The 57,671-nt window shown below is 59.0% G+C and carries 51 protein-coding genes and 1 tRNA gene (1 of these 52 running past the window's edge); 28 read left to right on the top strand and 24 right to left on the bottom strand.

Annotated elements, in window-relative coordinates; all coding sequences use genetic code 11:
• Together ACI77H_RS29475 and ACI77H_RS29470 are read left to right on the top strand one after the other, a co-directional pair.
• Positions 1 to 78 carry the 3' end of a peptidoglycan DD-metalloendopeptidase family protein gene (locus ACI77H_RS29475; RefSeq protein ID WP_407015397.1) on the top strand. It extends 1,341 nt beyond the left edge of the window, so only the last 78 of its 1,419 coding nucleotides appear in the window; its start codon lies beyond the left edge, outside the window; the stop codon is at positions 76 to 78.
• A 3-nt stretch (positions 79 to 81) separates the two neighbouring features.
• On the top strand, positions 82 to 1,173 hold the full coding sequence (locus ACI77H_RS29470) for an anhydro-N-acetylmuramic acid kinase (RefSeq protein WP_407015395.1): 1,092 nt from the start codon (positions 82 to 84) through the stop codon (positions 1,171 to 1,173).
• A gap of 72 nt (positions 1,174 to 1,245) precedes the next feature.
• Here the strand turns inward: ACI77H_RS29470 and erpA are convergent, their stop codons facing one another.
• Both erpA and argC read right to left on the bottom strand, forming a co-directional pair.
• Positions 1,246 to 1,596 carry an iron-sulfur cluster insertion protein ErpA gene (gene erpA / locus ACI77H_RS29465; RefSeq protein WP_007947969.1) on the bottom strand — a complete coding sequence of 117 codons (351 nt, stop codon included), beginning with the start codon at positions 1,594 to 1,596 and terminating at the stop codon, positions 1,246 to 1,248.
• A 168-nt stretch (positions 1,597 to 1,764) separates the two neighbouring features.
• The gene (gene argC, locus ACI77H_RS29460; RefSeq protein ID WP_407015393.1) at positions 1,765 to 2,799 is read right to left on the bottom strand and encodes an N-acetyl-gamma-glutamyl-phosphate reductase; all 1,035 of its coding nucleotides are present in this window, start codon (positions 2,797 to 2,799) and stop codon (positions 1,765 to 1,767) included.
• Between the two features lie 135 nt (positions 2,800 to 2,934).
• Here argC and hemJ point away from each other — a divergent pair, with 135 nt between their 5' ends.
• The 6 genes from hemJ to coq7 all read left to right on the top strand — a co-directional run bounded on the left by hemJ (position 2,935) and on the right by coq7 (position 7,524).
• A complete protein-coding gene (gene hemJ, locus ACI77H_RS29455; RefSeq protein ID WP_407015391.1) occupies positions 2,935 to 3,363 on the top strand; it encodes a protoporphyrinogen oxidase HemJ in 429 nt (142 codons plus the stop codon).
• Positions 3,364 to 3,396: 33 nt separating this feature from the next.
• On the top strand, positions 3,397 to 4,365 hold the full coding sequence (locus ACI77H_RS29450; protein WP_407015389.1) for an NAD(P)H-dependent flavin oxidoreductase: 969 nt from the start codon (positions 3,397 to 3,399) through the stop codon (positions 4,363 to 4,365).
• A gap of 92 nt (positions 4,366 to 4,457) precedes the next feature.
• Positions 4,458 to 5,435 carry a DUF805 domain-containing protein gene (locus ACI77H_RS29445; protein WP_407015388.1) on the top strand — a complete coding sequence of 326 codons (978 nt, stop codon included), beginning with the start codon at positions 4,458 to 4,460 and terminating at the stop codon, positions 5,433 to 5,435.
• Between the two features lie 62 nt (positions 5,436 to 5,497).
• Entirely contained in the window at positions 5,498 to 6,286 is a 789-nt protein-coding gene (locus tag ACI77H_RS29440; protein WP_407015386.1) for an SDR family NAD(P)-dependent oxidoreductase, read from the top strand.
• Between the two features lie 81 nt (positions 6,287 to 6,367).
• Positions 6,368 to 6,706: a histidine triad nucleotide-binding protein gene (locus ACI77H_RS29435; RefSeq protein WP_008027110.1), complete on the top strand. Its 339-nt coding sequence runs from the start codon at positions 6,368 to 6,370 to the stop codon at positions 6,704 to 6,706.
• Positions 6,707 to 6,876: 170 nt separating this feature from the next.
• Positions 6,877 to 7,524 carry a 2-polyprenyl-3-methyl-6-methoxy-1,4-benzoquinone monooxygenase gene (gene coq7, locus ACI77H_RS29430; protein ID WP_150634264.1) on the top strand — a complete coding sequence of 216 codons (648 nt, stop codon included), beginning with the start codon at positions 6,877 to 6,879 and terminating at the stop codon, positions 7,522 to 7,524.
• 98 nt (positions 7,525 to 7,622) lie between these two features.
• Here coq7 and speD read toward each other — a convergent pair whose 3' ends face one another.
• A complete protein-coding gene (gene speD / locus ACI77H_RS29425) occupies positions 7,623 to 8,417 on the bottom strand; it encodes an adenosylmethionine decarboxylase (RefSeq protein WP_150634265.1) in 795 nt (264 codons plus the stop codon).
• A 239-nt stretch (positions 8,418 to 8,656) separates the two neighbouring features.
• A complete protein-coding gene (locus ACI77H_RS29420; protein ID WP_007941657.1) occupies positions 8,657 to 9,079 on the bottom strand; it encodes an OsmC family protein in 423 nt (140 codons plus the stop codon).
• Between the two features lie 230 nt (positions 9,080 to 9,309).
• Here ACI77H_RS29420 and crp point away from each other — a divergent pair, with 230 nt between their 5' ends.
• Positions 9,310 to 9,954, top strand: a complete 645-nt coding sequence (crp, locus tag ACI77H_RS29415; protein WP_008027103.1) for a cAMP-activated global transcriptional regulator CRP — start codon at positions 9,310 to 9,312, stop codon at positions 9,952 to 9,954.
• Here the strand turns inward: crp and ACI77H_RS29410 are convergent.
• The 14 genes from ACI77H_RS29410 to ACI77H_RS29345 form a co-directional block, all read right to left on the bottom strand.
• A complete protein-coding gene (locus ACI77H_RS29410; RefSeq protein WP_407015383.1) occupies positions 9,951 to 10,652 on the bottom strand; it encodes a biotin/lipoate A/B protein ligase family protein in 702 nt (233 codons plus the stop codon). The two genes, crp and ACI77H_RS29410, sit on opposite strands and share 4 nt — an antisense overlap.
• Before the next feature lie 96 nt (positions 10,653 to 10,748).
• The gene (gene trpC, locus ACI77H_RS29405) at positions 10,749 to 11,585 is read right to left on the bottom strand and encodes an indole-3-glycerol phosphate synthase TrpC (RefSeq protein WP_407015381.1); all 837 of its coding nucleotides are present in this window, start codon (positions 11,583 to 11,585) and stop codon (positions 10,749 to 10,751) included.
• The gene (trpD, locus tag ACI77H_RS29400) at positions 11,582 to 12,631 is read right to left on the bottom strand and encodes an anthranilate phosphoribosyltransferase (RefSeq protein WP_407015379.1); all 1,050 of its coding nucleotides are present in this window, start codon (positions 12,629 to 12,631) and stop codon (positions 11,582 to 11,584) included. Before trpD ends, trpC begins: the two co-directional genes overlap by 4 nt.
• Positions 12,632 to 12,640: 9 nt before the next feature.
• Positions 12,641 to 13,234 (bottom strand): aminodeoxychorismate/anthranilate synthase component II, encoded by a 594-nt coding sequence (locus ACI77H_RS29395; protein WP_008027095.1) that lies wholly within the window; start codon positions 13,232 to 13,234, stop codon positions 12,641 to 12,643.
• A 114-nt stretch (positions 13,235 to 13,348) separates the two neighbouring features.
• The gene (gene trpE / locus ACI77H_RS29390; RefSeq protein ID WP_407015377.1) at positions 13,349 to 14,830 is read right to left on the bottom strand and encodes an anthranilate synthase component I; all 1,482 of its coding nucleotides are present in this window, start codon (positions 14,828 to 14,830) and stop codon (positions 13,349 to 13,351) included.
• A gap of 71 nt (positions 14,831 to 14,901) precedes the next feature.
• The gene (locus ACI77H_RS29385) at positions 14,902 to 15,720 is read right to left on the bottom strand and encodes a phosphoglycolate phosphatase (protein WP_407015375.1); all 819 of its coding nucleotides are present in this window, start codon (positions 15,718 to 15,720) and stop codon (positions 14,902 to 14,904) included.
• Positions 15,717 to 16,391 (bottom strand): ribulose-phosphate 3-epimerase, encoded by a 675-nt coding sequence (gene rpe / locus ACI77H_RS29380; RefSeq protein WP_407015374.1) that lies wholly within the window; start codon positions 16,389 to 16,391, stop codon positions 15,717 to 15,719. The genes ACI77H_RS29385 and rpe overlap by 4 nt, the downstream gene beginning before the upstream one ends.
• Before the next feature lie 80 nt (positions 16,392 to 16,471).
• Entirely contained in the window at positions 16,472 to 17,620 is a 1,149-nt protein-coding gene (locus ACI77H_RS29375) for an iron-containing alcohol dehydrogenase (RefSeq protein ID WP_407015373.1), read from the bottom strand.
• 211 nt (positions 17,621 to 17,831) lie between these two features.
• A complete protein-coding gene (locus ACI77H_RS29370; protein WP_064119279.1) occupies positions 17,832 to 18,656 on the bottom strand; it encodes an ABC transporter permease in 825 nt (274 codons plus the stop codon).
• A 13-nt stretch (positions 18,657 to 18,669) separates the two neighbouring features.
• Positions 18,670 to 19,917 carry an ABC transporter permease gene (locus ACI77H_RS29365; protein ID WP_407015371.1) on the bottom strand — a complete coding sequence of 416 codons (1,248 nt, stop codon included), beginning with the start codon at positions 19,915 to 19,917 and terminating at the stop codon, positions 18,670 to 18,672.
• Positions 19,918 to 20,096: 179 nt separating this feature from the next.
• Complete coding sequence (locus tag ACI77H_RS29360; RefSeq protein WP_407015370.1) at positions 20,097 to 21,140, bottom strand: ABC transporter substrate-binding protein; 1,044 nt, start codon at positions 21,138 to 21,140, stop codon at positions 20,097 to 20,099.
• Between the two features lie 44 nt (positions 21,141 to 21,184).
• Positions 21,185 to 22,309, bottom strand: a complete 1,125-nt coding sequence (locus ACI77H_RS29355) for an ABC transporter ATP-binding protein (RefSeq protein ID WP_150634275.1) — start codon at positions 22,307 to 22,309, stop codon at positions 21,185 to 21,187.
• 319 nt (positions 22,310 to 22,628) lie between these two features.
• The gene (locus tag ACI77H_RS29350) at positions 22,629 to 23,258 is read right to left on the bottom strand and encodes a response regulator transcription factor (protein WP_003210977.1); all 630 of its coding nucleotides are present in this window, start codon (positions 23,256 to 23,258) and stop codon (positions 22,629 to 22,631) included.
• Positions 23,259 to 25,658 carry a PAS domain S-box protein gene (locus ACI77H_RS29345; protein WP_407015368.1) on the bottom strand — a complete coding sequence of 800 codons (2,400 nt, stop codon included), beginning with the start codon at positions 25,656 to 25,658 and terminating at the stop codon, positions 23,259 to 23,261.
• Between the two features lie 73 nt (positions 25,659 to 25,731).
• On the opposite strand from ACI77H_RS29345, the gene ACI77H_RS29340 reads away from it, so the two are divergent.
• Positions 25,732 to 26,721 (top strand): alpha/beta hydrolase family protein, encoded by a 990-nt coding sequence (locus ACI77H_RS29340; protein ID WP_407015367.1) that lies wholly within the window; start codon positions 25,732 to 25,734, stop codon positions 26,719 to 26,721.
• Positions 26,722 to 26,858: 137 nt separating this feature from the next.
• On the opposite strand, the gene ACI77H_RS29335 is transcribed toward ACI77H_RS29340, so the two are convergent.
• Genes ACI77H_RS29335 through ACI77H_RS29325 form a run of 3 tightly spaced genes read right to left on the bottom strand, consistent with a single transcriptional unit; the run spans position 26,859 to position 29,315 of the window.
• Positions 26,859 to 27,626, bottom strand: coding sequence for a TerB family tellurite resistance protein (locus tag ACI77H_RS29335; RefSeq protein ID WP_407015366.1), 768 nt, complete (start codon positions 27,624 to 27,626; stop codon positions 26,859 to 26,861).
• A gap of 1 nt (position 27,627) precedes the next feature.
• Complete coding sequence (gene murU / locus ACI77H_RS29330; protein WP_407015364.1) at positions 27,628 to 28,299, bottom strand: N-acetylmuramate alpha-1-phosphate uridylyltransferase MurU; 672 nt, start codon at positions 28,297 to 28,299, stop codon at positions 27,628 to 27,630.
• Complete coding sequence (locus ACI77H_RS29325; protein ID WP_407015362.1) at positions 28,296 to 29,315, bottom strand: aminoglycoside phosphotransferase family protein; 1,020 nt, start codon at positions 29,313 to 29,315, stop codon at positions 28,296 to 28,298. Before ACI77H_RS29325 ends, murU begins: the two co-directional genes overlap by 4 nt.
• Before the next feature lie 130 nt (positions 29,316 to 29,445).
• Here ACI77H_RS29325 and ACI77H_RS29320 point away from each other — a divergent pair, with 130 nt between their 5' ends.
• From ACI77H_RS29320 to ACI77H_RS29270, 11 genes are all read left to right on the top strand, one after another.
• Entirely contained in the window at positions 29,446 to 32,244 is a 2,799-nt protein-coding gene (locus ACI77H_RS29320) for an LPS-assembly protein LptD (protein ID WP_407015361.1), read from the top strand.
• Positions 32,225 to 33,541: a peptidylprolyl isomerase SurA gene (gene surA, locus ACI77H_RS29315; RefSeq protein WP_407015359.1), complete on the top strand. Its 1,317-nt coding sequence runs from the start codon at positions 32,225 to 32,227 to the stop codon at positions 33,539 to 33,541. Before ACI77H_RS29320 ends, surA begins: the two co-directional genes overlap by 20 nt.
• Positions 33,538 to 34,527: a 4-hydroxythreonine-4-phosphate dehydrogenase PdxA gene (gene pdxA / locus ACI77H_RS29310; protein ID WP_407015357.1), complete on the top strand. Its 990-nt coding sequence runs from the start codon at positions 33,538 to 33,540 to the stop codon at positions 34,525 to 34,527. The genes surA and pdxA overlap by 4 nt, the downstream gene beginning before the upstream one ends.
• Positions 34,524 to 35,342, top strand: a complete 819-nt coding sequence (rsmA, locus tag ACI77H_RS29305; RefSeq protein ID WP_407015356.1) for a 16S rRNA (adenine(1518)-N(6)/adenine(1519)-N(6))-dimethyltransferase RsmA — start codon at positions 34,524 to 34,526, stop codon at positions 35,340 to 35,342. The genes pdxA and rsmA overlap by 4 nt, the downstream gene beginning before the upstream one ends.
• Before the next feature lie 123 nt (positions 35,343 to 35,465).
• A complete protein-coding gene (gene apaG, locus ACI77H_RS29300) occupies positions 35,466 to 35,846 on the top strand; it encodes a Co2+/Mg2+ efflux protein ApaG (protein WP_407015354.1) in 381 nt (126 codons plus the stop codon).
• Positions 35,846 to 36,730 carry a symmetrical bis(5'-nucleosyl)-tetraphosphatase gene (locus ACI77H_RS29295; protein ID WP_407015352.1) on the top strand — a complete coding sequence of 295 codons (885 nt, stop codon included), beginning with the start codon at positions 35,846 to 35,848 and terminating at the stop codon, positions 36,728 to 36,730. The genes apaG and ACI77H_RS29295 overlap by 1 nt, the downstream gene beginning before the upstream one ends.
• 33 nt (positions 36,731 to 36,763) lie before the next feature.
• Positions 36,764 to 37,093 (top strand): thiosulfate sulfurtransferase GlpE, encoded by a 330-nt coding sequence (gene glpE, locus ACI77H_RS29290; protein ID WP_407015350.1) that lies wholly within the window; start codon positions 36,764 to 36,766, stop codon positions 37,091 to 37,093.
• 296 nt (positions 37,094 to 37,389) lie between these two features.
• Entirely contained in the window at positions 37,390 to 39,312 is a 1,923-nt protein-coding gene (locus tag ACI77H_RS29285; RefSeq protein ID WP_008027052.1) for a PrkA family serine protein kinase, read from the top strand.
• A 204-nt stretch (positions 39,313 to 39,516) separates the two neighbouring features.
• The gene (locus ACI77H_RS29280; protein ID WP_407015349.1) at positions 39,517 to 40,788 is read left to right on the top strand and encodes a YeaH/YhbH family protein; all 1,272 of its coding nucleotides are present in this window, start codon (positions 39,517 to 39,519) and stop codon (positions 40,786 to 40,788) included.
• Positions 40,785 to 42,347: a SpoVR family protein gene (locus ACI77H_RS29275; RefSeq protein WP_407015348.1), complete on the top strand. Its 1,563-nt coding sequence runs from the start codon at positions 40,785 to 40,787 to the stop codon at positions 42,345 to 42,347. Before ACI77H_RS29280 ends, ACI77H_RS29275 begins: the two co-directional genes overlap by 4 nt.
• A 63-nt stretch (positions 42,348 to 42,410) precedes the next feature.
• The gene (locus tag ACI77H_RS29270; RefSeq protein ID WP_407015346.1) at positions 42,411 to 43,640 is read left to right on the top strand and encodes a multifunctional CCA addition/repair protein; all 1,230 of its coding nucleotides are present in this window, start codon (positions 42,411 to 42,413) and stop codon (positions 43,638 to 43,640) included.
• A gap of 68 nt (positions 43,641 to 43,708) precedes the next feature.
• On the opposite strand, the gene folK is transcribed toward ACI77H_RS29270, so the two are convergent.
• Both folK and folB read right to left on the bottom strand, forming a co-directional pair.
• Positions 43,709 to 44,227 (bottom strand): 2-amino-4-hydroxy-6-hydroxymethyldihydropteridine diphosphokinase, encoded by a 519-nt coding sequence (gene folK / locus ACI77H_RS29265; RefSeq protein WP_407015345.1) that lies wholly within the window; start codon positions 44,225 to 44,227, stop codon positions 43,709 to 43,711.
• A complete protein-coding gene (gene folB, locus ACI77H_RS29260) occupies positions 44,218 to 44,574 on the bottom strand; it encodes a dihydroneopterin aldolase (RefSeq protein ID WP_008027044.1) in 357 nt (118 codons plus the stop codon). Before folB ends, folK begins: the two co-directional genes overlap by 10 nt.
• A gap of 74 nt (positions 44,575 to 44,648) precedes the next feature.
• Between folB and plsY the strand changes: the two genes are divergently transcribed.
• Positions 44,649 to 45,218 (top strand): glycerol-3-phosphate 1-O-acyltransferase PlsY, encoded by a 570-nt coding sequence (plsY, locus tag ACI77H_RS29255; RefSeq protein ID WP_150654008.1) that lies wholly within the window; start codon positions 44,649 to 44,651, stop codon positions 45,216 to 45,218.
• A 23-nt stretch (positions 45,219 to 45,241) separates the two neighbouring features.
• Here plsY and tsaD read toward each other — a convergent pair whose 3' ends face one another.
• Positions 45,242 to 46,267, bottom strand: a complete 1,026-nt coding sequence (tsaD, locus tag ACI77H_RS29250) for a tRNA (adenosine(37)-N6)-threonylcarbamoyltransferase complex transferase subunit TsaD (RefSeq protein WP_407015343.1) — start codon at positions 46,265 to 46,267, stop codon at positions 45,242 to 45,244.
• A gap of 199 nt (positions 46,268 to 46,466) precedes the next feature.
• Between tsaD and rpsU the strand changes: the two genes are divergently transcribed.
• From rpsU to ACI77H_RS29220, 6 genes are all read left to right on the top strand, one after another.
• Complete coding sequence (rpsU, locus tag ACI77H_RS29245) at positions 46,467 to 46,682, top strand: 30S ribosomal protein S21 (RefSeq protein ID WP_002551877.1); 216 nt, start codon at positions 46,467 to 46,469, stop codon at positions 46,680 to 46,682.
• 481 nt (positions 46,683 to 47,163) lie between these two features.
• Complete coding sequence (gene dnaG / locus ACI77H_RS29240) at positions 47,164 to 49,143, top strand: DNA primase (RefSeq protein WP_407015341.1); 1,980 nt, start codon at positions 47,164 to 47,166, stop codon at positions 49,141 to 49,143.
• 67 nt (positions 49,144 to 49,210) lie between these two features.
• Positions 49,211 to 51,061 carry an RNA polymerase sigma factor RpoD gene (gene rpoD / locus ACI77H_RS29235; protein WP_407015339.1) on the top strand — a complete coding sequence of 617 codons (1,851 nt, stop codon included), beginning with the start codon at positions 49,211 to 49,213 and terminating at the stop codon, positions 51,059 to 51,061.
• Positions 51,062 to 51,182: 121 nt separating this feature from the next.
• On the top strand, positions 51,183 to 54,929 hold the full coding sequence (locus tag ACI77H_RS29230; protein WP_407015337.1) for an EAL domain-containing protein: 3,747 nt from the start codon (positions 51,183 to 51,185) through the stop codon (positions 54,927 to 54,929).
• A gap of 494 nt (positions 54,930 to 55,423) precedes the next feature.
• Positions 55,424 to 55,499, top strand: a tRNA-Ile gene (locus tag ACI77H_RS29225).
• Between the two features lie 126 nt (positions 55,500 to 55,625).
• Positions 55,626 to 57,476, top strand: a complete 1,851-nt coding sequence (locus tag ACI77H_RS29220; protein ID WP_407015398.1) for a reverse transcriptase domain-containing protein — start codon at positions 55,626 to 55,628, stop codon at positions 57,474 to 57,476.
• Positions 57,477 to 57,671 lie beyond the last annotated feature (195 nt).

Below are 57,671 nucleotides of genomic sequence, written 5' to 3'. Positions count from 1 at the left end.
TTCCTCGCGCAAAGTCAGCCTCTGATGGCGCGCATGGACCAAGAGAAATCCACCCAACTGGCTTCGAGCAAGCGCTAAGCCATGACGCTCTATATAGGTGTGATGTCCGGAACCAGTCTCGATGGCCTGGACATCGCGCTGGTTGAGCTGAACCCGGCGATCAAACTGATCGCCACGCATTACATTCCCATGCCTGATTCCCTGCGCGCCGAGCTGCTTGGCTTGTGCGCCAGCGGCCCGGACGAGATTGCCCGCTCAGCCATCGCCCAGCAAAATTGGGTGAAACTGGCGGCGCAGGGCATTCATACGCTTCTTGATCAACAAAACCTGAACCCTGAAGACATTCGCGCGATTGGCAGCCATGGCCAGACCATTCGCCACGAACCGGCGCGCGGCTTCACGGTGCAAATCGGCAACCCTGCCCTGCTGACCGAATTGACCGGCATCACCGTGGTCAGCGACTTCCGCAGTCGCGACGTGGCGGCCGGCGGGCAAGGCGCCCCCTTGGTTCCAGCATTTCATGAAGCGCTGTTTGAAGAACAGGCGGGCAATCGCGCGGTATTGAACGTTGGCGGTTTCAGCAACCTCAGCCTGATCGAACCCGGCAAACCAGTCGCCGGTTTCGACTGTGGCCCCGGGAACGTGCTGCTGGACGCGTGGATTCATCAGCAACGCGGCGAAAACTTTGATCGTGACGGCCAATGGGCTGCCAGCGGAAAAGTCGAACCTGTTCTGCTGAAAGCGCTACTCAGTGATCCGTTCTTCGTAACCAAAGGCCCGAAGAGCACCGGTCGCGAAGTGTTCAATCTGCCATGGCTGACACAGCATCTTTCGCAGTTGCCGACCTTCGCCGCCGAAGACGTGCAAGCAACCCTGCTTGAGCTGACCGCGCTGACCATCGTCGAATCACTGCAAAGCGCTCAAGCAAATACCCGAGAATTGCTGGTCTGCGGCGGCGGTGCGCACAACGCCACGCTGATGAAACGCCTGGCTGGCCTGATGCCAAACACGAACGTCAGCAGCACCGCCACTCACGGCGTAGACCCGGACTGGGTCGAAGCCATGGCCTTCGCCTGGCTGGCTCATTGCTGCCTGGAAGGCATTGCGGCCAATCGCCCAAGCGTCACCGGCGCCCGCGGCCTGCGCATACTCGGTGCCATATACCCGGCCTGATCAAATCCCCGGACAGCAAAACGCCGCAGGACCCGGAGGTCATGCGGCGTTTATTCTTGCGGTGAAGCGCGATCAGATCGAGAACGAAGAGCCGCAGCCACACGTGGTGCTGGCGTTCGGGTTCTTGATGACGAAACGCGAACCCTCCAGACCTTCCTGATAGTCCACCTCAGCGCCTGCCAGGTACTGGAAGCTCATCGGATCGACGACCAGACTCACACCTTCGCGCTCGACGATGGTGTCGTCATCGGCCACTTCTTCATCGAAGGTGAAACCGTACTGAAAACCTGAACAACCGCCGCCCGTAACGAATACGCGCAGCTTCAAGCGATCATTCCCCTCTTCATCGACCAGACTCTTCACCTTGTGCGCGGCACCGTGGGTGAATTGCAAAGCCGTGGGGGTGAAGGATTCGACGCTCATGCTGACTATCTCCCGGCGTTACGCCGCCATAATGCGTGATGACGCGCATTATCCGCTTCTCCTAGAAAATTGGTCAACTATTGTTACGGTATATCAATAAACCCGATTGCCGGTGCGAAACGCAAAAAGGCCCGTTCAACGGGCCTTTTTGCTGAGCGGGCTAAAGCCTTACGGCAGCATGCCAGCGTGCGACAAGCCCAGACGTTCATCCAGACCAAACAGAATGTTCAGGTTCTGCACCGCCTGACCCGACGCACCTTTGACCAGGTTATCGATCACCGACAACACCACCACCAGATCACCGTCCTGCGGACGATGCACCGCGATACGGCAGACGTTGGCGCCGCGCACGCTTCGGGTTTCCGGGTGACTGCCTGCGGGCATCACATCAACGAACGGCTCGTTGGCATAACGCTTTTCAAACAGCGCCTGCAGATCTACCGAACGATCCACGACCGTCGCGTAGAGGGTCGAGTGAATGCCGCGAATCATCGGTGTCAGGTGCGGAACGAAGGTCAGGCCGACATCCTGCCCTGCTGCACGACGCAGACCCTGGCGAATTTCCGGCAAGTGACGGTGACCTTTCACGGCGTAGGCCTTCATGCTTTCCGACGTCTCGGAGTACAGCGAACCTACGGCAGCGCCACGACCCGCACCGCTGACGCCGGATTTGCAGTCAGCGATCAAGCGCGAGGTATCGGCCAGACCGGCTTCGAGCAACGGCAGAAAACCCAGTTGCGTAGCGGTCGGGTAGCAACCCGGCACGGCGATCAGGCGAGCCTGCTTGATCTGCTCGCGATTGACTTCCGGCAAGCCGTAGACCGCCTCCTCCAGCAACTGCGGCGCACCATGCGGCTGGCCATACCACTTGGCCCACTCATCGGCATCTTGCAGACGGAAGTCCGCCGACAGGTCGATGACCTTGGTCCCGGCCGCCAGCAACTCACCGGCCAGCGCATGGGCAACACCGTGAGGCGTGGCGAAGAACACCACGTCGCAAGCACCCAGCGTCTTGATGTCCGGAACGCTGAACGCCAGGCCGTCGTAGTGACCGCGCAGGTTCGGGTACATATCAGCCACGGCCAGACCGGCCTCGGATCGGGAAGTGATCACTACCACTTCTGCTTGCGGATGCTGTGCCAACAGACGCAGCAGTTCGACACCGGTGTAACCCGTGCCGCCGACGATACCGACCTTGACCATAAACCTGCCCTCAACGAACCCACTGGAAAGCCGTCGATAATAGGGCCCGTATCGTCCTGCGACAACCGGCAAGGTGACGTGCGGAGCCTCAAGCCTCTACTATTCCGGCTACCGTGAACCTGGGAATAACTAAATATGCTTTATCTGTGGCTCAAAGCGCTTCATATCATCAGCATGGTCTGCTGGTTTGCCGGCCTGTTTTACCTGCCGCGCCTGTTCGTCTATCACGCCCAAAGCGAAGACACTGTCAGCAAGGAACGCTTCAGCCTCATGGAGCGCAAGCTGTACCGCGGCATCATGGGCCCGGCGATGATCGCCACCCTCGTGTTCGGCATTGCGTTAATCGGTATGAACCCGAGCATATTCAGTCAAGGTGCCTGGATTCACGCCAAGTTGACGCTGGTGGTGATCCTGATCGGTTACCACCATATGTGCGGCGCGCAGGTGAAACGTTTTGCCCGTGGCGAGAACACCCGCAGCCATGTCTTTTTTCGCTGGTTCAATGAAGTGCCGGTTCTGATATTGCTGGCTATCGTAATTCTGGTCGTCGTTCGGCCGTTCTAACTTCAATCAGCACCACTCACCGGGGTACTTCCAATGTCGCTGCCCGCTTTGCTCGAACAACGTTTGCGTCTGCCCGTGGTGGCAGCGCCGATGTTCCTGATTTCCAACCCGCAACTGGTGCTCGCCTGCTGCCGTAACGGCGTGGTGGGCAGCTTCCCCGCGCTGAACCAGCGTGAGAGCAGCGGCTTCAAGGCCTGGCTGGAAGAGATCGAAGCAGGGCTGGCGACACTGGAGAACCCGGCGCCTTATGCCGTGAATCTGATCGTCCACAACAGTAACCCGCGCCTGCAAGCGGACCTGGACATCTGTATCGAGCACAAGGTGCCGATTGTGATTACCAGCCTTGGGGCCGTGAAAGAGCTGGTCGATGCGGTCCACAGCTATGGCGGCCTGGTGTTCCATGACGTAACGACTCGCCGTCACGCAGAGAAAGCAGCGGAGGCTGGCGTGGATGGTTTGATCGCCGTTGCCGCGGGCGCCGGCGGACACGCGGGCACCTGGAGCCCGTTTTCGCTGATTGCCGAAATCCGCCAGTTCTTCGACAAGACGCTGCTGCTGGCCGGCTGTCTCAACCATGGCCACGAGATACTCGCGGCGCAATTGCTTGGTGCGGATCTGGCCTACTTCGGTACGCGATTTATCGGTACCACTGAAAGTCATGCGCCTGACGCCTATAAGGAGATGCTGCTGACTTCCAGAGCAGCAGACATCGTCCATACTCCAGCAGTGTCGGGTGTTCCGGCGAGTTTCATGCGTCAAAGCCTGGAGGCTGCCGGGTTCGACATGGCGGCCTTGCAAGACAAGGGCGAAGTCAACTTCGGCTCCAAGCTCAAGCCGTTGAGCGATGAAGCGAAGGCCTGGAAAACCGTGTGGTCCGCCGGCCAGGGTGTCGGAGAGATCAACGATTTGCCCAGCGTGGACCAATTGGTTGCCCGTCTGGACGCTGAATACCGCAAGGCGCTTGAGCTGGCGGCACAACTGCCGACACGCTGGCCGCGCTAGCAGGAAATTTGGCCGGTCTTCGTCGACTGGCTTTACACTCCGGGCTCGCAGCCCTCTAACTATTCAAACACTCGCGACAAGGATGCCTCGCAATGAGCGACAACCGTTTCAAGATCGTATTCGACGGCGCTCTGCTGCCAGGTGTCGAGATCGCCACTGCCAAACTCAATCTGGCGGCGTTGTACAAAAGCGAAGTGGCGGCCGTCGAACGGCTGTTCAACGGGCAGACGGTTACGCTCAAGCAAGGCCTGTCGCAGACCGACGCGCAAACCTACCTCCAGGCACTGACGAAAACCGGTATCGATGCCCGTATCGAAACCGAACCCTCGATTGAACTGAACCTGGCCGACGCCCAGCACCACGCCCCCGCCAGCAGCCAACCCGTGTTCGCGGAACCTGATTCGCCATACGCACCACCTCAAGCCAGGGTCGGTGAACATGTGCCGCCGTTCGGTACGCTCAAGCCTTTCGGTGTCGAGGGACGCATCGGCCGGTTGCGTTATCTGGCCTGGACCATGGTGCTGACGCTGGTCATGCTCGGCGTCGGGTCGGTCTTGGCCATTTTCGCCATCGCCCTGATCAGCAGCGATTCGACCGCTGGCCTGATTGTCGGAGGCCTGGTGGCGTTGTTCCTGTGCATCGCCATCGCAGTCGTCAGCATTCAGATCAGCGTTCAACGGCTGCACGACATTGGCTGGTCCGGCTGGCTCTGGTTGCTGAATCTCGTGCCATTCGTGGGCAGTTTCTTTCCGTTCGTGATCATGGTCGTCCCCGGCAACACTACCGCCAATCGCTACGGCCCACCGCCACCGCCGAACAGTACGGCAGTCAAAGTACTGTCTTCGCTGTGGGTCGTGTTCATTGCCATCGTCTTTATCGGTGCATTGGCTGGCGGTTTCAGTGCAATCCAGCAAGAGTACGAAGACGCTGCCGGACTCAGCTATGACAGCGGCTCGGTAACCACCGACAAAGTGGAAGTCGAGCCCGCCGAAGAGGCGGAACAAGTACCCGATTCCACAGACGATGAAGCCGAAGAAGCCCCGGCCCCTGTAGACTCTGCGAAAGAATGAACAGCGCTCCCCGCCCGTGACACCTGCGTCGCCGGCGCGGAGCTGTTGCGATGGAGAACTGCATGACCCGTTACGCTCTGATCACTGGCGCCTCCAGTGGCATCGGCCTGGCGATGGCCGAAGCGCTGGCCCGCCGTGGCCGCAGCCTGATTCTGGTGGCCCGACAGCGTGATCAGCTGGAAAGTATTGCAATTGAACTGACCCAACGCTTTGGCGTTGAAGTGTTGTTCCGCGCCTGCGACCTCGGCGAGCCGCTGCGCCTGTCCGGGTTTCTGCTGGAGCTGGAAGAAGGTGACCGGCAGATCGACCTGCTGGTGAACTGCGCCGGCATCGGCACCTGCGGCCCATTCCTGGCGCAGGACTGGATGACTGAACAAGACCTGATCGAAGTGAACATTCTGGCCCTCACTCGCCTATGCCACGCCATCGGCAACAGCATGGCCTTGCAGGGTGGCGGGCAGATTTTGAACGTCGCGTCTGTTGCAGCGTTCCATCCCGGCCCGTGGATGAGCACTTACTACGCCAGCAAAGCCTATGTGCTGCACTTTTCCGAAGGGTTGCGCGTCGAGCTGAAAAAATGCGCAGTCAAGGTTTCCGTACTCTGCCCCGGCCCGACCCGCACCGCGTTTTTCCGCACCGCACAACTGAACAGCGACAAACTGGTCGAGAGCAAACTACTGATGAGTCCCGAGGAAGTCGCGCTCTACACGGTGCGGGCCTTGGAGAAAAATCGCGCCATTATTATTCCAGGGCGGCTGAACCGCTGGTTCGCCTTCCTGCCGCGGCTCGGCTCACGCTGGTTGATCAGGACCATCACAGGCATGGTCAACAAGGCCTATTGCCCACGCTGACCTGGCTTCAAGGCAAAAGGCTGGGCTCGGGGATCACCCATGAGTACACTCAGGCCAGCCCAAACAACGGAGAAAACAGCTGTGGATACTCTGTTCACCAAGATCATCAACCGGGAAATCCCGGCGAAAATCATTTACGAGGACGACCAGGTACTGGCCTTCCACGACATCGCCCCACAGGCACCGGTGCATTTTCTGGTGATCCCGAAGAAACCGGTGCGCACCCTCAACGACCTCACCGAGGACGACAAGGCATTGGCCGGGCATATCCTGTTCACCGCCCAGCGTCTGGCACTGGAACTGGGTTGCGAAAAAGGCTTTCGCGTGGTCATGAATTGCAATGAAGAAGGTGGGCAAACTGTTTACCACATTCATATGCACGTACTTGGTCAGCGCCAGATGCATTGGCCGCCGGGTTGATTCATACCCCGCCCCTGCAAGAGCACGGCTTGCCGGCGATGGCGTCATCGAGACCGCCACCGCCGGCAAACCGGCTCCTACAGATGCAACCTGCGTCGCAGTGACCCAGCGCAAACCTTCCCCGGCCGATTGGGTTAAACTGGCCGCCGAGATTCCTCCCGGAGATCAGCATGACTACCCAACGTCACTACTCGCCGATTGACCGCCTTTTGCTGCAAGCCGATGCCGCGATGCGTACCCTGCTACCCTTCAGTGGCCAGCCGTATCGTCCGTCCCCCGCGATTGTGCAGCCGGAAGCGCAAATGAGCGACGAAGACACCCGGCACGTCGCCGGCCTGATGCGCATCAACCATACCGGCGAAGTCTGCGCCCAGGCGCTGTATCAGGGTCAGGCCCTGACCGCCAAGTTGCCGCACGTGCGCGCCGCCATGGAACATGCCGCTGAAGAAGAAATCGACCACCTGGTCTGGTGCGAGCAGCGCATCAAGCAGTTGGGCAGCCATACCAGCATTCTCAACCCGCTGTTCTACGGCATGTCTTTCGGGATTGGCGCGGTGGCCGGGTTGATCAGCGACAAGGTCAGCCTGGGTTTCGTGGCTGCTACCGAGCATCAGGTGTGCAAGCACTTGAACGAGCACCTTGAACAGTTGCCGGCCGAGGACGAAAAGTCCCGGGCGATTCTTGAGCAGATGCGGGTTGATGAAGAACACCATGCTGAAAGCGCACTGGAGGCTGGGGGCTTTCGTTTTCCGGCGCCGGTGAAGTTCGGGATGAGCTTGATGGCCAAGGTGATGACCAAGAGTACTTATCGGATCTGATTGCAGCTTTTTTTGTAAGAGCGAGTTTGCTCCTACAAGGGCAATGCATAAAAAAGGCGACTGCCGTGAGGTAGTCGCCTTTTTTGTGATCGAAAATCTTAGGTCGGCATGTTGCGCGCGTAGAAGATTTCGAGCATTTCGTGTTTCACACGATCCGTCACTTGGGCACGTTGCTCAGAGGACAGGTTGTTTGTCGCGTCGCCGAACAGGTAGTTATCCAGTTCGAAGTTCTTCAACAGCATTTTGGTGTGGAACAGGTTTTCCTGGTACACGTTCACGTCGGTCATCTGGTACGCGTCGCGGGTGTCGTCGGAGAGGTAGTTCTGAATCGAGTTGATCTCGTGATCGATGAAGTGCTTGTTGCCTTCGACGTCACGGGTGAAACCGCGAACACGATAATCCACGGTCACGATGTCCGAATCGAACTGGTGAATCAGGAAATTGAGCGCTTTAAGCGGTGAAATGACGCCACAGGTCGACACGTCAATGTCCACACGGAAGGTCGCAATACCGGCGTCCGGATGGATTTCCGGGTAGGTGTGCACCGTGATGTGGCTTTTGTCGAGGTGGGCCAGGATGATTTCGGGCAACGGGCCTGGCGACTCTTCGATCTGGCTGTCGGTCGGGGTCACCGGCTCTTCAGAGATCAGGATCGTGACGCTGGCGCCCTGTGGGTCGTAGTCCTGACTGGCAATGTTCAGGATGTTGGCACCAATGATATCGACAACTTCTGTGAGGATCTGCGTCAGGCGTTTCGCGTTGTACTCTTCATTGATGTACTCGACGTAAGCCTGCTGGTCTTGCGGGGTTTCCGCGTAGCAGATGTCATAGATGTTGAAGCTCAAGGTCTTTGTCAGGTTATTGAACCCGTGGAGCTTGAGTTTGCTTTTCACCGTTAAAAACTCTCTATGTATTGCGGCCCGGGCCGCGTGATCAAGCATGCCCGTCAGATGCGAACGACGCACCTGCGTAGGACGGTTAACACCTCTTCGCGATGGCGATTTTGGTTGTCTGTTCGGGCGAGCGGCCGGTCGGCTGACGGACCACTACCCTGAAAAAAGTGGCGCATTATGCAGACGTCAGCTTGGGATCGCCAGAGTCTGCACTGCTTTTATGATAGTTGAATGTCGATTCAACCGAGTTCGATGATTTCGTAATCGTGGGTAATCGCAACACCCGCCGCGCCGAGCATGATCGACGCCGAGCAATACTTCTCGGCAGACAGCTCGATGGCGCGTTTGACCTGGGCTTCTTTCAGCCCGCGGCCCTTGACCACGAAGTGCATGTGGATCTTGGTGAAGACCTTCGGGTCTTCGGTCGCGCGTTCGGCTTCAAGGAAAGCTTCGCAGCTCTCGACGGCCTGACGGGACTTCTTGAGGATGCTGACCACGTCGAAATTGCTGCAACCGCCGACACCCAGCAGGAGCATTTCCATCGGCCGGACACCCAGGTTACGACCACCGGCATCAGGCGGACCGTCCATGACCACGACATGACCGCTACCGGATTCACCGAGGAACATGGCTTCGCCAGCCCATTGGATGCGTGCCTTCATCGCCAAGACTCCACTGTCTAAAAAAGGGTCGCCAGCTTAGCACAGGGCTCTGGATTGACAGCGCTCGCCGTCCTAGGACATAACCGTCTGCGCTGTAGGTAAAATCTCGAATATTGCAGGAAGTGTCTGTTAAGCTGGCGCCAATTCGCTGGCGCATAGCCAGCTATGTAGCAACCTCAGCGCCTCATAAAAAAACCAAACACACCGTGCAGTCTTTTCGGGATACAACCATGGTTGCTATTGCCCCTACCCCCAAAATCAAGAACCTCGACAAGCTGTTGATGCATTGCCAGCGCCGTCGCTATGCGGCCAAGAGCAACATCATCTGTGCCGGCGACCGCTCGGAGACGCTGTTCTTCATCATCAAAGGTTCGGTCACCATCCTGATCGAGGATGACGATGGCCGCGAAATGATCATTGCCTACCTGAACTCCGGAGACTTTTTCGGCGAGCTGGGTCTGTTTGAACAGGCGGGCCTCGAACAGGAGCGCAGCGCCTGGGTGCGCGCCAAGATCGAGTGCGAAGTGGCGGAAATCAGCTACGCGAAGTTCCGCGAATTGTCCCAACAAGACCCGGACATTCTTTACGTACTCAGCGGACAAATCGCACAGCGCCTGCGTAACACCACGCGCAAGGTCGGCGACCTCGCGTTCTTCGACGTGACTGGCCGCGTTGCCCGTTGCCTGCTGGAATTGTGTAAACAGCCCGATGCGATGACCCACCCCGACGGCATGCAAATCAAGGTGACCCGTCAGGAAATCGGGCGGATTGTTGGTTGTTCCCGCGAGATGGTTGGCCGCGTGCTCAAGGATCTCGAGGAACGCAACCTGGTCGACGTCAAAGGCAAGACCATGGTGGTCTTCGGTACGCGCTAAACCTTGAACATGTCTGCCAGCAACTGGCGATAGAGCGCGTCGAGCCGCCCCAGTGCGTCCGGCGCGGCAAACTTCTCATGGAGCGCGATGTGGCTCTCGGCGCGGACACGCTGCTCCAGGCCGCAGGCCTCATTGAAGCGATTGACCGCTGCGACCATCGATTCGCGTTCGTTATCCAGCAACAACGCACCGTGCACCAGGCCGACCGGACGCGTACCGCCCTTGCTCTGGCGCCAGCGCTGAGCGGTGCCAACCATCTTGCGGCCGTCGAGGTTGACGTTGAATCGGCCGTCGCAGAACGCGCCGTCCACTTCGCCCAGGGACGAAACGCCGCCCAGTTCATCCAGCAACTGACAGATCGGATCGCAGAGTCGACGGTAAGCGCTTTCGATGCGGTTCTGGTCGCCCTCGCTGCGCGGCGGCGCGTAGACCAAGGCGATGTTGATGGTTGAAGCCGATTGCGGCACCGGTTCGCCGCCGGTTTCGCGCAACAGTACCGGCCAGCCTGCGGCGGCAGATACTTCGCACGCGGTCTCGAAACCAGGCAGGCGATTCAAGCGGCGTGGCATGACCAGAGCTTTGTCACTTGGCTGCCAGAACAGCAGACCGAATTCCGAGTCGCCGGTGCAGACTGAGGCCAGCAAATCCTGTTCGGCTTGCAGGCCTGCTTCGACAGTCTGAGAGATTGGTTGGGGCATGGACGACTCCGTAAGACCTGACGTCTTTGGGGTACTTGATGGCCTCTTCGCGGGCAAGCCCGCTCCCACAGGGGATCGGGCGCCTGCAAAAATGCCTCAGTCGAGGGTCGAGCCGCTGACCGCAACACCGCGCTCAGGGAAGAACAGACGCTGAAGCTCGGTGCCCGGGCTTTCGGCGCGCATGAACGCCTCGCCGACCAGGAATGCATACACGTCGCTGATTTCCATCAGCTCGACATCGGCCCGATTGAGGATGCCGCTTTCAGTGATCACCAAACGATCGCGCGGAATCCGCGGCAACAGGTCGAGGGTGGTTTCGAGGCTGACGTCGAAGGTGTGCAGGTTGCGGTTGTTCACGCCGACCAGCGGCGTGTCGAGGGTTTTCAAGGCCCGGTCCAGTTCGTCGCCGTCATGAACTTCCACCAACACGTCGAGGCCAACGCTTTTTGCCACTGCAGCCAACTCGGCCATCTTCACGTCGTCCAGTGCGGAGACGATCAACAGCACACAGTCGGCGCCCAATGCACGGGCTTCGACGATCTGGTACGGATCGATCATGAAATCCTTGCGGATTACCGGGAGTTTGCACGCCGCCCGGGCTTGTTGCAGATAGGCATCAGCGCCCTGGAAGTAATCGATATCGGTCAACACTGACAGACACGTCGCGCCGCCCTTCTCGTAGCTCCTGGCGATATCGGCAGGAACGAAGTTCTCGCGAATCACGCCTTTGCTCGGCGAGGCTTTCTTGATCTCAGCAATGACCGCCGGGTGTTTCAGCTTGGCTTGAGCAATCAGCGCCTTGGCAAAACCACGGGGTGCATCGGCCGCCTTGGCCAGACTTTCCAGCTCGGCCAGGCTCACACGAGCGCTACGCTCGGCGACTTCCTGGACTTTGCGCGCCAGAATGTTTTCCAGAACCGTCGGTACACTCATCCCTCATTCTCCACTTTGAATACCGCGGTAAATGCACCCAACTCCTCAAGTTTTTCCCGAGCGAGGCCTGTGTGCAGCGCATCGTGCGCCAGGGCAACGCCTTCTTTCAAACTGGTCGCATGGTCGGCGGCGTACAACGCGGCACCGGCATTGAGCACGATCATCTCGGCAGCTTTCTGACCGCTCTCGGTCTTGCGCTTGCCCAGGGCATCGCGAATCAGTTCGAGCGAAGCGGCCGGGCTTTCCACCGCCAGGCCGTGCAGGCTCTGGCTCTTCATGCCCAAATCTTCTGGCTCGACCCAATACTCGGTGATCTGGTCATTCTTCAGCTCGGCGACAAAGGTGGGCGCCGCCAGACTGAATTCGTCCAGGCCATCCTTCGAATGCACCACCAGCACATGCTTGCTGCCCAGACGCTGCAAGACCTCGGCCAATGGCCGGCACAACGCCTGATTGAACACGCCCACCACCTGATGCTTCACGCCGGCCGGATTCGTAAGCGGGCCGAGCATGTTGAACAGAGTACGCAAACCAAGATCCTTGCGCGGGCCGGCGGCGTACTTCATGGCACGGTGATGAGTCTGGGCGAACATGAAACCGATGCCGACGTTGTCGATGCAGCGCGCCACTTGAACCGGGGTCAGGTTCAGGTAGATGCCCGCCGCTTCCAGCAGATCGGCACTGCCGCTTTTGCCCGAGACGGCACGGTTACCGTGCTTGGCCACGGTGCAACCGGCCGCTGCCACCACAAAGGAAGACGCCGTCGAGACGTTGAAGATGTTCGCACCATCGCCGCCGGTGCCGACCACATCAACCACGCCGTCGAGGGTTTTCAGTTCGACTTTGTCCGCCAGCTCGCGCATCACCGACACGGCGCCAACGATCTCGTCGATGCTTTCGCTTTTCATGCGCATGGCCATCATGAACGCGCCGATCTGCGCATCCGAGCATTGCCCGGTCATGATTTCGCGCATTACATCGCGCATTTCTTCGGTGCTGAGGTCGAGGTGATCGACGATACGGCTCAGGGCTGTCTTGATATTCATGGAAAGTCCTTAGCGCGTGCCGCCGGTTTGTTTGAGGAAGTTGGCGAACAGCTCGTGGCCCTGCTCGGTCAGGATAGACTCAGGGTGGAATTGCACACCTTCAATGTTCAACGTCTTGTGGCGCAGGCCCATGATCTCGTCGACGGAGCCGTCTTCAAGCTGAGTCCAGGCGGTCAGCTCCAGGCAGTCGGGCAGGGTTTCGCGCTTGACGATCAGCGAGTGATAACGCGTGACGGTCAGCGGATGGTTCAGGCCTTCGAAGACACCTTTGTCCTCGTGGAACACCGGACTGGTCTTGCCGTGCATCACCTGCCGGGCACGAACCACATCGCCACCAAACGCCTGGCCGATGGATTGATGGCCCAGGCACACGCCAAGAATCGGCAGTTTGCCGGCGAAATGCTTGATGACGTCAATCGAGACGCCCGCTTCGGTCGGCGTGCAAGGACCGGGCGACACAACGATGCGCTCAGGATTGAGGGCTTCGATTTCGGCAACGGTCAGTTCATCGTTGCGCACGACTTTGACCTGGGAGCCGAGCTCACCGAGGTATTGCACAACGTTGTAGGTAAAAGAGTCGTAGTTATCGATCATCAGCAACATGGCTTGAGAACCTCTTGAATTCACTGACTTTAAATACAGCCTTCGAATGAGCGACCCGCAGCGTCCAGCGCTTTGTCAGCCAAAGCGACATGGCATACGGGTCACGTTCATCGGTCAGCTTTCCGGGGTTTGTTCAGCCAGGGCGACTGCGCGGAACATGGCACGACGCTTGTTCAGGGTTTCTTCCCATTCCAGCGCCGGTACCGAGTCGGCAACGATGCCGCCACCGGCCTGCACGTGCAGTTCGCCGTTCTTGATCACGGCGGTGCGGATCGCAATCGCCGTGTCCATGTTGCCGTTCCAGGCGAAGTAACCGACCGCACCGCCGTAGACGCCGCGCTTGACCGGCTCCAGTTCGTCGATGATTTCCATCGCACGAATCTTCGGCGCGCCGGACAAGGTGCCCGCCGGCAGGATTGCCCGCAATGCGTCCATCGCCGTCAGCCCGGCCTTCAATTGCCCGGTGACGTTGGAAACAATGTGCATCACGTTGGAATAACGCTCGATAACCATCTTCTCGGTGAGTTTCACCGAACCGATTTCCGAAACGCGACCGGTGTCGTTACGACCCAGGTCGATCAGCATCAAGTGCTCGGCGATTTCCTTGTCATCCGAGAGCAGGTCTTTTTCCAGTGCCAGATCGGCTTCTTCGTTGGCCCCGCGTGGGCGGGTACCGGCAATCGGGCGCACGGTGATCAGGTTGTCTTCGACCCGCACCAGCACTTCCGGTGAACTGCCGACGACGTGGAAGTCGCCGAAGTTGAAGAAGTACATATAAGGCGTCGGGTTGAAGCAACGCAGCGCCCGGTACAGATCAATCGGCGCAGCCTTGAAGTCGATCGACATGCGCTGGGACGGCACGACCTGCATGCAGTCACCGGCGAGGATGTATTCCTTGATGGTGTCGACGGCTTTTTCGTAGTCGTCCTGGGTAAAACTGGAGCGGAACACCGGGTCAGCCGATTGTTGCTTGCTGAAGTCCAGACCACGGCGCGGGGTGATCGGCTGACGGAGTTTTTCCAGAAGCTCTTGCAAACGCGCCTGACCTTGCTCGAAGGCATCGTCCTGCGCCGGGTCAGCCAGAACGATTGCGTGCATCTTGCCGGCGAGGTTGTCGAACACCACCACCGCATCGGACACCATCAGCAGAATGTCCGGCACGCCCAGCGGATCCGGGTTTGGGCACTTGCCCAGACGCTTTTCCACATAGCGCACGCAGTCATAGCCGAAGTAACCCACCAGACCGCCGTTGAAGCGCGGCAGGCCGGGGATGGTCGGTACGTTGTAGCGAGCCTTGAATGCTTCAACGAAGGCCAGCGGATCTTCCGCCTCGTGGCTTTCGATCTCGACGCCGTCATGGGTCACGCTGACGTGATGGTCATGCACCCGCAGCACGGTGCGGCACGGCAGGCCGATGATCGAGTAACGGCCCCACTTCTCTCCGCCCTGCACCGATTCGAGCAGGTAGGAATTGGGTTCGTCAGCCAGTTTCAGGTAGATCGACAGCGGCGTGTCGAAGTCGGCCAGGGTTTCGCAGGCAAGCGGGATGCGGTTATAGCCGGCAGCGGCCAAACGCAGGAATTCTTCGCGGATCATGGAGTAGCCTCGTGGCTTGAGGTGCTAACAGTCAGGTATGCAAACGCGCCGGCAGACCGGCCAGGAACAAGTCAGGCGCGCCAACGCCAGCGGGCCAGGGCCTTGATGACTTTCATCCAGAGTTTGCGAGTGACCACCACGATGGCGTTTCCAGAAGGGGGTTGAACAGCGTCGGCCAACGTTATCTCAGCGGCCGGATCCAGGCAACCGGGAATTAGCTTGCGCAGGTCGTCGATGACCAGCGCCGGCGACTCTTCGGCAATCGGCCGGCCGTGGTTATAGCCATAACTGAGGGCCACGCATTTGACCCCCGCCGCTTTCGCCGCCAGCACATCGCTGCGCGAATCGCCGACAAACAGCGACTGCGATGCCGGGATGTTGGCCATTTTCATCACGAAAAACAGCGCCGCCGGGTCGGGTTTCTTCTGCGGCAGGGTGTCGCCGCCGATGATCCATTTGAAATAGCGGCCGATTTTCATCTGATCCAGCAGCGGCGCGACGAAGCGCTCCGGCTTGTTGGTGATCAGCGCCATCTCCACGCCTTGCTTGTTCAGCCACTTGAGGGTGTCACGCACGCCGGGGTAAACCACCGTCAGGTCGTGACCGTCCTCATAAAAGCCGTTGAACAATTCCAGGGCATGTTCAGCTTCGACCTCATCGACACCCTCGCCATCGATGTGATTGGCCAGGGCCCGGCGCACCAGCATCTGCACGCCGTTGCCGACCCAGTCACGCACCGATTCGATGCCGACAGGCTTGCGCCCGAGTTTGAGCAGCATGTTATCCACCGCCGCGGCGAGGTCAGGGACCGAATCGACCAGCGTGCCGTCCAGATCGAACATCACCAGCCGTGGCAGACGCCCCGGGAACAGCTGCTCAAAGCCACTCATGGGCGGGCCGGCGCCAGCTCGGAGCGCATCTTCTCGATCACTTCCTGGTAGTTCGGCGCATTGAAGATCGCCGAGCCGGCCACGAAGGTATCGGCGCCAGCGGCCGCGATTTCACGAATGTTGTTCACGTTGACGCCGCCGTCGATTTCCAGGCGGATGTCACGGCCCGAGGCATCGATCAACGCACGTGCTTCACGCAGCTTGTCGAGGGTGCCAGGGATGAACTTCTGCCCGCCGAAGCCCGGGTTGACGCTCATGAGCAGGATCATGTCGACCTTGTCCATCACGTACTTGAGCACGTCCAGAGGGGTCGCCGGGTTGAACACCAGGCCCGACTTGCAGCCGCCCTCGCGGATCAGTTGCAGGGAACGATCGACGTGCTGCGTGGCTTCCGGGTGGAAGGTGATGTAAGTCGCGCCGGCCTCGATGAAGTCGCCGACGATGCGATCCACCGGGCTGACCATCAGGTGCGCGTCGATCGGCGCGGTCACGCCGTACTTGCGCAATGCGGCGCAGACCATCGGGCCGATGGTCAGGTTTGGTACGTAGTGGTTGTCCATAACATCGAAGTGCACAAAGTCGGCGCCGGCGGCCAGAACGTTGTCCACTTCTTCACCCAGGCGGGCGAAGTCGGCGGAGAGAATCGACGGAGCAATTACGAAGGGCTGCATGACGCACCTTTTCTGAGCAGAATCACGATGGCGCGCATTGTATACCTCATGCTTTGACGCGCGCACCGTAAGGACGATGATCAGTAGGCTGCGCGGTAGATCTTCTCGATATCAACCGCATTCAGTTTGCGCGGATTATTGCGCATCAGACGCTCGATGCCCGCGGCTTCCACGGCCATGGCCGGGATCGCATCCTCCGGAACGCCGAAACTGCGCAAGCCCGGCGGGATTTCCACGGCGGCGCACAACGCGGTCATCGCCTCGACGGCTTTGTCCGCCGCGTCATTGGCGCTCAAATCAGCGGTCTTCACGCCCATGGCTTCGGCAATATCCTGCATACGCTCGACGCAGGCCATCTTGTTCCAGGTCATGACATACGGCAGCAACAAGGCGTTGCTGACACCGTGGGCGATGTTGAAGCGGCCGCCCAACGGATAGGCCAACGCATGCACTGCGCCGACCCCGGCATTGCCGAACGCCATGCCCGCCATCAGGCTGGCGGTGGCCATGTCTTCGCGCGCTTGCAGGTTGGACGGATTGGCGTAGGCCTTGGGGAGCGCCTGGGTAATCAGCTTGATCGCGCCAATCGCCAGGGCATCGGTGATCGCCGAGGCATTGAGCGACAGATAGGACTCGACCGCATGCACCAATGCATCGACGCCACTCGCGGCGGTGACACTGCGCGGGCAGGTCAGGGTCATTTGCGGGCTGACCAGCGCCACGTCCGGCAATAGATAGTCGCTGACGATGCCTTTCTTCAGCTGCGCGACCTTATCGGAAAGGATCGCCACGTTGGTGACTTCCGAACCGGTGCCGGCGGTGGTCGGAATGGCGATCAGCGGCGGGCCTTTGCGCGGCACCTGATCGATGCCGAACAGATCTTCCAGCGCACCGTGATAACCGGCGTAGGCGGCCACGCTTTTGGCGATGTCGATAGCACTGCCGCCGCCGAGGCCGATGAGCCCGTCATGGCCGCCTTCGCGGTAGACGCGCATGCAGTCTTCGACGATGGCGATTTCCGGGTCGGGCAGTACGCGATCGAAGATTTCGTAAGTGCGATCACCCAGCTGCGCCAGCGCCAGCTCGACCGTGCCGGACTTGACCAGGGCGGCATCGGTGACGATCAGCGGGTTGTCGACATCCAGGCGTGTCAGCTCGGTGGCCAGTTGCTCGATGGCACCGGCGCCGGTGATCAGTTTGTGGGCAATTTTGAAAGAGGAAAGACTCATGCGCGCAGCCTCTTATCGTTTGGGGAGCTGGGCACAATAGTAGCTGGGGATTGGGGTTTGTCTGTTATTCAGACAGTGAATGACTTCATATCCATGACGGGGTCGACACAAAACTAATGTGGGAGCGGGCTTGCTCGCGAAAGCGGTCTGACATTCAACATCAACATTGACTGACAGGGCCTCTTCGCGAGCAAGCCCGCTCCCACATTTTTCAGACCTGTGCGGTACGCAGTTTCTCGCTGCGGCCCCGCAGCCATTCCAGCGTCAGCAGCAGGATCACCGAGAAGGCAATCAGCAGCGTTGCCGCAGCTGCAATCGTCGGACTGAGGTTTTCGCGGATGCCGCTGAACATCTGCCGTGGCAAGGTCGCTTGTTCAGGGCCGGCGAGGAACAGCGTCACCACCACTTCATCGAACGAGGTGGCGAAGGCAAATAACGCCCCGGAGATCACACCCGGCGCGATCAGCGGCAAGGTCACCCGACGGAACGCGGTCAGCGGCGACGCACCGAGGCTCGCAGCAGCCCGCACCAGGTTGTGGTTGAACCCCTGCAACGTGGCCGACACCGTGATGATCACAAACGGCACGCCCAACACCGCGTGCACCACGATCAGCGAGAAGAAGCTGTTGCCCAGACCCAACGGAGCGAAGAACAGGTAACTCGCCACACCGATGATCACCACTGGTACCACCATCGGCGAAATCACCAGCGCCATCACCAGCGCCTTGCCCGGGAAATCGCCCCGCGTCAGGCCAATCGCCGCCAGCGTGCCGAAAATCATCGCCAGCACGGTCGCCGCCGGGGCGACGATGATGCTGTTCTTCAGCGCGCGCATCCATTCAGCCGAGGCGAAGAAGTCCTGATACCAGTGCAGCGAAAAACCTTGCAGCGGGTACACCAGGAAACTGCCCGAGTTGAACGACAGCGGAATGATCACCAGCACCGGCAGAATCAGGAACAACAAAATCAAGCCGCAGAGAATCCGCAAGCTGTAGAACCACACCCGTTCGATGGGCGACATATAAGGACTCAGCATTTCGATTCTCCCCTTAGCTCAGGCGCAGGCGGCTGGCGCCCACCAGCCAGCTGTAAATCAGATAAAGCACCACGGTCGCCAACAGCAGCAGCCCACCGAGTGCGGTCGCCATGCCCCAGTTGATGCTGGTGTTGGTGTAGAAGGCGACGAAGTAACTGACCATCTGATCGTTCGGGCTGCCCAGCAAGGCCGGGGTGATGTAGTAGCCGATGGCGAGGATGAACACCAACAGGCAACCGGCGCCGACACCGGCGTAGGTCTGCGGGAAGTACACCCGCCAAAAACTGGCGAACGGGTGGCAGCCGAGGGAAATCGCGGCGCGCATGTAGGTCGGCGAGATGCCTTTCATCACGCTGTAGATCGGCAGGATCATGAATGGCAGCAGGATGTGCACCATCGAGATGTAAACCCCGGTGCGGTTGAACACCAGCTCCAGCGGCTTATCGATAATGCCCATGGCCATCAGGCCGCTGTTGATCAGCCCGCCCGATTGCAGCAAGACGATCCACGCGGCGACCCGGACCAGAATCGAGGTCCAGAACGGCAGCAGCACCAGGATCATCAGCAGGTTGCTTTGCCGCGATGGCAGGTTCGCCAACAGGTAGGCCAATGGATAGGCAAGTACCAGGCAAATGGCGGTGATGATCAGGCCCATCCAGAAGGTACGGGCGAAGATGTCGAGGTAGATTGCCTGATCCGGCGTGGCCGGGGCGATTTCGCCGAGGTCGTCGATACGGTGATCGACCGCCGCCAGCAAGTAGTAAGGCGTGATGCTGCTGGTGTTGCGGCGTACCGCTTGCCAGTAGGCCGGGTCGCCCCAGCGCTCGTCGAGACCTTCCAGCGCTTCTTTATAAGAGGCCGGTTCAGTGGCGAACGGCAAGGCGCGGGCGGTTTTGGTCAACAGGCTGCGGTAGCCGGCCAACTCCATGTTCAAGCGCTTGGACAGGTCGCCCAGGGTCTGATTCTTGCGCGCTTCAGCGAGGTCTTCGCTGGCTGCTTTGTAAACCGGTTCAGCGGGCAGGCCGCGGCCGTCCCAACTGGCGATGGCCGCCACGGTGCGCGGCATGCCGCCGACCACTTCCGGGTTACCAACGCTTTTGTAGAGCAGCGCCACGATGGGCACCAGGAACACCAGCAACAGAAACAGCACCAATGGCGCGATCAAGGCCTGGGCCTTCCAGCGGTTGATCCGCTCGGCGTGCTTGAGCCGCTGCTTCAAGGTGGGGTCAGTGCCCGCGTTCAGGGGAATGGCGGTGGCCATGGCGTACTCCGGAAATCTTTGATCGTTACAGAGGTGACGTAACACCTCGATCGTTTAAATGTGGGAGCGGGCTTGCTCGCGAAGGCGGCGTGTCAGTCAACAATGATGCTGAATGTGCTGACGTCTTCGCGAGCAAGCCCGCTCCCACAGGTGGGCAAGCCCACCATCACAGGTCTTGCTTACTTTGCAGCCCAGGAATTGAAGCGCTGCTCCAGTTGCTCGCCGTTGTCAGCCCAGAAGCTGACGTCGATCTGCACCTGATTGGCAATGTTTTCCGGGGTGGTCGGCATGTCTTTCAAGACGTCCTTGGACAACAACGGCACGGCTTGGGTGTTGGCCGGGCCGTAGGCGATGTTTTCCGAATAGGTCTTCTGCTGCTGTGGCGCCACCGAGTAGGCGATGAATTTCTTCGCCGCTTCAGCACGCGCCTTGTCGAGACCTTTCGGGATCGCCCATGCGTCGAAGTCGTAGATACCGCCGTTCCACACGACTTTCAGGTTGCTTTCTTTCTGCACGGCAGCGATCCGGCCGTTGTAGGCCGAGCTCATGACCACGTCACCGGAAGCGAGGTACTGCGGCGGTTGTGCGCCGGCTTCCCACCACTGAATGCTTGGTTTGAGTTCATCGAGTTTCTTGAACGCGCGGTCCTGACCGTCTTTGCCGGCCAGCACTTTGTAGACGTCTTTCGGCGCAACGCCGTCGGCCATCAGAGCGAATTCCAGGGTGTACTTGGCGCCTTTACGCAGGCCACGCTTGCCCGGGAATTTCTTGGTGTCCCAGAAATCCACCCAACTGGTCGGCGCGCTTTTCAGCTTGTCGGCGTTGTAGGCCAACACGGTCGACCACACGAAGAAGCCCACGCCGCAAGGCTGGATAGCGCCTTTGACGTAGTCTTCGGTCTTGCCGAACAGCGCCGGGTCGAGTTGCTCGAACATGTCTTCGTCGCAACCACGGGACAATTCTGGCGATTCAACTTCCACCAGGTCCCAGGACACGCTCTTGGTGTCGACCATGGCTTTGACCTTGGCCATTTCACCGTTGTATTCGCCGGCGACGATCTTGCCGTTACCCGCCGCTTCCCACGGTGCGTAGAAGGCTTTGACCTGCGCAGCCTTGTTCGCCCCGCCAAAGGACACCACGGTCAGGTCCGGGCCCGCCGCCATCGCGTGTGCCGCACCGATCATGCCCATGACCAGGGCGGTGAATTTCAGGGATCTCAACATTTATTGTTCTCTCCACGTGCAGGGTTGGTTGAAGCAGGGGGCGATCAGTTCGCCTCTAAAAGTGGGTCGAGCGCGCGAACGTGTTCGACCTGCCAGCCAAGCGGTACCACGTCGCCGACAGCCAGCGCGGGATCGAGCTCGGCAATCGGTTGTTTCACGAAGAAGTCGGTCTTGCCGCAGACTTCCAGGCGAACCCGGACGTGGTCGCCCAGATAGATGAATTCCGCCACCCTCCCTGAGAAGCGGTTGACGCAGGACTCGCTCGAACCATTGAGGCTCACGCGCTCCGGACGAATCGACAGCGTGACGGGCTCGCCGGTCTTGCCGACGTTGACGGCCAGCGCTTCAACCTTTTCACCGCGACCGAGTTCGACGATGCAGCGGTCGCCGGTCTGGCTGTGAAGGCGGCCGTTGAGGCGGTTGTTCTCGCCGATGAAGTTGGCGACGAAGGTGTTTTTCGGCTCTTCGTAGAGGCTGCGCGGCGGGGCGATCTGCTGGATTTCGCCCTGATGGAACACGGCCACGCGGTCGGACATGGTCAAGGCTTCGCCCTGGTCGTGGGTCACGTAGACCACGGTCACGCCGAGGCGTTGGTGCAGGTGTTTGATTTCCATCTGCATGTGTTCGCGCAGTTGCTTGTCGAGTGCGCCGAGGGGTTCGTCCATCAACACCAGTTGCGGTTCGAACACCAATGCACGGGCCAGGGCCACACGCTGTTGCTGACCGCCGGACAGTTGCGCCGGATACCGCTGGGCGAAGGCGTCGAGCTGAACCATGCTCAGGACACGTTTGACCCGGTCGCTGACATCGCTCTTGTTCAAGCCGCGCACGGTCAGCGGGAACGCGAGGTTCTCGGCGACGGTCATGTGCGGGAACAGTGCGTAGTTCTGGAACACCATGCCAATGTCGCGCTTGTGCGGCGGCACGTTGTTGATGGCGCGCCCGGCCAGGAGGATTTCGCCGGCGGTCGGGGTTTCGAAACCGGCGAGCATCATCAGGCTGGTGGTCTTGCCCGAACCAGACGGCCCGAGCAAGGTGAGGAATTCGCCTTTGCGAATGTCCAGGTTGAGGTCTTTGACGATCAGGTTCTCGCCGTCGTAGCTCTTCTGCACTCCACGAAAGCTGACCAGAATGTCACTGGCCCCTGCGTTTGAATCGACCTGGCTCATACCCACACCTTTGTTATTGATGACTGCTGTGGACTAAGCCTAGTGGACGCTGATGACCACGCAAATCGGGGCGCAGGAGAGAATCGCCTCAGCCGGATGGAAGGTTGGGGGTAGGGATTGCCCTACAAGGTTGGCGCGTTTGGGCAAACGCAGAGGCAAGCTCTCGGCTGCAAGCCACGGACAACGGCAAAAGCTATTTGGCGGGATGTCGTAAATGGACATGGCGTTGCGCCTTTCTGTAGGAGCCGGCTCGCTGGCGATGGCGTCATTGAGATCGCCATCGCCAGCAAGCCGGCGCCTACAGGGGGATTCGGTGTTTTCAGAGGAGCTTGTGCTCCATCGCGTATTTCACCAGTTCGGCCAGGGAGGTGATGTTGAGCTTCTGCATCAGCCGCGCCTTGTGGGTGCTGATGGTTTTGCTGCTCAGGGCCAGCTGCTGGGCGATGTCATTGACGTTGGCGCCCTGGGCCAGGCGTTCGAACACCGAGAATTCACGCTCCGAGAGCAACGAATGCAGCGGACGCGAATCGGTCAGGCCGACTTCGAAAACCATCCGGTCGGCCAGGTCCGGGTCGATGTAGCGCCCACCCGCTGCGACCTTGCGGATCGCGGTCAGCAGCAGCGCCGGGTCGCTGTCCTTGGTCGCGTAACCGGCCGCGCCGACCTTCAACGCCCGGGCGGCCATTTGCGCTTCGTCGTGCATCGACAACACCAGGATCGCCGGCGGATTGTTTAGTGCACGAATCCGCGGAATTGCTTCCAGGCCATTGACGCCCGGCATGGAAATGTCGAGCAACACCACCTCGCAGGGCACATGCCGCAAGGTTTCGAGCAACTGCTCGCCATTGCTCGCCTCGCCCACCACCAGCAAATCCTTGGCCAGACCGATCAGTTGTTTAATGCCTTCGCGGACGATGGTGTGGTCTTCGGCTACCAGTACACGGATCACTTACTTCTCCTCATCCAGTGGCACTCGCACGCTCAGGGTCGTGCCTTCACCCGGTTCACTCTCAAGCGACAATTGCCCGCCCATGATCAACACCCGTTCGCGCATGCCGACTACCCCAAAGGATGTCGACCTACCGGTGGCGGGGACAAATCCTACGCCATCATCGCTGACGGTCAGACACAACTCGTCGCCCTCAAAGGTCAGGGTCAGTTCGACAGTATGCGCCTGGGCATGCCGCATGACATTGGTCAGCGCTTCCTGAAGAATCCGGAACAAGCCGATCGCCTTGGCATCGCTGAGCACCGGCAAGTTCTCCGGCACCTGCACCAGACACGGAATCTGCGTGCGCGCCTCGAAACGCCGGGCCTGCCATTCAATGGCCGAGGCGATCCCGGCATCGAGAATCGGTGGCCGCAACGCCGTCGCCACATCACGCACCAGTTGGAACAGTTGAGCGATCAAGCGCTTCATACTGTTCAAACGCTCATTCAGACCTGGGTCAAGCTGGGCGTAGGCCAATTCGCACATGGACGTTTCCAGCTTCAACACCGTCAACATCTGACCCAACTCGTCGTGAACTTCCCGGGCGATGCGCGCCTTTTCCTCTTCCCGCACGCTCTCCAGGTGCGCGGACAACTCACGCAATTGCTCACGGGAGCTGGCCAGCTCCAGCTCGATGCGCTTGCTCTCGCTGATGTCCCAGACGATGCCGTCCCAGACATAGGCGCCATCTTCAAGACGGCGGGTAATCGCCTTGATCTCGGCCCAACGCTGCTCGCCCTGACGAGTGAGGATTCGCCCCTGCCACGACCAGTCGCTGTCGGTGTCCAGCGCGTGGTCCTGAGTCCGGTGATAACTGGCCTTGTCATCCGGATGCACCAGGCTGCGCAAGCCTTTGTCGCGATGGGCCAAGGTGGTTGGAGAATAACCGACCAGGTTCTCGCTGCCCTCGCTGATGTAGGCAAAGTCGATCTGCCCTGTCACCGGCGCCCGCTCCAGACGAAAGACCAATCCCGGTACGTTGGCGGCAATCCCTTGCAGCCGCGCCTCGCTTTCCTGCAGCGCAGCCAGGGCGCGACGACGCTCGGTAACGTCGTTGAGGTAAACCACCAGGTATTCGCCATCGCGAAAACGCAGGAAGCTCAATGAAACGTCCGCCGGCAGGATGCTGCCATCGGCCCGCAGGCAATTGGTTTCGAAACTTTGCGGTCCTTCTTCGCTGGCGCGGGCGCGTTTCCATAGGTTCAGCCAGCGGTCCATGTGCAAACCGGGCTCGAAGTCGATCAACGGCCGGTCGATGATGCCGCCCGGTGGATAACCGAGCATGGTTTCGGCGGCGCGGTTGGCGTAGCGCACATGGCTGTCCCAGTTGACCCAGAGGATGCCGACGGTGCTCTGGTCGATGGAAAACTGGGTGAGGCGCAACGCTTCTTCGCTGGCGGCACGCAAGGCAATGTCTTCTCGCGCCACCACCAACCGTTGCTCGAGGCTATGCTGCTGCCGCCGTTGCCAGGCTACGATCGCCATGCTGCTCAGCATCAACACCGCCAACAGCAGGCAGAGGTTCTGCCAGAAACCCGGTGACTCGGTCAGTCGCGGGTACTTGGGTTGCAGCCATTGATTGTGCAGCTGCTCCAGGTCCTTGGCCGGGATCGCTCGCAGCGCGCTTTCGATAATGCCGGCAAGTTCCGGCCAGTCCCGCCGTGTCGCCACGCGCAGCAATTGCGGCAGACCAATATCACCGACCACCACCAGCCCGGCAAACTCCGGTTCGACGGACAAACGGCCCAATTGCGCTTCGTCGACCACGGCGTAACTGGCTTGCTGACTCAGCAACAGTTGCAGTGCCTGGCGTTCGATCGGCACGCCCTGGAGGTTCAGGTGCGGGTAATTGCTGCGCAGGTAATCGGCGGTGGCGCTGGGCATGCGCACGGCGACGCGGGTTTGGCTGTCGAGTTTTTCCAGCTCGATCACGCCGGCGCCCTTCTGGTCGCTGACCACCAGTTGCGGCACCCGCATGTACGGATCGGAGAACTGCCACAGACGCAGGCCACCGGGGGTTTGCGCCAACCCCGGGGCGATGTCGATTTCACCTTCGCGCGCGGCGGCTTCCAGTTGCGCAAGGTCGGGATAGTTACGCCAGCTCAGCTCGACCTTAAGCGCCTTGGCCAGCCATTTCATCAGCTCGACGTTAACCCCGGACAGTCGCTGCAAGCGGCGATCGTATTGCGCATAGGGCACTTGCAACACCAGTCCGACGCGCAATTCATCATGTTGCGCCAACCATTGCTGCTGGCTTGCAGACAACTGCGCGACGTGCACCGGTGGCGCAGACGCCGCCCAGCCCATCAAGGGAAACCACAAACAGCCGATAACCCACAGGCAGCAAAAACGCATCATTGAAGTCTCACACACTGACAAATACTGACCAACCCATTAGGCTGCCGGAACCACTTCTGGCCTGGAATATCCGATGCCCCCTGTCTACCGCCTGGCACTGCCAGCATTGTGCCTGTCGCTGATCCTGCCTTGCGCCTTTTCCGTCGAGGCAGCTGACCCGGCACCGGCGGCCGCGGAAAAATCCGCAGGCGAAAAACCGGTCGAACGTCAGCCGCTGCTTGAGCGTAGTCAGGAAGAAGCGACAGCACTTGAGCGAAAAATCCCTGCTCAGGAACAGCAACAGCTCCAGGCAGGCAGCGACACTTTTCTGGCCTTGTGGAAACCGGCCAATACCGCAGACCCCAAAGGTGCGGTGATTATCATCCCTGGCGCTGGCGAAACCGTTGACTGGCCGCAGGCAATCGGTCCCTTGCGGCGCCAATTGCCGGACGCCGAGTGGAGCAGCCTGAGTATCACCTTGCCAGACGTGCAAAGCGATGCCATTGCGCCACGTATCGTCGAAGTGACGCCTTCGCCCAAAGCGCCTGATGCCGGCAGCAAGGACTCGACCACGGCGGCGCCCATCGAGCAGGCGGCGGGCGGTGAAGCGGAGGTGGCCGACAAAGCCACTGCTGAAACCAGCGACGAACAAACCAAAGCCGACGCCGAACGAATTTTCGCGCGCATCGACGCAGCTGTTGCCTACGCCGAACAGCAAAGTGCTCGCAGCATCGTGGTGCTGGGTCATGGCACCGGCGCTTACTGGGCCGCGCGTTACCTGAGCGAGCGGCAGCCACCGCAAGTCGAGAAGTTCGCGATGGTTGCCGCGCAGACGCCCGTATCAGCGAAACCTGGCCTGGCTGAACTGACGCCGACACTGAAGCTGCCCACCGCCGACATTTTCTATAAGGACAAGTCGCTGGACCGCAACGCGGCACTGGAGCGCTTGCAGGCAAGCAAGCGCCTAAAGGGTTCGACGTTCAGTCAGGTATCGCTCAAGGCGTTGCCGGGCGACGCGAAAGCGCAGCAAGAGCAGTTGGTTCGCCGGGTGCGAGGCTGGTTGAATCCTCAGGCTGTGGACTGATAGACCGAGGCGCCTGCTTCGCTGGCAAGCCTGCTCCGACAAATCTTGTGTCGTTCCGAACACTGCAACCGACACAAGATTTGTGGGCGCGGGCTCGCTCGCGAAGGCGTCATCACTGACGACACCTAACTCACTGGCTACCTGAAATCCCGCCGCTCACGAATCAGCGTATAGGCGCTATGCAATTCGCGCGTCTTGTCCGTCGCCTCGCGCACCTGCAACGCCGTTGCGCCACTGCCGGCAACCTTGTCCGGATGATGACGACTCAGTAAACGCCGGTAGGCGCGCTTGATCTGCGCCGGCTCGGTGGTGGCGGACACACCCAGCAGCGACAACGCTTCCTGATATGTGACGGCAGTGCCAACCAACGATCGCTTATGCGGTTCATAGTCAGCCGCCAGCGCCTGCACCTGATACGACGTCCAGCCCAACCATTTACCCCATTGACCAATCAGTTCGCGCTCGGCGTGACCGGCACGACCATCGGCCCAGACCATTCGCCAACAGGCGCGCAATACGCCTTCCGCCGCATGAGGTTGCGCACTCAAGCGTCGCAGATAACCGCGCAACCGGTCATGGCCTGACTTGCCGCGGTTGAACGCGGCAATCGCCCGGCGCTTGGCCGGTTCGGTCATTTCCAGTGCCTGCATTTCCTGGCGCGCCTGCTGGATATGCCCGTCCACCACTCGCCCATCGCATTTGGCCAGCCGTCCCAGCAACACGAACAAAAGCTCATCATTGCGCAGCACCGGCCTGCCACCGAGCTTTTCACGCAAATGTCCCCACGTCTGCAATTGCAGGCGCCGATCCAGCGCCTGCCCCAACAACGCGCCGAGCATGGCCCCCGGAATGCTGGCAATGGCAAAGCCCGCTCCGGCTCCAATCAGAGTCCCTGGCCACAGCATCTCAGCGACTCGCTTCAATCAGGGTTTCAACTTCCGCCAGACGCTCGTGCGTTCCGACATCCACCCATCGACCGTTCAACCGTTCACCCGAGACTTGCCCGTCGGCCATGGCCGTGCGCAGTAGCGGTGCGAGCTTGAACGCCCCGGCGGTGTGCCCCTCGAACAGTTGCGGATGCAGCACCGCAATACCGCTGTAGGTCAGAGTGGCGACATCCGGTTGAGCGTCGTGCACTTGCCCGTCGACCAGCATGAAATCGCCCGCCGGGTGATGGCGCGGATTATCCGCCAACACCAGATGTGCCAGGCCGCTGATGGGCTGATGCAAGACGCTGAAGTCGTAGTCGGTCCAGATATCACCGTTGACCACCACAAACGCCTCATCACCCAACAATGGCAATGCGCGGAAAATCCCGCCACCGGTCTCCAGCGGCTCACCTTCGGGCGAGTACTGGATACTCACGCCATAACGCGAGCCATCACCCAGGTAGTCTTCGATCTGCTGTCCCAGCCAGGCATGGTTGATCACAATTTCGGTAAACCCGGCCGCCGCCAGCGCGTGCAGGTGATACTCGATCAGCGGCACCCCGCCAGCGCGGACCAGCGGTTTGGGCGTGGTCAGGGTCAGCGGGCGCATGCGCTCGCCTTTACCCGCCGCCAGAATCATTGCCTTCATGCATTCGCTCCAGCACGCAGACTCAGCAGCAACACGTCCAGCTCAGCCAGTTCAGGACGGCGGGCGATCACGGCGTCTATATAAGCAAAGAAGCGTGGCACGTCAGCGAGGTAACGCGGCTTGCCGTCGCGATGGCAGATGCGGGCGAAGATGCCAATGACTTTCAAATGACGCTGCACGCCCATCAGGTCGCTGGCGCGCAGGAAGTCGTCGAAGTCTGGCTGCACCGGAATGCCGAGGGCGCCCGCTTGCTGCCAGTAATCCTGCAGCCAAGCGGTCACACGCTCTTCAGGCCAACTGAGAAAGGCGTCCTTGAACAGGCAGGTCACGTCGTAAGTCACAGGTCCATAGACCGCATCCTGAAAATCCAGCACGCCGGGATTCGGCTCGCTGAGCATGAGGTTGCGCGGCATGTAATCGCGGTGCACCAGAACTTTGGGCTGCGCCAGCGCGCTGTCGATCAACAGCTCTGTCACGTTCTGCCAGAGCATTTGCTGCGCCGAGTCGAACTCGATATCCAACTCACGTTTCACAAACCACTCGGGGAACAATTCCAGCTCACGACGCAACAGCGCCACGTCATAACTCGGCAGCGGAGCAACCATCGGCAACCGCTGAAAAGCCAACAGCGCCTGCAGGGCATCCTTGAACAAATCGTCGGCATTTTCGCTGTCGATGACCTCCAGATAAGTCTTGTTGCCGAGGTCGTTGAGCAAAAGAAAACCGCGTTCCAGGTCTTCGGCATAAATTTTCGGCACATTTATTCCGGATTTCGCCAGCAAAAAAGCGATATCCACGAAGGGTTTGCAGTTTTCCTGGGGCGGTGGTGCGTCCATTACGACGAAACTTTTGCCGCCGCCTTCCCAGCGAAAATAGCGCCGAAAACTCGCATCACTACTGGCCGCGGTCAACGTGGCCGGGGGTACGGCGCCCAAACCCTGCTCCGCAAAGAGGGTCGCCAACTGCTCATCGAGCCAAACTTTCAGGTGTTGCAAACGTACATCTTGGTCAGGCATTGCAAGGGTCTCCGACGGCGCTAGCCGTCAAGCGGGTCATGCTTTATTATCCAGCATCTTTTTCAGACCATCGAGAGGCGTGCGGCCCACACCGCGGGCAGATGGCACGCAGGAAGCCCGGACTAATAAGATGGCATTGAAATCCCCCGCGTTTCGTAAAAAATTTCCGTTGTTGGTCACCGGCAGTCTGCTGGCCCTGCAACCTCTAGCCACTTCGTTCGTGGTCGCCGCGGAACAGTATGACTGCTCAGTCTCTGCTTCGGGTGCCTGGAACTGTGCGCCCAAGACGCCGGCGGCTGCATTGCCACCGCGTCCCGTCCATGACGGCAGCGCAGTCTCCGCGACCGGTGAAGCACCGACCGAGAGCGCCAGCAGCGAAGACACCGGCGCCAAGACTGTGCTGGTTACCGAATCCAAAGGCCGCGGCCTCAAGTCCCGTAGCGAAGACTACAGTCACCTCGACTGGGTTCCGCGCGAGAAGCTCACTGCAGCGCAATTGGCCGAAACCGGTCCTTACTGCTCTGGTTCCTATATCGAACCGATTCGTCCTGGCATGAATGACAAGACGAATAAAAGTGACGCCCCGACGTTTGTCGGCGCCAAGGCCTCTCGCTACAAGCAGGATGAACAGATCGCTACCCTGGCCGGTGACGTGGTCCTGCGTCAGGGCAGCATGCAGGCCGAAGCCGACGAAGCGAACCTCTACCAGGCCGAGAGCCGAGGCGAGCTGGACGGTAACGTGCGCATTCGCGACAACGGCGCGCTGATCGTGGGCGACCACGCCGATGTGCAGCTCGACACCGGCGAAGCCAAGGTCGACAACGCCGAATACGTGATGCACAAATCCCGTGTCCGCGGCACTGCGCTGTACGCCAAACGTGCCGAGAACGCGATCATCCGCCTCAAGGATGGTACGTACACCACGTGCGAACCGAACAGCAACGCCTGGCAGCTCAAGGGCAACAACATCACCTTGAACCCGGCGACCGGTTTCGGTACGGCGACCAACGTGACGCTGCGGGTCAAGGACATTCCGGTTCTGTACACGCCGTACATTTACTTCCCGATCGACGACCGTCGTCAGTCCGGCTTCCTGCCGCCAACCATTGGCAGTGGCAGCGATACCGGCTTGCTGTTAGTCACCCCGTACTACTTCAACCTGGCACCGAACTACGATGCCACGTTGTACCCGCGCTACATGAGCAAGCGCGGCATGTTGGTTGAAGGCGAGTTCCGTTACCTGACCAAGTCCAGCGAAGGTCAGTTCGGCGCGGCTTATCTCAACGATGAAGACGACGAACGCAAGCGGCAGACCGACTACGAAAAAACCCGCTACATGTACAACTGGCAGCACAAGGGTGGTCTTGATTCGCGCGTTCTGACTCAAGTCGATTACACCAAGATCAGCGATCCGTATTACTTCCAGGATCTGCAGACCGATCAGTTGGGTGTGAAATCTTCCGACTACGTGAACCAGCAGGGCGCGGTCAGTTATCGCGGCGAGGGCTATACCGCCCGTCTCAACGCTCAGGCCTACCAACTGGCGACCGTATCCAACATCACGCCGTATGACCGTTTGCCGCAGATCACTTTCGTTGGTCAGCTGCCGACTCATCCGGAAGGCCTAGATTTCGACTACGAGACAGAAATCGTACGCTTTGAGCGCGACCTGGAAACCGGGCAGTTTTCCGATGAAAACGGCAACCTGTCGCCTCGCCTGGACACCAACGTGGCCGGTCTGGCGCGTGCCAACGGTAATCGTCTGAACCTCAAGCCAGGTGTGAGCCTGCCGCTGGACTGGACGTATGGCTTCGTAAAACCATCGCTCAAGTATCAATACACCCAGTACGACCTTGATCTTGATGGCACCGGCAAAAACGATCTATTGACGGGCCGCAATAACGCTTCGGCGCTTGGCGAGTCGTTCAGCAGCTCGCAAAACCGCGGCGTCCCGATCGCCAGCGTCGACAGCGGTCTGTATTTCGATCGCGACACCAACTGGTTCGGCACGAAGTATCGCCAAACCCTGGAACCGCGCCTGTTCTACCTGTATGTCCCTGAAGAAGACCAGAAGGACATTCCGGTTTTCGACACCGGCGAATACACCTTCAACTATGCGTCGCTGTTCCGCGACAACCGTTTTTCGGGCTCCGACCGCGTCGGCGACGAGAACAAACTGTCGCTGGGCGTGACCAGTCGCTGGATCGAAGAAAACGGTTTCGAACGTCAACGCGTCAGCGTCGGCCAGGCTTACTACTTCAAGGATCGCGAAGTCCAGTTGCCGGGTATCAATGCAAAAACCCGCGAAGATGCGCATTCCAGTGTTTCCCCGTATGCACTGCAATACGAATACCGCTGGAACCGCGATTGGCGCACGACCGCCGATTACAACTGGGACCCGGACACCCGCAGCCCTCGCTCGGGCAGTGCGATGTTCCACTACCAGCCTGAAGACAACCCGAACAAGGTCATCAACGCCGGCTATCGCTATCGCAATGACCAGGTCCGTTACGACCAGAACACCGGTCAGTGGTCGGTGGGCGGTGGTGACTACGGCACGCCGGGCACCCCGGGTTACGTGAAGGACTACTACAAGATCCAGCAGCACGACTTCTCGGTAATCTGGCCGATCGTGCCGCAATGGAACGCCATCAGCCGCTGGCAGTATGACTACAACCAAAACCGTACACTGGAAGCCTTCGGTGGTTTCGAGTACGACAACTGCTGCTGGAAACTGCGCCTGATCAACCGTTACTGGGTTTCCTATGACGAATTCAGTCAGGACGCTCCGCAAAACGAAAAAGGCGACCATGGCATCTTCCTCCAAATCGTTCTGAAAGGTCTCGGCGGCGTTGTTGGCCAAAAAGTAGAGAGCTTCCTCGACAAAGGCATCCAAGGTTATCGTGAACGTGAAGACCAAGCTTTCTGATTGTCTGCGCCCGCTGATGCTGGGCGCGCTGTTCCTGGGTACTGCGGCGAATGCCGCGGTACAGTCCATCGATAAAGTGGTGGCCATTGTCGATAACGACGTGGTCATGCAGAGCCAACTGGACCAACGCGTTCATGAAGTTCAGCAAACCATCGCCAAACGCGGTTCTGCTGCGCCACCGGCCAGCGTGCTTGATCAGCAGGTGCTCGAACGCCTGATCGTCGAAAACCTGCAACTGCAGATTGGCGAACGCTCCGGCATCCGCATTACCGATGAAGAACTGAACCAGGCTGTCGGCACCATTGCCCAGCGCAACAACATGTCGATCGAGCAATTCCGCGCCGCCCTGACTCGCGACGGTCTGTCTTATGACGACGCCCGTGACCAGATTCGCCGGGAAATGGTCATCAGCCGTGTACGTCAGCGCCGTGTGGCCGAACGCATCCAGGTGTCCGAGCAGGAAGTGAAGAACTTCCTCGCTTCCGACCTTGGAAAAATGCAGCTGTCCGAAGAATTCCGCCTGGCCAACATCCTGATTCCTACGCCGGAAAGCGCCAACTCCGACGCGATTCAGAATGCAGCCAAACAGGCAGACGCTGTTTACCAACAACTCAAGCAAGGCGCTGACTTCGGTCAGTTGGCAATCGCCAAATCCGCCAGCGAAACTGCACTGGAAGGCGGCGACATGGGCTGGCGTAAAGCCGCTCAATTGCCACCTCCGTTCGATCGCTTGCTGAGCACCATGACAGTTGGCGATATTACCCAGCCAATGCGCACGCCAGGGGGCTTCATCATCCTGAAGATCCTCGACAAGCGTGGCGGCGAGACCCAGACGCGTGACGAAGTGCACGTGCGTCATATCCTGGTCAAACCTAGCCCGATCCGCGACGAAGCAAAAACCAAAGCCCTGGCTCAGTCGCTCTACACCCGCATCGAAGCGGGCGAAGATTTCAGCGAACTGGCGAAAAGCTTTTCGGAAGACCCGGGCTCCGCCCTCAACGGCGGCGACCTGAACTGGATCGACCCGAATGCATTGGTGCCCGAGTTCCGCGAAGTGATGGCCAAGACCCCACAAGGTCAGCTGTCCAAGCCGTTCCAGACCCAATATGGCTGGCATGTCCTGGAAGTCCTTGGCCGCCGCGCCACCGACAGCACCACCCAGGCTCGCGAGCAACAAGCGATGACCGTACTGCGTAACCGCAAATACGACGAAGAGCTGCAAACCTGGCTGCGTCAGATCCGCGACGAAGCGTACGTAGAGATCAAACTCCCTGGTGCAGACCAGGCAGCGCAGTGAAACCCAAACGTTTCGCGCTGACACCCGGTGAACCGGCCGGCATAGGTCCTGACCTGTGCCTGCTGCTCGCCTCGCAAGCCCAGCCACACCCCCTGATTGCCATTACCAGCCGCGACCTGCTCATTGAGCGGGCCGCGCAGCTGGGCGTGGTCGTCGATTTGCTGCCGGTCACCCCGGACAGCTGGCCGGATGTACCCGCGCCAGCCAATAGCCTGTATGTATGGGATACACCGCTCAAGGCCAAGGTCACTGCCGGGCAACTGGACAAGGCCAATGCGGCGTTCGTTCTGGAAACCCTCACTCGCGCTGGCCACGGCTGCCTGGACGGACACTTCGCCGGGATGATCACCGCCCCTGTGCACAAGGGTGTGATCAACGAGTCGGGCATCGCCTTTTCCGGGCATACAGAATTTCTCGCCGACCTGACGCAGACCGCGCAAGTGGTGATGATGCTTGCGACTCGCGGATTGCGCGTGGCACTGGTCACCACTCACCTGCCCCTTCGCGAGATTGCCGATGCAATCACACCGGAACGTCTGGAGCGGGTAACACGAATTCTGCACACCGACCTGCAACAAAAATTCGGCATCGCCCAGCCACGCATCCTGGTGTGTGGGCTCAACCCCCATGCCGGCGAAGGCGGACACCTGGGCCATGAAGAAATCGACATCATCGAACCTACATTAGAGCGCCTGCGTGGCGAGGGCATGGACCTTCGCGGCCCCCTGTCCGCCGACACTCTGTTTACCCCCAAATATCTGGAGCACTGCGACGCGGTGCTGGCGATGTACCACGACCAGGGCCTGCCCGTGCTGAAGTACAAAGGCTTCGGCGCAGCAGTCAACGTGACCCTCGGCTTGCCGATCATCCGCACATCGGTCGACCACGGCACTGCCCTGGACCTGGCCGGCAGCGGCAAGATTGACACCGGCAGCCTGCAAGTCGCCCTGGAAACCGCTTACCAGATGGCCGAGACCCGTTTATGACCGAGCACTACCAACACAAGGCGCGCAAACGCTTTGGCCAAAACTTCCTGCACGATGCCGGCGTTATCGACCGCATCCTGCGTGCCATCCGCGCCAAGCCTGAAGACCGCCTGCTGGAAATCGGCCCAGGCCAGGGTGCGTTGACCCAAGGCTTGCTGAACAGCGGCGCCCAACTCGATGTGGTGGAGCTGGACAAGGACCTGATCCCGATCCTCAACCAGCAGTTTGGTGACAAGAGCAACTTCAACCTGCACCAGGGCGACGCGCTGAAGTTCGACTTCAACAGCCTCAACGCCGCGCCCAACAGCCTGCGTGTGGTCGGTAACCTGCCGTACAACATCTCCACGCCGCTGATTTTCCACCTGCTGAACAACGCCGGCATCATTCGTGACATGCACTTCATGCTGCAAAAGGAAGTGGTCGAGCGTCTGGCGGCGGGCCCTGGCGGTGGTGATTGGGGCCGCCTGTCGATCATGGTTCAGTACCACTGCCGGGTCGAACACCTGTTCAACGTCGGCCCTGGCGCGTTCAATCCACCACCGAAAGTCGATTCGGCCATCGTGCGCCTGGTGCCCCACGACGTACTGCCGCACCCGGCCAAGGATCACAAGCTGCTGGAGCGCGTCGTGCGCGAAGCCTTCAACCAGCGCCGCAAGACCCTGCGCAACACCCTCAAGCTGCTACTGAGCAACGATGAGATCACCGCCGCCGGTGTCGACGGCAGCCTGCGCCCGGAACAGCTCGATCTGGCCGCCTTCGTGCGTTTGGCCGACAAGCTCAGCGAACAAGTCCTACAGACTCCCGCCGCCGACTGACAGGCAACAAGCGTTATCGGGTAGGACACCAGCCCCCATGTCTGGTTTACTACCCGATACTTGGCCTAGACTGAGTTCAATCAGCTACGCCCCGCGTCCCGCTTCGTTTTTAAGGCCTCTTGCATGTCCGAACCTCGCTATCAGGTCGACGTCAGCGTCGTCACCCGCTATCTGGCAGAACAATCGCAACCCGAGCAAAACCGCTTTGCCTTCGCTTACACCATCACCGTGCACAACAATGGCGAATTACCAGCCAAGCTGTTGTCGCGACATTGGGTGATCACCGATGGTGACGGGCATGTCGAAGAGGTTCGCGGTGCCGGCGTGGTGGGCCAGCAGCCGTTGATCGAGGCAGGCGAGAGCCACACCTACAGCAGCGGCACGGTGATGACCTCAAAGGTCGGCACCATGCAAGGGACTTATCAGATGCTCGCTAATGACGGCAAACACTTCGACGCCGTCATCGCGCCCTTCCTCCTGGCGGTCCCCGGAGCCCTGCACTGATGGCGACGTATGCCGTTGGCGACCTCCAAGGTTGCCTCGAACCCCTGAAATGCCTGCTCAAGCAAGTCGCGTTCGCCCCTGCCCGGGACAAACTGTGGCTGGTGGGCGACCTCGTCAACCGTGGCCCGCAGTCGCTGGAAACCTTGCGCTTCCTTTATAGCCTGCGCGAATCGCTGGTGTGCGTACTCGGCAACCACGATCTTCATCTGCTGGCCGCCGGGAATAACATCGAGCGCCTGAAAAAAGCCGACACCCTGCGCGAGATTCTCGACGCGCCGGATCGCGCGGAACTGCTGGAATGGGTGCGCCAGCAAAAACTCATGCACTACGACGAACAGCGCAACATCGCCCTGGTCCACGCCGGCATACCGCCCCAATGGTCGCTGCGCAAAGCCCTGAAGTGCGCCGCCGAAGTCGAAGAAGCCCTGCGCGACGACAACCGCATCGCTCCTTACCTCGATGGCATGTACGGCAACGAACCGCTGAAATGGGACAGCGACCTCAAAGGCGTGACCCGCCTGCGCGTGATCACCAACTATTTCACCCGCATGCGTTTCTGCACCAGCGAAGGCAAACTGGACCTCAAGGGCAAGGAAGGCGCCGATACCGCGCCGGCAGGTTATGCGCCGTGGTTTAGCTACAAAGAGCGCAAGACCAAAGACTTGAAGATTATCTTCGGCCACTGGGCCGCACTTGAAGGCCAATGCAACGAGCCAGGTATCTTCGCCCTCGACACCGGTTGCGTCTGGGGCGGTTCGATGACCCTGATGAACGTCGACACCTTTGAGCGCCTGCAGTGCAAATGCGACGAGCATGGCCACACCCTCCTGCCGCCAGTCGCCTCCCCTATTTCCGAACAAACGTCAGCCAGCGCCCCGCGCTAGACTGCGCTTTCAGCCGAGCCACAGGAGCCCGCCATGAGCGAATTCAAACGTATCCCCCCAGAACAGGCCCAGGCCCTGCGCGAACAAGGCGCAGTGGTGGTCGATGTTCGCGACCCTGCAACATTTGCCGCGCTGCATATTGCCGGCTCGAAGCATCTGGACAACGTGTCCATCTCCGATTTCATCCGCGCCGCCGATTTAGATGCACCGACGGTCGTGGTCTGCTATCACGGCAATTCCAGCCAAAGCGCGGCGGCCTACCTGATCAGTCAGGGCTTCTCCGACGTCTACAGCATGGATGGCGGCTTTGAGCTGTGGCGTGCGACTTATCCTTCGGAAACCGCGCAAGGCACTTCCGAATAATTTTTTTGTAACGCGCAAGCCCCGGCTCCCGCGGGCTAGCGCGGTGGCAGACGAACGGTCAGCCACAACTAATTACGTATCCGCCCTTTACCTCCCGAATTCCCAACTATCCTTAAGCCCAGGCCATCCAAAACAGGGGAGAGCCGGTACACCGGCGCGCGGGTCATCGGGAGTAGCTTTCGGGGCGGTACGCTTTGAAAGGGTTCTGGGGGGTAAACAGCGACTGCATATCCGGTCGCTGCCAGCATCGACTGACTGATCCGGCGTCGGCTCCACGTATCGAGCGAGGTGACGTCATGAGTATCTTTAGCCACTTCCAACAACGCTTCGAGTCCACACGCCAGGAAGAACTCTCACTGCAAGAGTACTTGGAGCTGTGCAAAAAGGACCGCAGCGCCTACGTTTCCGCCGCCGAGCGTTTGTTGCTGGCCATCGGAGAACCGGAGCTGCTCGACACCTCGACCAACTCGAGGCTTTCGCGGATCTTTTCCAACAAGGTGATCCGCCGCTATCCGGCCTTTGAAGACTTCCACGGGATGGAAGAATGCATCGACCAGATCGTCTCGTATTTCCGCCATGCCGCTCAGGGCCTGGAAGAGAAGAAACAAATCCTCTACCTGCTCGGCCCCGTCGGCGGCGGTAAATCGTCCCTGGCCGAGAAGCTGAAACAGCTCATTGAGAAGGTGCCTTTCTACGCGATCAAAGGCTCGCCGGTATTCGAATCTCCCTTGGGTCTGTTCAACGCCACTGAAGATGGCGCGATCCTCGAAGAAGACTTCGGCATTCCGCGGCGCTATCTCAACACCATCATGTCGCCATGGGCCACCAAACGTCTGGCCGAGTTCGGCGGCGACATCAGCCAGTTCCGCGTGGTGAAGCTCTATCCGTCGATCCTCAACCAGATCGCCGTGGCCAAAACCGAGCCGGGAGATGAAAACAACCAGGACATCTCGGCACTGGTGGGCAAGGTCGATATCCGCAAACTGGAAGAATTCCCGCAAAACGACGCCGACGCCTACAGCTACTCGGGCGCACTGTGCCGGGCCAACCAGGGCCTGATGGAATTCGTCGAAATGTTCAAGGCGCCGATCAAGGTGCTGCACCCATTGTTGACCGCCACTCAGGAAGGCAACTACAACAGTACCGAAGGTCTGGGGGCGATTCCGTTTACCGGGATCCTGCTGGCCCACTCCAACGAATCGGAGTGGCACACCTTCCGCAACAACAAGAACAACGAAGCCTTCATCGACCGGATCTACATCGTCAAAGTGCCGTACTGCCTGCGGGTCAGCGACGAAGTGAAGATCTACGACAAGCTCTTGTTCAACAGCTCCCTGGCCAAGGCGCACTGCGCGCCGGACACGCTGAAGATGCTCGCCCAATTCACCGTGCTCTCGCGCCTCAAGGAGCCGGAAAACTCGAACATCTACTCCAAGATGCGGGTGTATGACGGCGAAAACCTCAAGGACACGGATCCAAAAGCCAAGTCGATCCAGGAATACCGTGACAATGCCGGTGTCGACGAAGGCATGAACGGACTGTCGACCCGTTTCGCGTTCAAGATTCTGTCGAAGGTCTTCAACTTCGATCCGCACGAAATCGCCGCCAACCCGGTGCATTTGCTTTACGTGCTGGAACAACAGATCGAGCAGGAACAATTCCAGGCGGAAACCCGCGAACGCTACCTGCGCTTCCTCAAGGAGTACCTGGCACCGCGTTATATCGAGTTCATCGGCAAGGAAATCCAGACCGCCTACCTCGAGTCGTACAGCGAGTACGGCCAGAACATCTTCGATCGTTACGTGCTGTACGCCGACTTCTGGATCCAGGACCAGGAATACCGCGACCCGGAAACCGGCGAGATCCTCAACCGCGTAGCGCTGAACGAAGAACTGGAGAAAATCGAAAAACCGGCAGGCATCAGCAATCCGAAGGATTTCCGCAACGAAATCGTCAACTTCGTACTGCGCGCCCGAGCCAATAACAACGGCAAGAACCCGACCTGGCTCAGCTATGAAAAACTGCGGGTGGTCATCGAGAAGAAAATGTTCTCCAACACCGAGGACCTCCTGCCAGTCATCAGCTTCAACGCCAAGGCCAGCAAAGAGGACCAGCAGAAGCACAACGACTTCGTCACACGGATGGTCGAGCGCGGCTACACCGACAAACAGGTACGACTGCTGTCCGAGTGGTACCTGCGGGTCAGAAAATCACAATAACCCGCTGCCGGTCAGACCGGTTGTCGTCAGCCAGAGACCTGTGTGCGTATTTTCTGTTACACAGGCCTCTGGAAGGTGTTCGAAAGTCGGTAGCGAGTTCAGGCAGCATCCAAAGCGCTTGGGGGAGCGTTGAATCTCCCTTGGCCCTCGGTCCGATGCTGCATCACCGCTCGCCCCTTTCAGGACAGCTTCTAAGGAGCAGTCATGAGCTATGTGATCGACCGACGTCTCAATGGCAAGAACAAGAGCACGGTGAACCGTCAGCGGTTTCTGCGGCGTTACCGTGATCACATCAAAAAGGCTGTCGAAGAAGCGGTCAGCCGGCGCTCCATCACCGACATGGAACACGGCGAACAGATCAGCATTCCCGGCCGCGACATCGACGAGCCGGTGCTTCATCACGGTCGCGGGGGCAAACAGACCGTCGTGCACCCCGGCAACAAAGAGTTCATCAGCGGCGAGCACATCGCCCGTCCGCCGGGAGGTGGCGGCGGCAGAGGCCCCGGCAAGGCTGGCAACTCGGGTGAAGGCATGGACGAGTTTGTCTTCCAGATCACCCAGGAAGAATTCCTCGAGTTCATGTTCGAGGACCTGGAGCTGCCCAATCTGGTCAAGCGTAACCTGACCGGCACCGATACCTTCAAGACCGTTCGTGCAGGCATCAGTAACGAAGGCAACCCGTCGCGGATCAACATCATCCGGACTCTGCGCTCGGCCCACGCACGACGAATTGCCCTGTCCGGCAGCAGCCGGGCGAAACTGCGCGAAGCCAAAGAGGAATTGCTGCGACTCAAGCAGGAAGAACCGGACAACTTCGGCGATATTCAGGAAATAGAAGCGGAAATCGAAAAGCTCAGTGCGCGCATTCATCGCGTACCGTTCCTCGACACCTTCGACCTCAAGTACAACCTGCTGATCAAGCAACCCAACCCCAGCTCGAAAGCGGTGATGTTCTGCCTGATGGACGTGTCCGGTTCCATGACCCAGGCGACCAAGGACATTGCCAAGCGTTTCTTTATCCTGCTGTACCTGTTCCTCAAGCGTAACTACGACAAGATTGACGTGGTGTTCATCCGTCACCACACCAGTGCCCGGGAAGTCGATGAGGAAGAATTCTTCTATTCCCGCGAAACCGGCGGCACCATCGTTTCCAGTGCGTTGAAACTGATGCAGGAGATCATGGCCGAACGCTATCCGAGCAACGAGTGGAACATCTACGCCGCCCAGGCTTCCGACGGCGACAACTGGAATGACGATTCGCCGATCTGCCGCGACATTCTGATCAACCAGATCATGCCGTTCGTGCAGTACTACACTTACGTTGAGATCACCCCGCGCGAACACCAGGCCCTGTGGTTCGAGTACGAGCGCATTGCCGAAGCCTTTTCCGACACATTTGCCCAGCAACAACTGGTCTCGGCCGGGGATATCTATCCGGTCTTCCGTGAACTCTTCCAGCGCAGGTTAGTGACATGACCGCCAAAGAGCAGAAGCGCCAACCCATTTCCACCGGCTCCGAATGGACGTTCGAGCTGATCCAGGCCTACGACCGCGAAATCAGCCGTATCGCGGCTCGCTACGCGCTCGACACCTACCCCAACCAGATCGAAGTGATCACGGCCGAACAGATGATGGACGCCTACGCCTCCGTCGGCATGCCGCTGGGCTACCACCACTGGTCGTACGGCAAACACTTCCTCAGCACCGAAAAGTCGTACTCCCGCGGGCAGATGGGTCTGGCTTACGAAATCGTGATCAACTCGGACCCCTGCATCGCCTACCTGATGGAAGAAAACACCATCTGCATGCAGGCGCTGGTAGTGGCTCATGCCTGCTACGGGCACAACAGCTTCTTCAAGGGCAATTACCTGTTCCGAACCTGGACCGACGCCAGCTCGATCATTGATTATCTGGTGTTCGCCAAGCAGTACATCATGCAGTGCGAAGAGCGCCACGGCATCGATGCGGTCGAGGACCTGCTGGATTCCTGCCATGCGCTGATGAACTACGGGGTTGACCGCTACAAACGCCCTTACCCGATATCCGCCGAAGAAGAACGTCGTCGGCAAAAGGATCGGGAGGAGCATTTGCAGAAACAGATCAACGATCTGTGGCGCACCATTCCAAAAGGCGCGGACAAGTACAGCGACAAGGACAACGCACGCTTCCCCGCCGAACCTCAGGAAAATATCCTGTATTTCATCGAAAAACACGCGCCGCTGCTGGAGCCTTGGCAGCGGGAAATCGTGCGAATCGTGCGCAAGATCGCTCAATATTTCTATCCACAGCGTCAAACCCAGGTGATGAACGAAGGCTGGGCCACGTTCTGGCATTACACCCTGATGAATGACCTGTACGACGAAGGCCTGGTGACTGACGGCTTCATGATGGAGTTTCTGACCTCCCACACCAGCGTTGTTTATCAGCCAGGGTTCGACAGCCCTTACTACAACGGTATCAACCCCTACACCCTGGGTTTTGCCATGTACCGAGATATCCGGCGCATGTGTGAAGCCCCTACTGAAGAGGATTACCGCTGGTTCCCGGAAATTGCCGGCACCGACTGGTTGCCGACCATCAAGTTCGCGATGAGCAGCTTCAAGGATGAGAGCTTCATCCTGCAGTACCTGTCGCCTAAGGTGATCCGAGACCTGAAATTGTTCAGCATTCTCGATGACGACCAGAAAGACGACCTGCTAGTGCCGGCCATCCACGACGAAGATGGCTACCGCACTATCCGTGAAACCCTGGCCGCGCAGTACAACCTCGGGAATCGCGAACCCAACATCCAGATCTACAGCATCGACCGCCGTGGCGACCGCTCCCTGACCCTTCGTCACCAGCAGCACGACCGCAAACCGCTGGGAGAGTCCACCGAGGAAGTGCTTAAACACTTGCACCGCCTCTGGGGCTTCGACATTCACCTGGAAACCCTCCAAGGGGATCAAGTGATGAAAACCCACCACGTACCGCCCCGAAGCGAACACAGCGAAGGCGATTACGGCCGGTTGGACCTGGCCGTCATTCATCTTTGATCCTGTTTCTGCCTCCGGAAGTTCGACGCAACGGTTATTCTGTCGGGCTAACGGAGGTTTTTTATGCAGATTTATAAAGTCGGCGGTGCGGTTCGCGATCGCCTGCTGGGCAAACCTGTCACCGATATCGACTGGGTCGTGGTCGGCGCCACCACCGAAGAAATGCTCGCCAAGGGCTATCGCCCGGTGGGTGCGGACTTTCCAGTGTTTCTTCATCCAAAAAACGGTGAAGAATACGCCCTCGCCCGGACTGAACGTAAAAGCGGACGTGGTTACGGCGGTTTTACCTTTCATGCCAGCCCCGAGGTTACCCTCGAGGAAGACCTGATTCGTCGCGACCTGACGATCAACGCCATGGCAGAAGACGATCAACAGAATTTGACCGACCCCTACCATGGCCAACGCGATCTCGAAGCTCGCGTTCTGCGCCACGTTTCCCCCGCGTTCGCCGAAGATCCGCTCCGTGTTCTACGTGTTGCGCGCTTTGCTGCTCGTTATGCCGAATTGGGCTTCACCGTTGCACCGGAAACGCTGGCGCTCATGCGCCAACTCAGCGAGTCGGGCGAACTGGAGGCGCTGACCGCCGAACGCAGCTGGAAAGAAATCTCCCGCGCGCTATTGGAAGATCAACCTCAGGTGTTTATCGAAGTGCTGCGCGAGTGCGGTGCTCTCAAGGTGCTGATGCCGGAGGTCGATGCGCTGTTCGGCGTACCGCAACCGGAAGCGCATCACCCGGAAATCGACACCGGTGTACACACGTTGAGCGTGCTCGAACAATCATCGCAGCACAAACAACCACTGACTGTGCGCTGGGCTTGCCTGCTGCATGACCTGGGCAAAGGACTGACGCCGAAAGAAGACTGGCCGCGGCACATCGCCCACGAACACACAGGCCTGAAGCTGATCAAAGCGGTCAATGAACGCTTCAAGGCACCAAAGGACTGCCAGGAATTGGCGTTGCTGGTGGGCCAGTATCACACCCATGGCCATCGCGCCCTGGAGCTGAAACCCTCGACATTGCTGGAGCTGCTGCAGAGTTTTGACGTCTACCGGCGACCTCAGCGGTTTGAAGAGTTCATTGCGGCGTGCGAGATGGACGCCCGTGGCCGCAAAGGGCTGGAGCAGAGAAGTTATCCACAGGCGGATTATTTGCGCGGGGCGGCGACAGCGGCACGGAGCGTGGCAGTACAGCCGTTGCTGGAGAAGGGGTTCAAGGGGCTGGAGCTGGGTGAGGCGATCAAGCGCGAGCGACTAAAAGCGCTGAAGGCCTACAAAGAGGCGGCGTCTGCCTGAAAAGCTTCGCGAGCAGGTTTGGCGCTTCCCCAGTGGGAGCGAGCCTGCTCGCGAAGGCGTCATCAGCCTCACAATAAATTCGAAGATGTCAGCTGTTTACCGCGCCACTCGAAAGCCACCGGCGCCAACACCTGATCAATCTGCGCCTCACGCCACAACGTCGCAAAGCTTTTGCCTACGCCCGGATGCACTCTGTCCGGCGCAATCAGGGACAACGGCCACAGTACAAAGGCATTTTTCAGAATTTCTGCCCGCGGAAGGATCAGTCCGTCGAAATTGCCCACCAGATCGCCAAATAGCAGCACGTCGATATCCAGCGGCAAACCCCTGCGGTCCGGCGCATAGCGGCCGTTGTCTGCCTCGATGAATTTCAGTCGGCGGTCCAGTTCTATCAGCGGCAAATCTGTGTAGGCCGAGACGACGAAATTGAAGAACGGCCCGCTCTTGATCCCCACCGGCTGGCTTTCAAACACCGCCGAGCACCTGATATCCACCAGAAAACCCGCCAGGGCTTCCAGGCCAGCCTGCAAATGGGTTTCGCGCTCGATATTGCTACCCAGCCCGAGGTACACCTGAGTCAGCGGCATCCGCGCTCGATCTCCACGCCCACACCACCGGTGGCCGCCGGAACGGCACCTGGCTTGGTCAGTTTGAGACGCATCCAGGTGATGTTGAATTCGCTCATCAGCACTTCAACCAGACGCTCGGCAAAGGTTTCGACCAGTTGGAACTGCGCCTGCTCGGCAAAGGCCTGGATGCGCGACGAAACACTCGCGTAATCGAGCGCCAGGGTCAGGTCATCACCGGCCGCGGCCGGACGGTTGTCCCAGGCGAAGCTCAGATCAAGACGCAAGCACTGTCGGATGCCTCGCTCCCAGTCGTAGGCACCAATCACGGTGTCGACTTCCAGGCCCTCGATAAACACTCTGTCCAAGCACTTTTCTCCGCTGCACGACAAGGGCGCAATGCGCCGTTAGAATCAGGGCGTCCTCGCCCGGAATAGTTAGCATGTTTTGGTTACTGGCGACTCTCGCCTACCTGCTCGGCTCTCTGTCCTTTGCCATTTTGCTCAGCCGCCTGACCGGTAACCCCGATCCGCGAATGAGTGGCTCGGGCAATGCCGGCGCCACCAACATGTTGCGTCTGGCCGGCAAGAAACTCGCCATCCTGACCTTGATCGGCGACCTCTGCAAAGGGCTGCTGCCGGTTCTGATCGCCGGTGTTGCGGGCCTTTCGCTGCAAGAACAGGCCTGGATCGGCGTATGTGCTGTCATCGGCCACCTGTTCCCGCTGTATTTTCGCTTTCGCGGCGGCAAAGGTGTCGCCACTGCTGCCGGCATGCTACTGGGGCTTTACCCGCCAGCCGCCCTGCTGGCGGTCTGCGCCTGGCTGCTGACGTTCTACCTGACCCGTACCAGCTCACTCGCCGCGCTGATCGCCACACCGCTGACCCTGCCGTTACTGGCCTGGCAAGAACCTGCGGCCCTGCTTCCCATGAGCGCGCTCACGGGCCTGATCGTCTGGCGTCATCGGGGCAATCTACGCGACCTGTTTGCCGGGCGCGAACGGCATTTTTAAATACCGGAGGTGAGCGCCGTTCATCACAGCCCTGACAATTGCTCCATCGGCCAGCGCGCCTGCACGCTGATCGCCAGGCTTTCGTGCTGGCCGGCCTGCAAGCGCTGGCAACCGGCAAACGCAATCATTGCGCCGTTGTCGGTACAGAACTCCGGACGGGCGTAAAACACGTCGCCCTTCATGTCGCCGAGCATTTTCTCCAGTGAAGTGCGCAACGCCTTGTTGGCGCTGACGCCGCCTGCGATCACCAGACGCTTCATGCCCGCCTGTTTCAGGGCACGCTTGCACTTGATGGTCAAAGTCTCCACCACGGCCTGCTGGAACGCCAGCGCGATGTCGCAACGGGCTTGCTTGCTGTCGTCCCCGGCGTTGACGCTCTGCTGCCAGGTGTTTAGGGCGAAGGTTTTCAGGCCACTGAAGCTGAAAGCCAGGCCTGGGCGGTCGCACATCGGACGCGGGAAAGTGAAACGTCCTGCAACGCCTTGCTCCGCCAGACGAGCGATTTCCGGTCCGCCCGGATAATTCAGGCCCATCATCTTCGCGGTCTTGTCGAAGGCTTCTCCGGCGGCATCGTCGAGGGTCTCGCCCAAGAGCGTGTATTGACCGATTCCGTCGACCTGAACCAGCTGCGTATGACCACCCGACACCAACAAAGCGACGAACGGAAATTCCGGCGGTTGCGACTCCAGCATCGGCGCCAGCAAATGACCTTCCATGTGGTGCACGCCGAGCGCCGGAATGCCCCAGGCAAAGGCCAGCGCCTGAGCGCAGGAAGCACCGACCAGCAGCGCACCGACCAACCCCGGACCCGCGGTATAGGCGATCGCGTCGATCTCGGTGGGCACGCAGCCCGCCTCGGCCAACACCTGACGAATCAAGGGCAGCATGCGTTTGACGTGGTCACGCGAGGCCAGTTCCGGCACCACGCCACCATAGGCACGATGCAGGTCGATCTGGCTGAACAGCGCGTCGGCCAGCAGGCCGCGCTCACTGTCATATAATGCGACACCGGTTTCGTCGCAGGAGGTTTCTAATCCCAGTACTAGCATGGGTTTGCGCCTTGTTTAGGCTGAATTCGAAGGCCGGCATAATAGTCGCCATGCGATGCCCCGACTAGCGGTTTTCGATCAGAGGCTTTGCATTCCGAGCGATGAGGGGTTAACATCCGCAACCCTTAAAAACCGACGTCTTCAAGTGCTCTTTTGCCGCGAGGATGTTGACCCCGGTAATGAATGAAGGTAGCTCTGGATGCCAGCCGTCAAAGTAAAAGAGAACGAACCCTTCGACGTAGCTCTGCGTCGTTTCAAGCGCTCCTGCGAAAAAGCCGGTGTACTGGCTGAAGTTCGTAGCCGCGAATTTTACGAGAAGCCAACTTCTGAGCGTAAGCGCAAAGCAGCAGCCGCTGTTAAGCGTCACGCCAAGAAAGTTCAGCGCGAACAGCGCCGCGCCGTTCGTCTGTACTAATACACAGACGTTCGTAGCAAGCTTCTGCCAAGCCCGGCCCTCAGCCGGGCTAATGGCATTTGCGGACAACGCTTGATGCTTCACCGTCAAAGCCGCAGACGCGACCGAGACAAACCTGCTTCACAGCGTCAGACCTGGCTCTTTTGCCAGCGGTGCACGTCTTTTCTGACGAGCCTTCCAAGGCTACTGACGAGCACACCCCCTGATTCCTCTCACGACGATCAGCCCAAGGCATCTTCTTGCGTGCCCGCTTATGAGCTATCCGAGGCCATCGACTGGCCGCAGCGGATTCAGCGAAACACTTTCAAATAGTCGAATACTGATTGGCATTAACGTCAGTGAATTTTCGGCAGATACACTTCCCGACAGCGATTATGCAGACGACACTGGTCGAGCCGCACACTTTGCGCGCCTCAAGCAATGACCCGCGTTTGTCAGCCCTTCGTTTTGGGTCCATTTCAGCGCAGATGACGAGACCGCCATGGCCGGGTTAATTCCCCAGAGCTTCATTGACGACCTTCTGAACCGCACCGACATCGTCGATGTGGTCAGCTCGCGCCTGCAACTGAAAAAGGCCGGCAAGGACTACACCGCCTGCTGCCCGTTCCACAAAGAGAAAACCCCCTCCTTCAGCGTCAGCCCCGACAAGCAGTTCTATTACTGCTTCGGCTGCGGCGCTGGCGGTAACGCCCTCGGCTTCATGATGGACCACGACAACCTGGACTTCATCCAGGCTGTCGAAGAACTGGCCAAAGCCGCCGGCATGGAAATCCCCCGCGAAGAAAGCGGCCGGCCGCACAAACCGCGACAGCCGACCGATTCGCCGCTGTACCCCCTGCTCACCGCCGCCGCCGACTTCTATCGCCAGGCACTGAAAAGCCATCCTTCGCGCAAAGCCGCGGTGGATTACCTGAAGGGTCGCGGGCTGACCGGCGAGATTGCCCGGGACTTCGGACTCGGTTTCGCCCCGCCCGGCTGGGACAATCTGTTCAAGCACCTGAGCAGCGACACCCTGCAACAAAAGGCCATGGTCGATGCCGGCCTGCTGATCGAAAACGCCGAAACCGGCAAACGCTATGACCGCTTCCGCGATCGCGTGATGTTTCCGATCCGCGACAGCCGCGGGCGCATCATTGCTTTTGGTGGCCGGGTATTGGGCGATGACAAACCGAAATACCTGAACTCACCGGAAACTCCGGTATTTCATAAGGGCCAGGAACTCTACGGCCTGTATGAAGCTCGCAAAAACAACCGCAACCTCGACGAAATCATCGTCGTCGAAGGCTACATGGACGTCATCGCCCTCGCCCAGCAAGGCCTGCGCAATGCCGTCGCCACACTCGGCACCGCCACCAGCGAAGAGCACTTGAAGCGACTGTTTCGCGTGGTGCCCAACGTTTTGTTCTGCTTCGACGGCGACCAGGCTGGCCGTAACGCCGCGTGGCGAGCACTGGAAGCCACCCTGCCCTGCCTGCAGGACGGGCGGCGGGCGCGCTTTCTGTTCCTGCCCGAGGGCGAAGACCCGGATACGCTGGTCCGCTCCGAAGGCACTGATGCCTTCCGCGCGCGGATCAACCAGCATGCGCAGCCGCTGGCAGACTACTTTTTTCAGCAGTTGACCGAGGAATCGGACCCACGCTCGCTCGAAGGCAAGGCCCACATGGCCACCCTCGCGGCGCCGCTGATCGACAAGGTCCCGGGCGCGAACCTGCGCATCCTCATGCGCAAGCGCCTGAGCGAAATCACCGGACTCAGTGGCGAGGCCGTGAGCCAACTGGTGCAAAGCGCGCCTCAGGACGCGCCACCGACCTATGACCCGGGCCTCGATTACGACGCGATGCCAGATTACAGCGACTACCATCAGCCGCAGGCACAAGAGATGTACGCGCCGCAGCAGGAATGGACGCCGAAGAAACCCGGCGCCGGCGGCAAGAAATGGGACAAGAAACCCTGGGACAAGAATGGCAAGCGTGGCGGTGATCGCGATCAACCGAGCGCCCCGCGCACACCGATTGCCGTGGAAGCTCCGACCCTGATCGCACTTCGCACGCTCATTCATCACCCGGAACTGGCTGGCAAGGTAGAAACCGCCGATCACTTCGCCAATGAGAGCAACACCTACGCACAGCTGCTGGTGGCCCTTATCGAGGCCGTGCAAAAAAATCCTAAGCTAAACTCAATTCAGTTAATGGCCCGCTGGCACGGGACAGAACAGGGACGCCTTCTCAAAGCCTTGGCCGAAAAGGAATGGCTGATTAAAGGCGATAACCTTGAACAACAGTTTTTAGACACCATTACTAGGCTATCAGCCGGTCAACACACCGATAGCCTGGAAGCACTTATCAGAAAAGCAAGACAGCCAGGATTGACCGCAGAGGAAGCAAATCAGATCGCAAATCAGATGCGCGACCTATTAAAACGCAATATGGCTACACCAAACCCGACCTCAACTGGCGCGTGAGGTCATAGCTCAGGTATAATCCTCGGCTTGTTTTTTGCCCGCCAAGACCTTCAGTGGATAGGGTGTTATGTCCGGAAAAGCGCAACAGCAGTCTCGTATCAAAGAGTTGATCACACTGGGTCGTGAGCAGGGCTACCTGACTTACGCGGAGGTCAACGACCACCTGCCGGAGGATATTTCAGATCCGGAACAGGTGGAAGACATCATCCGCATGATCAATGACATGGGGATCAACGTATTCGAGGTTGCGCCAGATAAGGATTCCCTTATGCTGGCCGACGCCGATACCGACGAAGCCGCGGCCGAAGAGGCAGCAGCAGCGTTGGCAGCGGTCGAAACCGACATCGGTCGCACCACCGACCCGGTGCGCATGTACATGCGCGAAATGGGTACGGTAGAGCTCCTGACACGTGAAGGCGAAATCGAAATCGCCAAACGTATTGAAGAGGGCATCCGTGAGGTGATGGGCGCAATCGCGCACTTCCCTGGCACGGTTGACCATATTCTCTCCGAATACACTCGCGTCACCACCGAAGGTGGCCGCCTGTCCGACGTCCTGAGCGGTTATATCGACCCGGACGACGGCATTGCGCCGCCTGCTGCAGAAGTGCCGCCGCCTGTCGATCCGAAAGCCGTGAAAGCGGATGACGACACCGACGACGACGAAGCTGAAGCCAGCACCGACGACGAAGAAGAAGCCGAAAGCGGTCCGGATCCGATCATCGCGGCACAGCGTTTTGGCGCTGTCTCCGATCAGATGGAAATCACCCGCAAGGCGCTGAAAAAGCACGGTCGTGGCAACAAGCTGGCAATCGCCGAACTGTTGGCCCTGGCTGAGCTGTTCATGCCGATCAAACTGGTGCCGAAGCAATTCGAAGGCCTGGTCGAACGTGTTCGCAGTGCCTTGGATCGTCTTCGTCAGCAAGAGCGCGCGATCATGCAATTGTGCGTGCGTGATGCCCGCATGCCGCGTGCCGACTTCCTGCGCCAGTTCCCGGGCAACGAAGTTGACGAAAGCTGGACCGACGCACTGGCCAAAGGCAAAAGCAAATACGCTGAAGCCATTGGTCGCCTGCAACCGGACATCATTCGTTGCCAGCAGAAGCTGACCGCGCTGCAAACCGAAACCGGTTTGACGATCGCCGAGATCAAGGACATCAACCGTCGCATGTCGATCGGTGAGGCCAAGGCCCGCCGCGCGAAGAAAGAGATGGTAGAAGCGAACTTGCGTCTGGTGATCTCCATCGCCAAGAAGTACACCAACCGTGGTCTGCAATTCCTCGATCTGATCCAGGAAGGCAACATCGGTCTGATGAAAGCGGTAGACAAGTTCGAATACCGCCGCGGCTACAAATTCTCGACTTATGCCACCTGGTGGATCCGTCAGGCGATCACTCGCTCGATCGCCGACCAGGCCCGCACCATCCGTATTCCGGTGCACATGATCGAGACGATCAACAAGCTCAACCGTATTTCCCGGCAGATGTTGCAGGAAATGGGTCGTGAACCGACCCCGGAAGAGCTGGGCGAACGCATGGAAATGCCTGAGGACAAGATCCGCAAGGTATTGAAGATCGCTAAAGAGCCGATCTCCATGGAAACCCCGATCGGTGATGACGAAGACTCCCATCTGGGTGACTTCATCGAAGACTCGACCATGCAGTCGCCAATCGATGTTGCTACCGTTGAGAGCCTTAAAGAAGCGACTCGCGAAGTCCTGTCCGGCCTCACTGCACGTGAAGCCAAGGTTCTGCGCATGCGTTTCGGCATCGACATGAATACCGACCACACCCTTGAGGAGGTTGGTAAGCAGTTCGACGTTACCCGTGAGCGGATTCGTCAGATCGAAGCCAAGGCGCTGCGCAAGCTGCGCCACCCGACGAGAAGCGAGCATCTGCGCTCCTTCCTCGACGAGTGATCACAAAACCCCCGGCCCAGGCCGGGGGTTTTGCTTTATGCAGATTAAATCCCCCGCACTTCCCTCCCGCCGAATTGCCCGTCTACACTCGAAACATTCCCCGAGCCATAACGAGACCGTTATGCCCAGACTGCCGACCGTGCTTTTTTTGCTGTCGCTGATGACCTGGACCGCAACGGCTGGCGCGCTGACTCTGACCGACGAAGAACGTAGCTGGTTGACGGCCCACCCGGACTTGCGCCTGGGTGTCGATGCGTCATGGCCGCCCTTTGAGTTCCGCGATGATCAGGGCCGCTATCAGGGTCTTGCCGCGGATTACATCGACCTGATTCGCCAACGCCTGGCCATCAAACTCACGCCCATCGAACCGGTGAGCTGGACGGCCGTGCTTGAGCAGGCCAAACAAGCGAAACTGGACCTGTTGCCAGGCATCATGTCGACCCCGGAGCGTCAGAACTACCTGGCGTTTACCCGCCCCTACCTGGACTTTCCGATTGTCATTCTTGCCCACGTCGGAGGTGCTCAACCGCGCAAGCTCGAAGAGCTGTATGGCCTGAAAATCGCCGTGGTGGAAAACTACGCGCCCCATGAACTGCTGCGCACCCACCATCCCGACCTGAATCTGGTGGGCATGCCCAACGTCAGCTCGGCGTTGCAGGCACTGGCGACCGATGAAGTGGACGCGGTGGTCGGTGATCTCGCTTCCAGCGTCTGGAGCTTGCGTCAGCTCAAGCTCGACGGGCTCTATGTCAGCGGCGAGACACCCTATCGCTATCAACTGGCAATGGGCGTGCCTCGTGACAACAAGATTCTGGTCGGCATCCTGGACAAAGTCTTGGCAGACATGACGCCGGCAGAAATCAGCGCCATTCAGGAACATTGGGTGGGTAACGTCCTCGATCATCGAACCTTCTGGTCCGACCTGATCGTTTACGGCTTGCCGGGGTTGCTGTTGCTGATCACCGTGCTGGCGGTGGTCATCCGGATCAATCGCCGATTGAGCTCGGAAATTGCCCGCCGCATCGACCTGGAACAGGAACTGCGCAGCAGCGAATACCATTATCGCGGGTTGGTGGAGAGCCTTTCGGCCATCGCCTGGGAAGCGCGGATCACCGATTTCACCTACAGCTATGTGTCGCCCCACGCCGAAGAATTGCTCGGTTATCCCCTGTCCCATTGGCTGATTCCGGGGTTCTGGCGCAACATCATCCACCCCGCCGACCTGACCCGCGCCCAGACCTTCTGCGATCACGAAGTCCTGGCCGGGCGCGATCACAGCCTAGATTACCGGGTCATCACCGCCGACGGTCGCTGCCTGTGGGTGCGTGACATCGTCAGCCTGATCGAACACGGTCATGAACCGGTGATGCGCGGATTGATGATCGACATCAGCGAAGCCAAGCGCACCGAAGAGGCGCTGCGACTGTCGGAGCAGAAGTTTGCCTCGGTGTTCCAGCAATGTCCGGACATTCTGGTCATCGCGCGGCTTTCGGATGGCTGTCTGCTGGAGGTCAACGAAGCGTTCGAGGATCAGATTGGTCTCAAGGCTGAAGAAGTCATCGGCCAGACCGCCACCGACCTGAACATCTGGGGCATCCCCGGAGTCGGGCCGAGCTTGCTGCAGCGCTTGCAGGCCGGCAGCATCCGTAACCTGGAGATGCCCTTTCGCCGCAACAATGGCCAAGTGTTTACCGGCCTGATCTCCGCCGAACCCTTCGACCTCGATACCACGCCGGCGCTGGTGGTGGTGGTGCGTGACATCAGTCAACTCAAGGAAACCCAGCAACAACTGCAAACGTCCGAAGAGAAATTCGCCAAAGCCTTCCATGCCTCACCCGATGGCTTGCTGCTGTCCCGGCAGAGTGATGGCTTACTGCTGGAGGTCAACGAAGGCTTCAGCCGCATTACCGGCTTCAACAGTGCTATGTCGGTGGATCGTTCGGTGCTTGAGCTGGGGATCTGGGTCAATCTCAACGAACGCAAACAAATGCTCGATTTGCTGCATCGGGACGGTTTCGTCCGCGACTTCAGTTGCCACATCCGCCGCAGCGACGGACAGATCCGCCTTTGTGAAGTGTCGAGCCGTCCGCTGCCGATCGGCGACGAAGATTGCATGCTGACCATCGCGAGGGATATCACCGAGCGCCACCTGATGCAGGAAAAGCTGCAACAGGCCGCGACCGTGTTCGAGAGTACTGCCGAAGGCGTGTTGATCACCGACACCCAGCAGCACATCAGCGCGGTCAATCGCGCGTTTACCGAAATCACCGGCTACAGCGAAAGCGAGGCCTTGGGCCACACCCCGCGCCTGCTCGCCTCAGGCCTGCATGACAGCGCTTTCTACGCGGCCATGTGGCACCAACTGACCGCCGAAGGGCATTGGCAGGGCGAGATTTCCAATCGGCGCAAAAACGGCGAGTTGTACCCGAGCTGGCTGACCATCAGCGCCGTGCGTAACCGCGACAAGTTCATCACTCACTTTGTCGCCGTATTTGCGGACATTTCCAGCCTCAAGCACGCGCAGGCCAAACTCGATTATCAGGCGCACCACGACCCGCTGACGGGTTTGCCAAACCGCACGCTGTTCGAGAGCCGGCTGCTGACTGCACTCAACAACCAACAGGAAAACGGCGGCCAGGGCGCCGTGTTGTTCCTAGATCTTGACCGCTTCAAACACATCAACGACAGCCTCGGGCACCCGGTCGGCGACCTGCTGCTCAAGGGCATCGCCGTACGCCTCAAGGACCAGTTGCGCGACATCGATACCGTGGCGCGCCTCGGTGGAGACGAATTCATCATCCTGCTGCCCGGCTTGCAACAGTCGAGCGACGCCGACAACATCGCCACCAAACTGCTCAACTGCTTTTCTGCGCCATTCCAGGCTGGCGAGCACGAGTTCTTTATCAGCGCCAGCATTGGCACCAGCCTCTACCCCATGGACGGCGGCGACGTTGCCACACTGGTCAAGAACGCCGACGCGGCGATGTACCGCTCCAAGGCCAAGGGTCGCAACCGGGTCGAAAGCTATACCCGCGACCTGACCGCTCAGGCCAGCGAGCGCGTAGCACTTGAACACGAACTGCGCCGCGCCATCGAACGCAATGAACTGTTGCTGCACTACCAGCCGAAAATCAGCCTGGACGACAATCGCCTGGTGGGTGCAGAAGCCCTCATCCGCTGGCATCACCCGACCTTCGGCGCCGTGCCACCAGAGCACTTCATTCCCTTGGCTGAAGAGAATGGGATGATTCTGCAAATCGGCGACTGGGTGCTAGAGACTGCGTGTCGGCAGATGTGCGAGTGGAATCAGACCTATGAGTGCCTCGGCCCGCTGTCGGTCAACCTCGCAGGCGCACAACTGCGCCAACCCAACCTGCTTGGCCGGATCGAACAACTGCTCAAGGACAACGGCCTTCAGCCCGGATTATTGCAACTGGAAATTACCGAAAACTTCATCATGAGCCAGGCCGAGGAAGCCCTGACGGTGTTGCATCAACTCAAACACCTGGGCGTGCAATTGGCGATCGACGACTTCGGCACCGGCTATTCCTCCCTGAGCTACCTCAAACGCCTGCCGCTGGATATTCTCAAGATCGACCAGTCTTTCGTCCGGGGCCTGCCGGATGATCCCCACGACGCGGCAATCGTTCGCGCCATCATCGCGCTGGGCCGCAGCATGCAATTCACCGTGATTGCCGAGGGCGTCGAGACCCTGGCGCAGCAGCAATTTCTCGCCGAAGAAGGCTGCGAACAGATTCAGGGCTACATCGTCAGCCTGCCCTTGCCGCCAGACAAATTCGCCGCGACGTTTCTTCGTATAGCCGTATCGGATTTTTCGGATAGCACAGCCGAGAAACCGTCGCTATAATCCGCGGCCTACTGAGGGCCTATAGCTCAGTTGGTTAGAGCAGAGGACTCATAAGTGCGCCGTAAGATGGCGCAACAACGTTGTGGTTAATAGCCATCCCCTTGTGGCATTTAGGGGTAAACCAGCGGCTTACCGGAAGGGGAAACCCCGTAAGGGACAAGAGCATGCCGTGAAAAGGCCTTCTGCGGAGGAATCTCTCCTCCAATAGAGAAGGTCAGGTAGGGCAGGTCATGGTCAAGGCTGTATTGCTTGAAGCCTAGGTAAAGCGTGGGAAATTCGGCACCGGGGTGGCATGAGATTGAGGCCACTTCTTCTGGTTGCGGGGAGACGATTATGAGCCCCCTGCAAGCCACACCAGAAGCGCTAGCACAAGTAGTGTGAAAGATAACCGAAAGGGCGACCTAACACCTGAGCACGTTGTTGCGTTAACTGCGGGATCACCTAAAGGAAGCAATTCCCATGGTGACGGAAGGCTCGTAGTACCTGTTTGTATTGGGCCGGTAGCATAACGGTTAATGCAGCGGCCTCATAAGCCGTTGAGTGCGGGTTCGAATCCCGCCCGGCCCACCATCTTTTTTCGGTGAGGGGACGTGTCCGTTCACTAGCTATCGACCACCTCAAATACGACCGGCTAATCCCCGGTGAAAGGGAAGGGGCCTAGGATGTAATGTTTCTAGGACGGTGGAGGTATGCGTGATGCAGAACAAAAGCTTCATCCGAATAGAAACACTCAGGAAGGCTAACGCCGATCCGAACTTTGTTAATGATCGCATCTACCGTCTCATGTTCAAGGAAGACTTGTACATTGCGGCCTATGAGAAGATCAAAAGCAAACCCGGCAATATGACTGCGGGTAACGATGGAACGACCCTAGATGAGTTTTCGATCAGAACGATCCGGAACATCATCGACAAAATGAGAGACGAAAGTTTCGCGTTTAGAGGCGCCAGAAGGGTTCTTATCCCGAAGGCTAATGGTAAAACCCGAGAACTATCGGTGGCACCACCTACTGATAAGGTCGTGCAAGAGGTCATGCGAATGATCTTGGAAGCTATCTTCGAACCTACGTTTAGCGACAACAGTCACGGGTTTAGATCGGGGAGGAGTTGTCACACTGCACTGAAGCAGATCCGGGAGCAATGGTCGGGAGTAACTTGGGTAATCGAAGGAGACATTAAAGGCTGCTTCGACAATATCTCCCACGAGAAACTGGTTACACAACTGGAAACGCGGATCAAGGACGAACGGTTTGTAAACCTGATTAGGAAGTCACTGAAAGCGGGCTACTTCGACAAAGGAGCTTACTTCTCCGGAACCATCGGTACGCCACAAGGGAGTATTATATCCCCGATTTTGGCGAACATTTTCTTGCATCAACTAGACCGCAAGGTCGAGGGTTTGATTCAAGAGCACGAGATGGGAAAGGAAGATAAGAAAGCGCTTAACCCTGCGTATAGAAAGTTGCTTAGCCGTAGGAGTTATCTGCAAGGGAAAATCGCAAGATTGGAAGGAACGGAGCGGGAAGCAGCTATCGCTGAAATTCGAGCGATCAGCAACGCATCCCTGCAAATGTCCCCCACCCTTGTCTCGGATAACGGCTTCATACGGGTTAAATACGTCAGGTACGCGGATGACTGGGTTGTAGGGATCAATGGGCCTAAGCACCTAGCCGAAAAGCTCCGAGCTGAAATTGGTGAGCATCTATCCACAGCGGGTCTTGAACTCAGCCTGGAGAAAACGCACATCCGTCACGCGAAGACCGAAAAAGCGAAATTCCTGGGGACTAGCCTCAGGGTAGGTAGCGAAAAACCCAAGATCATGAAAGTCATCCGTAACGGAGCAGTTTTCCGTAAGAGAGTGGCAGGTTGGACTCCGATTATGTACGCACCAGTACGCGAACTTGTCGAGAAGCTCCACGCCAAAGGATTTTGTAACTCCAAAGGCGAACCTACCGCGATCAACAAATGGATACTACTCGACGACATACAAATCGTAGAGCAGGTTGGAGCTGTATGGAGAGGCATATCGAACTACTACTCTTTTGTAGATCGGTTCTCAATGCTGACCCGGATTCAATACATCCTCCAGCACGCAGCGGCGAAAACAATGGCGGCCAAACATCGGTCTTCCAGAAGCAAGATTTTCTCTAAGCACGGAGCTAGCCTTCGAGTAAGAGTGAAAAATGCAGCCGGAGAGGTGATAAGACAAGTCGAATTTCCCCTTATCAGGAAATGGGCCTCGTCTCCCAATAGATTCAAAACAGGGACAGTTGACGTTAACTTCCTGGAGCGAAACCTAAGACTTAGGACTCGCTCTAAACTGGGATCACCTTGTGTTATCTGCGCAAGTGACGACCGTGTGGCTATGCACCACGTAAAGCACATTAGGAAGCTGGGTCAAGAAGTTAAGGGCTTTACTCGGGTATTGGCGATCCTTAATCGGAAGCAAATTCCCGTATGTCACGAGTGCCACCACAAGATCCATCGTGGTAAGTACGACGGCATATCACTTAACCAATTCTCCCTGCTACACGTGGCAGCAGCTTGAGTACATCTGGAGAGCGCAGTGCTTGGAAACCTGCACGCTGCGTTCGGAGGAAGCTAGTTGGTATCCCCCTGGGAGCCGGTTAGCGATCCTACTCCTTTGGTCCACGGTTCAAGTCCGTGTGGGCCCACCAAACAAAAAAGCCGCGCTGAATGCGCGGCTTTTTCGTGTCTGATGTTTGGATTCGTTTACTTAGAG

The organism is Pseudomonas sp. O230 (assembly GCF_045447035.1).
GTDB lineage: Bacteria > Pseudomonadota > Gammaproteobacteria > Pseudomonadales > Pseudomonadaceae > Aquipseudomonas.
The sequence above is the reverse complement of the archived record's forward strand: the minus strand, read 5'-3'. Positions and strand labels throughout refer to the sequence as shown.

Excerpts from the sequence above, each read along its gene's own strand:
- ACI77H_RS29365 (WP_407015371.1), bottom strand. The coding sequence starts at position 19,917 with ATGGCCACCGCCATTCCCCTGAACGCGGGCACTGACCCCACCTTGAAG.
- tsaD (WP_407015343.1), bottom strand. The coding sequence starts at position 46,267 with ATGCTAGTACTGGGATTAGAAACCTCCTGCGACGAAACCGGTGTCGCA.
- murU (WP_407015364.1), bottom strand. The coding sequence starts at position 28,299 with ATGAAGGCAATGATTCTGGCGGCGGGTAAAGGCGAGCGCATGCGCCCG.
- ACI77H_RS29360 (WP_407015370.1), bottom strand. The coding sequence starts at position 21,140 with ATGTTGAGATCCCTGAAATTCACCGCCCTGGTCATGGGCATGATCGGT.
- coq7 (WP_150634264.1), top strand. The coding sequence starts at position 6,877 with ATGACTACCCAACGTCACTACTCGCCGATTGACCGCCTTTTGCTGCAA.
- ACI77H_RS29370 (WP_064119279.1), bottom strand. The coding sequence starts at position 18,656 with ATGCTGAGTCCTTATATGTCGCCCATCGAACGGGTGTGGTTCTACAGC.
- dnaG (WP_407015341.1), top strand. The coding sequence starts at position 47,164 with ATGGCCGGGTTAATTCCCCAGAGCTTCATTGACGACCTTCTGAACCGC.
- ACI77H_RS29410 (WP_407015383.1), bottom strand. The coding sequence starts at position 10,652 with ATGCCCCAACCAATCTCTCAGACTGTCGAAGCAGGCCTGCAAGCCGAA.
- rsmA (WP_407015356.1), top strand. The coding sequence starts at position 34,524 with ATGACCGAGCACTACCAACACAAGGCGCGCAAACGCTTTGGCCAAAAC.
- ACI77H_RS29355 (WP_150634275.1), bottom strand. The coding sequence starts at position 22,309 with ATGAGCCAGGTCGATTCAAACGCAGGGGCCAGTGACATTCTGGTCAGC.
- ACI77H_RS29470 (WP_407015395.1), top strand. The coding sequence starts at position 82 with ATGACGCTCTATATAGGTGTGATGTCCGGAACCAGTCTCGATGGCCTG.
- ACI77H_RS29275 (WP_407015348.1), top strand. The coding sequence starts at position 40,785 with ATGACCGCCAAAGAGCAGAAGCGCCAACCCATTTCCACCGGCTCCGAA.
- trpD (WP_407015379.1), bottom strand. The coding sequence starts at position 12,631 with ATGAATATCAAGACAGCCCTGAGCCGTATCGTCGATCACCTCGACCTC.
- ACI77H_RS29270 (WP_407015346.1), top strand. The coding sequence starts at position 42,411 with ATGCAGATTTATAAAGTCGGCGGTGCGGTTCGCGATCGCCTGCTGGGC.
- ACI77H_RS29280 (WP_407015349.1), top strand. The coding sequence starts at position 39,517 with ATGAGCTATGTGATCGACCGACGTCTCAATGGCAAGAACAAGAGCACG.
- ACI77H_RS29395 (WP_008027095.1), bottom strand. The coding sequence starts at position 13,234 with ATGTTGCTGATGATCGATAACTACGACTCTTTTACCTACAACGTTGTG.
- rpoD (WP_407015339.1), top strand. The coding sequence starts at position 49,211 with ATGTCCGGAAAAGCGCAACAGCAGTCTCGTATCAAAGAGTTGATCACA.
- ACI77H_RS29420 (WP_007941657.1), bottom strand. The coding sequence starts at position 9,079 with ATGAAGGCACGCATCCAATGGGCTGGCGAAGCCATGTTCCTCGGTGAA.
- rpe (WP_407015374.1), bottom strand. The coding sequence starts at position 16,391 with ATGCAGCCCTTCGTAATTGCTCCGTCGATTCTCTCCGCCGACTTCGCC.
- ACI77H_RS29375 (WP_407015373.1), bottom strand. The coding sequence starts at position 17,620 with ATGAGTCTTTCCTCTTTCAAAATTGCCCACAAACTGATCACCGGCGCC.
- ACI77H_RS29230 (WP_407015337.1), top strand. The coding sequence starts at position 51,183 with ATGCCCAGACTGCCGACCGTGCTTTTTTTGCTGTCGCTGATGACCTGG.
- plsY (WP_150654008.1), top strand. The coding sequence starts at position 44,649 with ATGTTTTGGTTACTGGCGACTCTCGCCTACCTGCTCGGCTCTCTGTCC.
- ACI77H_RS29220 (WP_407015398.1), top strand. The coding sequence starts at position 55,626 with ATGCAGAACAAAAGCTTCATCCGAATAGAAACACTCAGGAAGGCTAAC.
- ACI77H_RS29345 (WP_407015368.1), bottom strand. The coding sequence starts at position 25,658 with ATGATGCGTTTTTGCTGCCTGTGGGTTATCGGCTGTTTGTGGTTTCCC.
- ACI77H_RS29385 (WP_407015375.1), bottom strand. The coding sequence starts at position 15,720 with ATGAGTGGCTTTGAGCAGCTGTTCCCGGGGCGTCTGCCACGGCTGGTG.
- erpA (WP_007947969.1), bottom strand. The coding sequence starts at position 1,596 with ATGAGCGTCGAATCCTTCACCCCCACGGCTTTGCAATTCACCCACGGT.
- ACI77H_RS29445 (WP_407015388.1), top strand. The coding sequence starts at position 4,458 with ATGAGCGACAACCGTTTCAAGATCGTATTCGACGGCGCTCTGCTGCCA.
- folK (WP_407015345.1), bottom strand. The coding sequence starts at position 44,227 with ATGCCGCTGACTCAGGTGTACCTCGGGCTGGGTAGCAATATCGAGCGC.
- hemJ (WP_407015391.1), top strand. The coding sequence starts at position 2,935 with ATGCTTTATCTGTGGCTCAAAGCGCTTCATATCATCAGCATGGTCTGC.
- crp (WP_008027103.1), top strand. The coding sequence starts at position 9,310 with ATGGTTGCTATTGCCCCTACCCCCAAAATCAAGAACCTCGACAAGCTG.
- ACI77H_RS29325 (WP_407015362.1), bottom strand. The coding sequence starts at position 29,315 with ATGCCTGACCAAGATGTACGTTTGCAACACCTGAAAGTTTGGCTCGAT.
- ACI77H_RS29335 (WP_407015366.1), bottom strand. The coding sequence starts at position 27,626 with ATGCTGTGGCCAGGGACTCTGATTGGAGCCGGAGCGGGCTTTGCCATT.
- argC (WP_407015393.1), bottom strand. The coding sequence starts at position 2,799 with ATGGTCAAGGTCGGTATCGTCGGCGGCACGGGTTACACCGGTGTCGAA.
- trpE (WP_407015377.1), bottom strand. The coding sequence starts at position 14,830 with ATGATCCGCGAAGAATTCCTGCGTTTGGCCGCTGCCGGCTATAACCGC.
- apaG (WP_407015354.1), top strand. The coding sequence starts at position 35,466 with ATGTCCGAACCTCGCTATCAGGTCGACGTCAGCGTCGTCACCCGCTAT.
- ACI77H_RS29295 (WP_407015352.1), top strand. The coding sequence starts at position 35,846 with ATGGCGACGTATGCCGTTGGCGACCTCCAAGGTTGCCTCGAACCCCTG.
- ACI77H_RS29450 (WP_407015389.1), top strand. The coding sequence starts at position 3,397 with ATGTCGCTGCCCGCTTTGCTCGAACAACGTTTGCGTCTGCCCGTGGTG.
- trpC (WP_407015381.1), bottom strand. The coding sequence starts at position 11,585 with ATGAGTGTACCGACGGTTCTGGAAAACATTCTGGCGCGCAAAGTCCAG.
- glpE (WP_407015350.1), top strand. The coding sequence starts at position 36,764 with ATGAGCGAATTCAAACGTATCCCCCCAGAACAGGCCCAGGCCCTGCGC.
- ACI77H_RS29340 (WP_407015367.1), top strand. The coding sequence starts at position 25,732 with ATGCCCCCTGTCTACCGCCTGGCACTGCCAGCATTGTGCCTGTCGCTG.
- ACI77H_RS29320 (WP_407015361.1), top strand. The coding sequence starts at position 29,446 with ATGGCATTGAAATCCCCCGCGTTTCGTAAAAAATTTCCGTTGTTGGTC.
- ACI77H_RS29440 (WP_407015386.1), top strand. The coding sequence starts at position 5,498 with ATGACCCGTTACGCTCTGATCACTGGCGCCTCCAGTGGCATCGGCCTG.
- ACI77H_RS29285 (WP_008027052.1), top strand. The coding sequence starts at position 37,390 with ATGAGTATCTTTAGCCACTTCCAACAACGCTTCGAGTCCACACGCCAG.
- rpsU (WP_002551877.1), top strand. The coding sequence starts at position 46,467 with ATGCCAGCCGTCAAAGTAAAAGAGAACGAACCCTTCGACGTAGCTCTG.